The organism is Vibrio sp. 1CM24A (genome assembly GCF_023161725.1).
GTDB lineage: Bacteria > Pseudomonadota > Gammaproteobacteria > Enterobacterales > Vibrionaceae > Vibrio > Vibrio coralliirubri.
On sequence record NZ_JALNTS010000010.1, the window covers coordinates 1 to 57,671 of the forward strand.

A 57,671-nucleotide genomic window follows, 5' to 3' on the forward strand; every position below is an offset into this window, starting at 1 on the left:
TAACGCTGAGATACGATGTCGAGCTACTACGGTAGTGAAGTCATTGATGCCATGCTTCCAGGAAAAGCCTCTAAGCTTCAGATTGTAAGGAATCGTACCCCAAACCGACACAGGTGGTCGGGTAGAGAATACCAAGGCGCTTGAGAGAACTCGGGTGAAGGAACTAGGCAAAATGGTACCGTAACTTCGGGAGAAGGTACGCTCTTATCAGTGAAGTCCCTTGCGGATGGAGCAGACGAGAGTCGCAGATACCAGGTGGCTGCAACTGTTTATTAAAAACACAGCACTGTGCAAAATCGTAAGATGACGTATACGGTGTGACGCCTGCCCGGTGCCGGAAGGTTAATTGATGGGGTTAGACTTCGGTCGAAGCTCTTGATCGAAGCCCCGGTAAACGGCGGCCGTAACTATAACGGTCCTAAGGTAGCGAAATTCCTTGTCGGGTAAGTTCCGACCTGCACGAATGGCGTAATGATGGCCACGCTGTCTCCACCCGAGACTCAGTGAAATTGAAATCGCTGTGAAGATGCAGTGTACCCGCGGCTAGACGGAAAGACCCCGTGAACCTTTACTACAGCTTGGCACTGAACATTGAACCTACATGTGTAGGATAGGTGGGAGACTTTGAAACCGCGTCGCTAGATGTGGTGGAGTCGTCCTTGAAATACCACCCTTGTAGTTTTGATGTTCTAACGTTGGTCCCTGAATCGGGATTACGGACAGTGCCTGGTGGGTAGTTTGACTGGGGCGGTCTCCTCCCAAAGAGTAACGGAGGAGCACGAAGGTGGGCTAAACACGGTTGGACATCGTGTGGTTAGTGCAATGGCATAAGCCCGCTTGACTGCGAGAATGACAATTCGAGCAGGTGCGAAAGCAGGTCATAGTGATCCGGTGGTTCTGAATGGAAGGGCCATCGCTCAACGGATAAAAGGTACTCCGGGGATAACAGGCTGATACCGCCCAAGAGTTCATATCGACGGCGGTGTTTGGCACCTCGATGTCGGCTCATCACATCCTGGGGCTGAAGTCGGTCCCAAGGGTATGGCTGTTCGCCATTTAAAGTGGTACGCGAGCTGGGTTTAGAACGTCGTGAGACAGTTCGGTCCCTATCTGCCGTGGGCGTTGGAAAATTGAAAGGGGCTGCTCCTAGTACGAGAGGACCGGAGTGGACGAACCTCTGGTGTTCGGGTTGTCATGCCAATGGCATTGCCCGGTAGCTAAGTTCGGAATCGATAACCGCTGAAAGCATCTAAGCGGGAAGCGAGCCTTGAGATGAGTTTTCCCTGGCGCTATAAGCGTCCTAAAGGGTTGTCGTAGACTACGACGTTGATAGGCAGGGTGTGTAAGTGCTGCGAGGCATTGAGCTAACCTGTACTAATTGCCCGTGAGGCTTAACCATACAACACCCAAGGGGTTTTGTGGACTCAAAGACAGACCTTGAATGAGTTTGAAGAGACTTTTAAATCAGTTTTCCGAATTTTAAAATTTGCTTGGCGACCATAGCATTGTGGACCCACCTGATTCCATGCCGAACTCAGAAGTGAAACACAATAGCGCCGATGGTAGTGTGGGGCTTCCCCATGTGAGAGTAGGACATCGCCAGGCTCCAAATTTATTTTCACTTTTTTGAAAAGTGAAGACAAAAAGTTTGAACACTTGTCAGCGACGACAAGTATTCCACTGCGGAGTGGTAGTTCAGTTGGTTAGAATACCGGCCTGTCACGCCGGGGGTCGCGGGTTCGAGTCCCGTCCACTCCGCCACTTATTCAGAGTTTCAGCTCTTTAAAACTGAAAATAGGGGTGTAGCTCCAATTGGCAGAGCAGCGGATTCCAAATCCGCGTGTTGGGAGTTCGAATCTCTCCACCCCTGCCATATTTAAGGCTCTAGTCGAAAGACTAGAGCCTTTTTGCTTTCTGGATTTTGATAAGTTACAGAAGGTAGCTTGGCATAAACAGCCATTCCGCTTCATCATTCATCAATAGCGACATTTTTCTGTTTTCCCCTTTCCTGTTTTAAAGCGTTAACCCATCTAATTCACTAGCTACTACCAAAAACTTAAATACGATATGCACCTAATCCTAAATGGCGACTAATATAATGAGTAAGCGTCAGTAATTTGGGATTATTATGGGGTTCTTTTTTGCACTGGTAGTATTCTTTTGTTCATTTTCTCTATCAGCAACTTCGTGGGAGAAAGAGAGTTACCCTACTAAAAATTCACCCTCATCAATTGGAAGCTATGCCAATGGCTGTCTAGACGGCGCGCAGGCTTTGCCTATTAATGGTTTGGGGTATCAGATCATTCGCCCTCAAAGAGAGCGCTACTATGGCCATACAGAAGCTATAAAGTTTATTGAGAGGTTGGGAGTCACGACCAGCGAGATACTCAATACTAATTTATTGGTTGGTGATATTTCTCTTCCCAGAGGAGGGCGCTTTTCTTCAGGTCATTCAAGTCATCAAACAGGGTTAGATATTGATATATGGCTAAGGTTAACCAGTAAGAGGTTGTCAGAGAATGAGTTAGCCGTGCCTAAACCTGTGAGCGTCGTGGATCTTACCAACTACAAATTGCGTCAATCGAATTGGACCGATGATCATTTTCAAGTTATTCGTTATGCGGCGAAAGATGAAAAAGTGGTGCGTATTTTTGTTCATCCAGTGATCAAGCAAACTCTTTGTGAACAAGAAAACTCTGACGCTAATGATAGAGCTTGGTTAGGCAAAATAAGACCTTGGTGGGGCCACCACTCCCACTTCCACGTTCGTTTAAAGTGTCCTGAAGGCAGTTCAAACTGCATAGCTCAAGCGAGCCCTCCTAAAGGTGATGGTTGTGGAGATGAACTTGCTAGTTGGGCTCCAAAGACTGTTCCAGTTCCACTTCCTAAAAAAGTAGCGAAAACTAAGAAAAAGAAAAAAGTTAAAGTGATGCCAAGTCAGTGTTTGGCCTTGATATCGAATAAGTAATCCTGTTCATCGAGGATTTTTACAGTGGTACTGCCACTGGTTTTCTCGACTCTAAAACTGGAGAAATATCACACTTTTGTCTAGAGTTTATAAACACGAGATTAAGAACATCGTTTGATATTGATAAAACCAATAACGATATCAGCAAAGGCGATGACGAATTTGACAAGGTTTGGTCAGGGATAGAGTGTTTTTGGGGTGAAAGATGCGGCTTATATGCAGTATACGAAATCAGAGTCTGATACCCGTCGATAGATAATTCAAGGATAAGACTATGACTATGATTTGTGCAAAGGAATTTTCAGAATGGCTAAGACATAGATTCAACGCTGAAAGCTCGGGTATTTCTATTTCGAGAGATGACATTACCCAACTGACAGGCAGACAGCGTTTAGACCCTAGCTTCGTAAATGATGTTCATTACGAATTGATGCAGTATGGAATGGCATTTGTGACCGATACCGGCAGGGAAAACTTTTATCTTGTTCCGATAGCTCAATCAATAAACTGGCGAGAACGACTCGAATATCAATTTGAAAAAGAGCTCTTCTGCAATATTTATCCAATCGAGAAATCAGGATAAAAAAAAGGTTCAACTTATGGTTAAGTTGAACCTTTCTTTTTTAGGTCAAGCCTTGAATGATAACAAACTTCTCGAGTAGCTCGTCATCAGTTTCAATATGGTTTGGGTCAGTGATTATGCATTTTGTAATCGGGCACACTGACTGACATGTTGGCTTTTCATAGTGACCTTTACACTCTGTACATAAATCTGGATCGATCTCGAAGATACTGTCACCCATAGTGATTGCACCATTTGGGCATTCAGGATCACACATATCGCAGTTTATGCACTTGTCAGTAATTAACAGAGCCATTGTTTTCTTCTCAAGTAAGTCGCTTAAGTGAAAATTATTTGCCTGATGCGTTACGTGTATCTTGGCCTTCGCTCAAGTTACGCATCAGTAAGCCGTACTCTAGATCTAGATCTGCTGGTACAGGAATAAATACAAAGTGACCGTTACCTTTCGCATCGTCGACCGCTTCAGATTTACGGTTTTCCATAACTTCCAGTTTGAAAACAACGTTACCTTTCGGTGTCATCATTTCTAAGCTGTCGCCTACTAGAAACTTGTTCTTCACTTCGACTTCCGCTAGGTCGTCACGGCGTTTGCCTGTGAACTCACCAACAAACTGTTGAGTATCAGAGATAGAGTAACCGTACTCGTAGTTTTGGTATGTATCGTGTGTATGGCGACGTAAGAAGCCTTCAGTGTAACCACGGTGAGCTAGGCTCTCTAAGGTACCCATTAGGCTTTCATCGAATGGCTTGCCTGCCACTGCATCGTCAATAGCTTTACGGTAAACCTGAGCAGTACGTGCACAGTAGTAGAAAGACTTAGTACGACCTTCAATTTTGAGAGAGTGAACCCCCATCTTAGTTAGGCGCTCAACGTGTTGGATTGCACGAAGGTCTTTTGAGTTCATGATGTAAGTACCATGCTCATCTTCAAACGCTGCCATTTTCTCTTCTGGCTTGTGTGATTCAGAAAGCAGAACCACTTCGTCTGTTGGTTTACCAAGACCTAGTGTGTTGTCTGGACGTTCATCTTGAACTTCAACTTCTTGAATAGCGACACCAGTTGGATTAGCTTCAACGATCTGACCGTTTTCGTCTTCTTTCGCTGCTTCTGTTTTGTATTCCCAGCGGCAAGCGTTCGTGCAAGTACCTTGGTTTGGATCGCGTTTGTTCATGTAACCAGAAAGCAGGCAACGGCCTGAGTAAGCCATGCAAAGAGCACCGTGAACAAAGATCTCTAGCTCTGTTTCTGGGCAGTGTTCGCGAATCTCTTCGATCTCTTCAAGCGATAGCTCACGAGATAGGATTACACGCTCAACGCCTTGGGTTGACCAGAACTTAACTGTCGCCCAGTTTACTGCGTTTGCTTGAACCGAAAGGTGGATTGGCATTTCAGGGAAGGCTTCACGAACCATCATGATAAGACCAGGATCTGACATGATAAGCGCGTCAGGGCCCATATCTACAACTGGTTTAAGGTCGCGAATGAATGTTTTTAATTTAGAGTTGTGCGGCTGAATGTTACATACAACATATAACTTTTTGCCTTGGGCATGAGCTTCATCGATACCAATTTGTAGGTTTTCGTGATTGAACTCGTTGTTACGAACGCGAAGGCTGTAACGTGGCTGGCCTGCGTATACTGCATCTGCGCCGTAGGCGAATGCGTAACGCATGTTTTTGAGGCTTCCTGCCGGTGATAATAGTTCAGGTACAAATGGTTTTTGTGTAGTCATTGCTTCGTTCTCTAATCTGATCTCAAGTCAGGTTGATACCACCAAGTGATATCAAAGGGGCGCAAATTTTACGCTAAAATGAGTTTGGTTGATAGCCCTAAAGATAGCAATGACATTAACAAGAGGGTAGAGAGACCGATATAAGTGAGAACTTAGTGAGAAATAAGCCCAGATACCGTTAGCACCTGAGCTTATAGTTTGACTGATTAAGCGTTAGGTTGAGTTAACCCGCCTAATGATTCAAATAGGTTTGGAAGGAAAACACTGAACTCACCACAAAGTAGAGAGAAGTCTGCATCAAAACGCGCAGCTTGATCTTCACGAGGAATATCGTCGTTTTCGTCTTTGAGCTCATCACTGAATTTTAGGCGCTTGATGCTGCCATCTTCAGCAAGAATGAATTCAATACGGTCTTGCCAGTTGATAAGAAGTTTCGTCACCATCTTATTGGCTTCGATGTGGTTTTTAATCTCATCAGCTTCTAGTTCTTGTTTCTTAACTCGAACAATACCGCCGTCTTCTTGAATAGATTTTAGTTCTGCTTCATCAAGCATAGTGATGCCTTGAGGCGTATCACCTGATTTCACCCATTCTGTAAGAGTCGTTTCGATCGCTTGCTCTGGAATAGCTGGCACTACGGGCAGGCTACCCATTGTCTTACGTAGCAATGCTAATACATCTTCTGCTTTTTTGTAGCTGCTCGCATCAACCACAATGAAACCTTCTTTTGGCATGATCAGCGCGTAAGTGAAGTTGCTGCGGCTAAATGCACGAGGAAGTAGGTCAATGATGATGTCTTCTTTTAGGCTGTCTTTCTCTTTCTTTTTCAGAGGTGTGCCAGACTCTGCCTCAAGCGTTTCTACTTTTGCGTTCAGTGATTCTTTGATCACAGAAGCGGGTAGCATTTTCTCTTCTTTCTTTGCACAGATAAGAATGCGGTTTTCTGATACGTGCGTCATCATATCGCCATGTCTACCCATTGCGTGCACCCAACCAAACTTCTGTTTGTCTTGGCTACCACAAGGAGTAAAGCGGAATTCTTCAAGTTGTTTCTCTAGCTGATCTGCGTTGAAATCAATATCACGGTTGAAGCGATAGACTAGGCAATTTTTAAACCACATATATTTTTCTCATACCTTTTTAGAAGTGCTTCATGATATGAGATCTAATTCGATTTGTCCCTAGCTCTGTATCAAAAGTTATAAAGTGAAATGTTTGAGACAGTTATATGAAAATTTGTTTTCAAAGGTCACAAAAGTGTCATAATTAACTCAGATAATGCAATGCGTTGATTAAATACAAAGGCTATTCAATTATGTCGAGAAGGATTCTGGTCGTTGAAGATGAAGCACCTATTCGTGAGATGCTGTGTTTCGTGCTTGAACAAAAAGGCTACCAAGCAGTAGAGGCTGAAGATTACGATACAGCGGTAAACAAGCTATGTGAACCTTTCCCAGATCTAGTATTACTAGATTGGATGCTACCTGGTGGTAGCGGGATAAACTTTATCAAGCACATGAAGCGTGAAGAGTTAACTCGCAACATCCCAGTGGTGATGCTAACGGCTCGTGGCGAAGAAGAAGATAAGGTTCGTGGTTTAGAAGTAGGCGCTGATGATTACATCACCAAGCCATTTTCACCAAAAGAGCTTGTCGCTCGCCTGAAAGCGGTTATTCGCCGTGTAACGCCTACCGCACTGGAAGACGTGATTGATGTGCAAGGCCTTAAGTTAGACCCTGTATCTCACCGCGTTACCGCAAGCGAAGGTCCGGTTGATATGGGACCAACAGAGTTCAAAATGTTGCACTTCTTTATGACACACCAAGAGCGTGTGTACAGCCGAGAGCAACTGCTGAATAACGTTTGGGGCACCAACGTTTACGTTGAAGACCGTACCGTTGACGTACATATTCGACGCCTGCGTAAAGCACTTGAATCTGCAGGTCACGACAAGCTAATCCAAACGGTTCGCGGCGCGGGCTACCGTTTTTCTACAAAGGCTTAGTGTGGCTTCGCTACCCAGTTTACGGAGTCCTGAATGGTTGAAAAGTTAACTTGGAAAAAGCTGGCTTGGGAGCTGGCTTTTTTTTACGCACCTTGGGTTTTAGTTGGATGGATATTCGGCTACCTACCTTGGTTACTGCTGGCTGCTACAGTATTGCAGCTCGGCTGGCATCTACATAATCAAATGCGTTTGTCCGCATGGTTGTGGGATGAGAAGCGTCTAACGCCACCATCAGGTTCTGGGAACTGGGAATCTTTGTTCAACGGTATTTATCGTATGCAGCAGAGACAGCGTCGCAAACGTAAAGAGCTGACCAACCTTATTCGCCGTTTCAGAAACGGTGCGGAATCCCTTCCCGATGCCGTTGTGGTATTTCGTGGAGAAGGGAATATCGTTTGGTGTAACAAGCTAGCTCAGTACTTACTTGGGTTTCGCTGGCCAGACGACTCAGGACAACCGATTTCTAACTTGATCCGCACGCCGGACTTCATCAAGTATCTTAATAAACAAGACTTTTCAGAACCGTTAGAAATGCCTTCGCCACTTAACGTAGAGCGCATGCTTGAGCTTCGTATCGTGCCGTATACCGAAGGTGAACACCTAATGGTTGTACGTGATGTTACTCAGCTAAAGCAGCTAGAAGGCATGCGTCGTAACTTCTTTGCTAACGTTTCTCACGAGCTACGTACTCCAATGACCGTACTTCAGGGTTACCTTGAAATGACGGAAGATCCAGACATGGTCGTTGGCCCTATGTGGCCTAAGGCTCATGGTGTGATGACAGAGCAATTGAATCGCATGAACAGTCTGGTCAATCAGCTATTAACACTTTCAAAAATCGAAGCTGCGCCAATGCATGAGCTCGATGAAGTGGTGAACGTTCCGGCGATGCTTGAGGTTCTTGAAAAAGAAGCGGCAAGCCTAAGTGGTGATCGAGAGCATAAGCTTGAGTTTGATATCGATAAGAGCCTACGCGTTCTCGCTGATGAAGATCAGTTGAGAAGTGCGATATCGAATCTGGTTTACAACGCAGTGAAATACACACCACCGGGCGCGACGGTGAAAGTGCGTTGGTACCAGACCAGTCAAGGTGCATGTTTAGATGTGTCAGACACCGGAGACGGTATCGAGCCACAACACTTACATCGACTCACAGAGCGTTTCTATCGTGTAGATAAAGCACGCTCACGTGATACGGGTGGTAGTGGTCTTGGATTGGCGATTGTGAAACATGCGCTTAGTCACCATGACTCACATTTAGAAATTCAAAGTGAGGTGGGGGTCGGCAGTCGATTCCATTTCACATTGCCAAATCGACTGACAGTGTCATGAGTTGTTTGACACACAGGATGCGTTTGTCAGTCATCTCAATATTAGCGTTTGCTTTGGTTAACCCTGTTCATGCCGAACAGAGTGTTAATTCTCTTCCTAATTACTCTAAGGTTCCGGGCATTTCTGGGAGCTTATTATCGGTAGGTTCAGATACCTTAGCGGGAATGACGACGTTATGGATGGAAGAGTTTAAATCTTACTACCCGAACGTTAACGCTCAAGTCCAAGCATCTGGTTCTTCTACTGCGCCTCCTGCATTAACCGAAGGCACAGCTCATCTAGGGCCTATGAGTCGTCCGATGCGCTTGCGAGAAGTAGAGGCATTTGAAAGAGAACATGGTTATAAACCGACAGCACTGCGAGTTGCGATCGATGCGATTGGACTTTTTGTGCACCGTGATAACCCTATTGAGGGGCTCAACTTTCCTCAGATTGATGGCATCTTTTCAGAGACATTACGCTGTGGTGCGACTAAACCGCTCAATGATTGGCAAGATCTAGGCGTCGACCAACCTTGGGCGAAGCATCGATTCCAGTTGTTTGGGCGCAATTCTGTTTCGGGAACCTATGGCTATTTCAAACAAAACGCATTATGTGGTGGTGACTTTAAGAACCGAGTCAATGAGCAGCCAGGTTCTGCATCGGTTGTACAGTCGGTCGCATCATCAATTAGCGGCATAGGTTACTCAGGTATTGGCTATCGTGTCGCTGGCGTTAAGTTAATTCCTATTGCTGAGCATGGCTCTGATTACGTAGAGCCGACTCGAGCGAATATCTTGAGTGGTGATTACCCTCTATCACGCTTTCTTTATGTATACGTGAACAAACACCCAGATAAACCGCTTTCTCCCGTTGAGAGAGAGTTCCTCACTTTTGTGTTCTCAAAGCAAGGACAAGAACTTGTAGAGAAAGATGGCTATTTAGCAATACCGTCTGAGTTCGCAGAGCAAGAGTTGGCAAAAGTCGGGCTCTAATTGAGGCTACGATAAACTTAGATAAGAAACGTATGAACAGCTTGCGATGTCGCAGGCTGTTTTTATTTTGACTGTTCGTTATTTTAGCTTCAACGACCATCCTGCATTTTGCCAACGTTGTTGCTCTTCTCTGAGTTCACAATCAAGCAGTTGGTTTTGGGCCAACCAATCGCTGTTAGATCCTTTCAATTCCCAGTTATCCTGTTGTTCAATCGTTAGAGTTACGTCTGGGGCCAGTGCTTGATTTCGCTGACGGTTGAGTAAGATAGCGAGTCTCAATATACGAACCAGCAGGGTGACTTGTTGCTGAGTAAACAGAGAAAGTTCCGGCAAATCTTGTAGCTTGAGCGCTTTTCTTTGATAGCGAACCAATGTTGATATAAGACGTTGTTGCTCAGTATTAAATCCTGGCATTGTCGTGTGCTTCAGTAGATAAGCCGAATGGCGGTGATAGCCTTGGAATGCAATGCTTTGTCCTACCTCATGAAGTAATGCAGCCCAACCAAGCAACCCATACAGCTCATTAGTGACCGCAGTTGTCACCTGAGGTTGCACTTGTTTCAGCAATGCAAGAGCGAGTACTTTCACTTTCTCGCCATGAGTTACGTCTACATGGTATCGAGAGACGAGCGTTTCGGCAGTTCTTGTTCGAACATCAATATCTTTAAATCGATCCTCCATGTCATAAAGAACGCCTTCTCTCAGGGCACCATCAGAAAAATGTAACTCCTTGATGTCTAGCGTATCCATGGCTGCTGAAAGAATGGTGACGCCAGCAGCAAACACAGGCTTTCTCTCATCACTTAAGCCTGAAAGATTTAAGGTGTTGGATAATGAAAATTCACATAAGTGATTCTTCAAATAAGACAGGCGTTGGGGCGTAATGAGACCGTCGGTGAACCCTAAGCCAATGAGTACCTCTTTTATTGATTTAGCAGTCCCTGATGAGCCAAAAGCGATTTCCCAAGTGGCTTTTGTGTATTCTTCAATCAATGGCATCAATAGACGAGTAGCTGCGGTATAAGCATCTGAGAAGTGTTGTGAAGTTAGCCCTTCGTCAGCAAAGAAACGTTGGGTGAAGTTGACGCATCCCATCGGTAAACTGCGCATAATTAGGGGGGTAAAACCTTGTCCGGCGACGAGTTCGGTACTGCCACCACCGATATCAATAACCAACTTAGATTCAGAAGCGGTTTGAGTGTGTTCTACACCGTTATAGATTATTCGAGCTTCTTCTTGACCGGAAATGATCTCTATTGGAAAAGGAAACAGTGGTTTGGCTTGCTCTAAGAAGTCTTTAGCGTTTTTGGCTTTTCTTAGGGTATGAGTCGCAACAACTCTGACATCATCAAGCTCAAAATCCGCCAGTCGTTCTGCGAACACTTTGAGGCATTCTAGGCCTCGCTCGATAGCGCTTTCAGATAGGAAGTTACGTTCATCCAATCCATCACCTAATCTCACTTTCTGTTTGTGTCTGCTGACTAATTGCAGGTGTTGATCGAATACCCGGGCAACCACCATGTGAAAGCTGTTCGAACCCAAGTCGATAGCGGCAATACATCGAGAATGTTTGTTATCAATTAGCGGCATGATTTCTTCTCTTGTTTGTACTTCTTGCGAGCAAGTTTCTCCATACGTTTAATATAGTGGTAAGTGGAGAGTTGTGACGTCGGGTAATCAAGTGGGTTTGCTGGTGGTTGTATGTAAGGGTTGCTCATCGATTGATTTAGTACTCGAGCTTTGTTGCTGTCATCGAAATGAAACTCGGTGATATCGATAATGGTTTGCTTGATCTTTGGATCTAAAATTGGGGCTGCAACTTCGATGCGGTGATCAAAGTTTCGTGTCATCCAGTCAGCAGAAGATATATAGACTTTCGGCTTTCCAGCATTACCAAATATCATCACTCTAGGGTGTTCGAGGAAACGATCGACCACACTGACTATCTCAATATGATCACTGATGTTGGGTATGCCAGGGACAAGAGAGCACATGCCGCGAATGACCATTCTCACTTTTACATTGGCTTGGCTAGCCTGATAGAGCTTTTCAATGATCTCTCGATCGACCAAGTTGTTGAGTTTTAGAGTGATGCTCGCAGGCTTACCTTCTATCGCATTTTGTATTTCATTATCTATCAACTGATACAGACGTTTTCTTGTATTCTTCGGTGACACAATCAGTTGTTTGAACTGTGACTTTTGATAAGGATTTTCAATATACTTAAAGACTTGCCTCACCTCTTGAGTCAAATCTTCATTCGCAGTGAGCAGAGAAAAATCGGTATAAACGCGCGCTGTCACTTCATGAAAGTTGCCAGTGCCAATATGGGCATAATGCTCTGTATGCTTGCCTTCTTTTCGTTTGATGAGCAGCAGCTTGGAATGGATCTTCAAACTAGGGATGCCATGAATGACTTTTACACCTGCTTCTTGAAGTTTCTTGGTCCATTGAATATTGGCTTGCTCATCAAAGCGGGCCTGCAGCTCGACAACCACAGTGACTTTTTTGCCATTGTGCGCCGCATCGATGATCGAGCTGAGGAGTTTTGAGCCCTCTGCAACACGGTAAACGTTTATTTTGATGGAGGTTACCTTCGGGTCAAAGGAAGCCTGCCTAACAAGTTCAGTGATGTGGCTAAAGGTGTGATAAGGGTAATGCAGTAAGATGTCGCGAGCTTTGATCGCTTCGAAATAGTTTGGGTAATGGCTGAAATGCGCGCACTTAATCGCGGGCAGTGGGCGATTAATTAAATCACGTCGATTAAGGCTTGGAAACTCAGAGAAATGTTTGAAGTTATGATAGCGACCACCAGCGATGACACTGTCATAGTCAGACAGTTTAAGTCTGACTTGTAAGAAGTTGAGCATTTCAGCGGGCATCTCTGACTCATAGATCAGACGGATCGGCAGTGCCGTTAAGCGCTGCTCTAAACCTAAAGACATCGATTCTAATAGGTTATTTTCATTGTCTTCTTGAAGGTCATAATCGGCATCACGTGTCATTTTTATCGCAAAACAACGTAATGAGTCATACTCAAAGAATCCTTTAAGCAAGTCATCCAAACAAAATCGAACTATATTATCTAACAAGATCAAAGTTGTACGCTGCGAACCCGAAGCTTCCGGTAACTTAACAAATCGAGGGAGTGCCTCTGATGGGATCTCGAGTAAGACATATTGAGAAGATGCCTCACGCTCGATGTCGATCGCTAAGTAACTTTGTTCGTCTTTGAGAATATTGAGTAACTGGCTATCTTCGTTCAAGAGAAGCGGCGTTAAGTGTGGCAGCACTTTTTTCTTAAAGTACTTTTTTATCCAGCCACTTTGTTCTTCGCTGATTTGTTGTTCGTTGACCAGAAAAATACGATTGCGTACCAATTCCAATAGCAAGTCGTTATACAGTTCATGGAATTGAGCATCGAGCTTGCTCGCTTTACTCTGCATTTGAGTCAGTAAGGTTTTCGGTGAGTTGGAGGTTAGCTGTGGATCTTGAAGTAAGATCTTTCGCTTCACGTCAGAAAATCGGACTTTGTAAAACTCATCGAGGTTTTTCGAGTAAATACCTAAAAAACGAACTCTTTCGATTAAGGGGACTGACTTATCTGCCGCTTCTTGGAGCACTCTTTCGTTGAAGGATAACCAGCTAAGTTCTTTTGTGACATAGTCTTTTTCCATCGAGATGAGAATCCTTGAGTACTGGCTATAGAGCTGATTACTTTAAATTAGAATGGCAAAACTCACAAAATCTATGATCTTACTTTAAGAAATATGGCTAACAAACTTGTTATTAGTTTCAGTTGTTTAACGTAACTTGTAATATAATTGTCATCTAACGTACATATTATGTCAGTAGCTAAAAAAAGGTAGATAAACAGATGGCTTCAGCCCAATTTTCATTGAAAGATCGCGACAAAAAAAGATGGTTGAAAGATCGTCTCGTCCGTTTTTCGGTGACATGTGGCGCGGTCAGTGTTCTAGCTGCCCTAGTATTGATCTTTGTTTACTTGGCAATGGTCATTTTACCGGTATTTTCAGATACTGGTTTAGAGACAGACCAAGCCGTAAAGACCGTTGCCGTAGAAGAGCCTATCGTCTTATCAGTTGATGAATATGGTCAACATGCATTTACTATCGAAAAATCCGGTTTGGTACAGTTTTGGGATTTAGAGTCTCAAAATACACACTCTTACTTTGAGCGTGATGTTGTAGCCAACCCCATCGCCTTTTCTCGAAACACCCCATCTGAAAACTGGTTTGCCTTTGCCGACAGCGCAAGCAATCTTACTTTTTTCTATCCTGAGTATAGTGCGCCTGTGCTGAAAAAGGGCAGCGAAGCCGAACCTAAAATTGAGCAAATCACTCTCCCTGAACCGTTTTTAAATGATGAATCATCAAATGGGGCGACGATCGACAAATTCGCGTTCTCTAAAAATGGACGTGGGATTACGGTTGCCGCTCAGTTAAGTGACCAACGAGTCTTGGTTAAGTGGTATCAGAGTGATCTTACTGGTCAGTATGTTTTTCAGAAGAGCCAATGGCTATCGGATAAGCTGGGCTTGCAACAGCAACTGCTTGTCACACCTGATGGGCAAACTTTGTACCTTCGAGCACAATCGGATTTGGTTGTTTTGAAACTATCAGATAACGGTTTTGATGTTCGTGAAGTGATTGATCTTAGCTTAAATGATGCGAAGCATTCCGTGAAAAGCATCGATTTACTTTCTGGTGCATACTCGTTGTTGGTTACGCATGAGGACGGACAGGTTTCTCAGTGGTTCGATGTACTCAAAGATGAAAAGCGTAGCCTGACCCATATTCGAGATTTCCAACTAGCTGAACAAGTGCAATTTATTCTTCCTGATACTTATAGAAAGGGGTTTTATAGCTTCTATAAGAACGGCACATTACAAAGCCACTATACGACCAGTGAAAAGCTGTCGTTGTTTGAACGAGCCTTTGATAAATCACCACAATTAGCCGCTATGTCTGCTAATGAACTGCATCTGGCGACGCTGATTGATGGCACCATCAGTGTGGCTAAAGTCGACAATGAATACCCACAGATCTCATTCTCATCGCTTTGGCAAAAGGTCTGGTATGAAAGTTACCCTGAGCCACAATACGTTTGGCAATCAACGTCGGCGAACGATGACTTTGAAGAGAAATTCAGTTTAGTACCTATCACGTTCGGTACTATTAAAGCCGCTCTGTTTGCGATGATGTTTGCCGTGCCGGTTGCTGTGCTCGGAGCTATTTACACCGCTTACTTCATGTCTCCACGCATGCGAAGAGTGGTGAAGCCTTCGATAGAACTGATGGAAGCACTTCCGACCGTGATCATCGGATTCTTGGCCGGGCTTTGGTTTGCTCCAATCGTCGAGACGCATTTAACGGCTGTCTTCTCATTAATGGTGCTATTGCCACTGAGCACACTGTTGACTGGACTTGTTTGGTTCTGTTTACCGAAGATGGTAACGGGTCGCTTCTCTAATGGTTGGCATGCTCTGATATTGATTCCGGTATTGGTGATTACTGTGGTTGCGGTGTTTGCTGGTGGAAACAACATTGAAGCCTTGTTATTTGGTGGTGATATTCGTACCTTCTTGGCCAGCTATGGTATCGACTTTGACCAACGCAATGCGCTAGTGGTTGGTTTTGCTATGGGCTTTGCGGTCATCCCAACGATTTTCACGATTGCTGAAGATGCTATTTTCTCTGTACCTAAACATTTATCTGATGGCTCATTAGCGTTGGGTGCTACGGCGTGGCAGACGCTTATTTATGTGGTGTTATTGACGGCGAGTCCAGGTATCTTTTCTGCGGTTATGATGGGCCTAGGGCGAGCAGTTGGTGAAACCATGATCGTCTTGATGGCGACAGGTAACACTCCAATTCTTGACTGGAATATTTTGGAAGGGATGAGAACGTTATCGGCAACGATTGCTGTTGAGCTACCAGAATCAGAAGTGGGCGGTTCTCATTTCCGCTTGCTGTTCTTGGCTGCACTCTTGCTGTTTATCTTTACATTCGCGGTGAACTCAGTTGCTGAGTGGGTTAGACAAAGACTGAGAGATAAATATCGTGCGCTGTAGTTTTAAAGGTTTGCCTCAATGTGTATCAATGGCTTTTAGTGGTTTTGCTAGCGTATCCCGTGATCTTCTCAGTTTTTTGAGTTCAGTACGTCGAGAGCAAGGTCGATCATGATGAATAAACTGAAGTCATTATTATCTTGGGTTAAATCGGGCTCTCCGTGGATCTGGCTAACGGGTGGGGCGGTGAGCATCAGTATGCTTTCTGTTCTTGGCCTAATGCTGCTGATTGGTTGGAAGGGCTTAACCTATTTTTGGCCCGCACCTTTGTACCAATGGCAAGTTGATTCCAAAGACTTATCGCTCGTGGTCGATCTTGACGAAACCGTATCAAAACAAGATGTATTGGTTGGTCAGTTATATGAACGAAAATACATCCCGATAGAGCAAGTTCCACAAGTACACGACCTCTTGTCGCCTCAAAACCTCTCGACTGGGCTAATACAGCGCTTAAGCATCAAAGTTGCCAACAGAGAACTGTACCCTGCGGACTTTGTTTCCATACTGGATGTTAACTTACGTGAGCCAACAACCCCGCTTGATTGGGTTGTGATTGAACGAAGTCGAGGTGGTTATTTCTTTGGCAAGCCGGTGGGTTTTAAAACCGCTTCTGGCACCTTTGATTCGAACATAGACCAAAAGCTCGAACAAGGCTTGGCGTTCGCTGATACATTACGTAAAGAAACGTCGCGTGTCGTGAACCAAGAAATTCGCAATATCAGCTGGCAATTGGAAAACCTGCGCTTAGAAAAGCGTAAGCTTGAACTCAATGAGTCAGTGAGTGATGAATACCTAAAAACCTATACTCAAACTAAACTGGAATTAAACCGCCAGTTAGGTGAAGCCGAAGTTAAACTTGAGCACCTTAGAACGCAGCTCAATGTCGAAAGCTTACTCGTTGAGGATATGACAGGCGAGTTAGTCGAGATTTCGCTCAGTCACATTCTGGATTATTGGTACCCAAATAATATGTCTTACCTAGAAAAGGTTGGGCATTGGGGTAAACAAGTTTGGAAGTTCTTATCAGAGAATCCGCGAGACTCAAACTCTGAAGGCGGTGTGTTTCCTGCGATCTTCGGCACCGTTTTGCTGGTTATTCTCATGTCGATTGTCGTGATGCCGCTTGGCGTGGTCGCTGCGATATATCTTCATGAATACGCAAAAAACAACGCCCTGACACGCTTGATTCGTATTGCTGTTATCAACCTAGCCGGTGTACCTTCAATCGTGTATGGCGTTTTTGGTTTAGGCTTTTTCGTTTATACCATTGGTGGCTCGATTGATACGTTGTTTTATGCAGAGCGATTACCCGCTCCGACATTTGGTACGCCGGGTCTACTTTGGTCAGCACTAACCTTAGCTGTCTTGACGCTTCCAGTGGTTATCGTAACCACCGAAGAGGGCTTAACGCGCATTCCTAGTGCAGTGAGGCACGGTTCATTAGCGCTTGGTGCGACTCAATTTGAGACGCTTTGGCGCATTGTTTTACCGATGGCAAGCCCAGCGATTATCACTGGTTTGATTTTGGCAATCGCGAGAGCTGCGGGGGAAGTTGCACCACTCATGCTGGTGGGTGTTGTGAAATTAGCATCCAGCTTGCCAGTTGATGGTCAGTTCCCGTACCTACACTTAGACAGAAAGTTCATGCATTTAGGCTTTCATATCTATGATGTTGGTTTTCAAACCTCTAATATCGAAGCGGCACGACCTTTAGTATATGCGACTTCATTTTTATTGGTTACGGTGATTGTTGGGTTGAACTTAACTGCCATCAATATCCGTAATAACTTGCGTGAAAAATACCGAACCTTAGGACAAGATTAGATGTTCTCGATTAATGAAACCTTGGGTTACCAAGCACCACTTGATGTTCACAACCTGAAGGATGAGCAAATTGCTATCTCGATTGAAGGGCTAAATCTTTACTATAAAGAGAGCCAAGCACTTGATGATATCTCGATGCAGATCCCGAAGGGGCAGGTGACGGCTTTTATCGGCCCTTCTGGCTGTGGTAAGTCGACTCTGCTGCGCTGTATTAATCGCATGAATGATCTTGTTGAAGGCTGTAAGGTTTCCGGCAAAGTGAAGCTTCATGGTAAGAACGTGTATCACCCTAAGGTTGATGTCGCGACCTTACGACGTCGTGTTGGTATGGTATTCCAGCGTCCGAACCCTTTTCCTAAATCTATCTATGAGAATGTGGTTTATGGCTTGAGGCTACAAGGCGTTAGTAACAGCCGAGACCTTGATGATGCGGTTGAGCGCTCTTTGCGTGCTGCTGCGTTATGGGATGAAGTGAAAGACCGTTTGCATGAGAATGCTTTTGGCCTATCGGGTGGTCAACAGCAGCGTTTGGTTATCGCTCGTGCGGTTGCGATTGAACCTGAAGTGCTTTTGTTAGATGAGCCGACATCGGCACTGGATCCTATTTCTACTTTGACGATTGAAGAGTTGATCAACGATCTCAAAACGCAATACACAGTGGTGATTGTTACCCACAACATGCAACAAGCTGCGCGCGTAAGTGACCATACTGCCTTTATTCATATGGGAAAACTGATCGAGTACTCAGATACGGACTCAATTTTTACGTCTCCATTGAAAAACCAGACGGAAGACTACATTACTGGTAGATATGGCTAACCTCTACAAAGGTGTCATCTAGAGCTAAGTCACTCTACAAAAATGGCTTTCTTCATTTCTTTCAAGGAGCAAGTATGCATTTCGGTCGCCACATTTCAGGGCAATTCAATGTCGAGTTAGAGTCGATCCGTACTCATGTATTGACCATGGGCGGGTTAGTGGAGCAGCAACTCTCGTTTGCAATGCAGGCGCTTCATAAAGACGATGTTGAATTGGCTAAAAAAGTGATTCGTGATGACCATAAAGTTAATGCGATGGAAGTGTCGATTGATGAGGCGTGTACTCGAATTATTGCAAAGCGTCAGCCGACAGCGAAAGATCTGCGTTTGATTATGGCGATCATCAAAACGATTACCGATCTGGAACGTATTGGCGATGTTGCTTCTAAAATTGCGCAAGGTGCTATTGAGATCCCTTCAACCAAAGAGCAGAAATTCCATGTTTCGTTAGAGCCCCTTTGCCGTCAGGCAATCACCATGCTTCACCAAGTATTAGATGCTTTTGCTCGTATGGATGTTGATGCAGCAGCAGAAGTTCACAAGCTTGATGATAAGTTGGATGCGGAGTACGAGGCCGTTATTCGTCAGTTAATGACCTATATGATGGAAGATCCTAAGAACATTCCCAATATTTTGCAGGTGATGTGGTCAGCTCGTGCGATCGAGCGAGTCGGAGACCGCTGCCAGAATATCTGCGAATACATTATTTATTTTGTGAAGGGTAAAGATGTACGTCACCTCGGCGATCAAAGCCTTGATGACGCACTAAAATAGCGTTTATCTTTAGAAGCTAATAATGGCACCAAGATTGAAATTGACCGTTGTGTCGTAAGGCACAAAGGTTTTATTGTGATCAAAAATATTCATATCAACACCAGCACGTAATCCAAGCATTGGTGTCGCTTGATAAACGTAGGCACCACCTAGGCTTATACCATGTGTTGTTTTCTCTTCTAGTTCGCCTGAGCGCGTTTTTGTACCGTCATAACTTGCCACACCAATCTCAGCCTGAAAGCCATGGATTTGGTTTCTTCCAAACATGTTTTGGATACCAACACGATACGCATCAACTGTTTCGTCATATCGATCGCTATCATACCAAAGGTGAGAATAGCTAAGATAAACGGCACCTAAATTTGCCACATCAGTAATGCCAGCTTGAACTCCGAAGCCATGATAAGAGCCAATTTTTAGTTCTGGGGATAAATGAAGAGCACTTGCTGAAACGGAAGTAGAAAGGGCTGAAAGTAAAAGCAGGGAAGTTTTTATCTTCATAAAAATACCTAAAGCAATTAGCCGTCCGTGGCTGCAATGAATTTTGATTCGAATTGTTCGAAAGGGGCTCAACTTTGATGAGGTGTTAGAACCCAGCAATTGACTGATCGTAAAAAGCCAGCTTGAACGCTGGCTTTTTCAATTTATTAGAAGCGGTAACCGACAGTCCATGAGAATGTGTCGTAATCTACGTCATCGTAGCTCGCGAATTCAAAGCGCATGTCAGTGTATAGGTGTGGTCCGAATTCAGCTCGACCACCTAGGCCAACAACGAAGCTGGTATCGTTGTATGATTCAGTCCACGTTGTATCTGAATAACCAATAGAATTATCTTCGCTTTGACGTGCTAAACCAAGGACACCGTAAGGTTTCAAAGAGAAGCCATCCAATTCAAATTTATAACCGATGTCAGCATCAACTTGGAACTTGTAACCGTCGATCTCAGCTTTTATACCTTCAACGTTTTCGTCGTCACTATTCGTTGCGTAAGAAACGTTGATACCTACGATACGGTTAAATTCATAACCATATTCAAGTTTGATACCGTTACCCCAATCAACTGTGTCATCGGTTAGCCAATCGTCTACTTGAGTTTGGTTGTAACCGATACCCACACGGTGTTGGCTGTCAAAGTTGTTTGCAAGAACTGGAACAGAAAGTAGTGAAGCTGAAATTAGGGTAATAAGTGCAATTTTCATATTAGTCTCTATCTAGGGTTAACTTAACTGCACGATCCTTCGTAGTTCAGTATCCGTTTTGATAGCTAATATTAAACAGTGTTTTATTTTTAGGCTAAGTAGTGTTTTGTATAAATCTAATAAGCATTACTTATTAACTTGTTCGTTTAACGCTTCTTTAATGACATTGCTGAGCCACATATGAAGAGGGTTATTACGATTTTTTGCATGGATATGGCTATACACTCCGACCATTTTTAAGTCGTTAGCGACATCTACATCAATAGCTCTCAGGTTGGGATAGTTGTCGATAGGAAAGAGGTTGGAATGAGGCATATACATATCAGAGTTTAGTAGGACATCAATAAGAGCCAATACCATCTCGGAACGAAACCCAATTCGATGAGGAATAGAGTAGGATTCTAATATTCGTGAAGCCTGACTGAAGTTATCGTTCCAGCCTGGTGATATTAGCGATGCAATCTCATAACCTGCTAAATCTTGTGGGGTGACAGTAGACTCTTTAATCGGGTGCTCTTTTCGTACAAATAAGCGCCCTTTAATATCAACGAGCTTCTGAACATAAATCTCTTTAGAAACGTTGGTGAGTTGATAAGCAACACCTAATAAGACATCTTCTTTTTGAATATCTTTTACAGACGACGTACTCCAGCTCGTTAATTCTAACTCACAGTTTGGGGCTTGTTGCTTGATGACTTTGTAAAGAGTCCCTGATAAACATGCGAGTACCACTGGAGACAAAGCGATTTTTATTGGGTAGTCAATTTGCTTTGGGTCAAAGGTATTTGAGGAGTTAATTGCGGTTTTCAAACCATCTAAATGAGGTGAGATTTCATTCGCTAGCTCTTCGCTAAATGCGGTGGCTTGTAAGCCACCATGTACCTTTACAAAAAGGTCATCGTTGAAGTGGTGGCGTAGCTTCTGTAAGGCCTGACTAACAGCAGGCTGTGAAACAAAGAGTCGCTCCGCAGCCTTTCTGGTGTTTTTTTCTTGATAAACAATCAGGAATGTTCGTAACAGGTTTAAATCAAGAGAGCTGAATAAGTCTTTAGCCATATCTATCCATGAAAATTTTCTGCGCTATTAAATCTAATATACGTCAGTCAGTTAGATTAGTCAGCGAGGTTCTCTGGATTTATGTTAGCGGCTATCCCCTAGGCGATGAGGGCGGCTCTCACATCAGATATCTTACTCGCATCTGTCACTGGGATCTGATAATCATCAATATCATCATTGCCCATTTGAGCACTCGAGTTGTTTTCCATTAGGCTCGGTCTTGTTGATTTACCTGAAAGATGAAGAGCAGGTACTTGGGTAGCGCTTTGAATCATTTTAGCATTCGCAGCGTTAACGCCGGACCCTGCCATGATATCAATTCGTCCATCGGCTTGTTTGACCATTGCTGCCAATACATCGATGCCTAGTTCAGCATTCACAGCAAGCCCTGATGTCAGGATTCTTTCGCATCCAAGTGAAATGATCTGCTCTAATGCTGCTTGGAAATCAGAGCTTTGATCGATGGCTCTGTGGAAGGTAATCCCAAGCTTTAACGAGTGTGCTTTTTCAGCCAGTTGCTGCATTTTTTGCATATCGATACTTCCGTTCGGCGCTAACACACCAAGTACGACCCCATCCAATCCTGCATTTGCACAAGCTTCAATATCTTCAAGCATACAGAGCATATCGTCGTTATCGAAAATGAAGTCGCCTTGTCTTGGGCGTATCATAGCGTAGACCGGAACCGACGAAACTATTGCCGCTTGTTTCATCATTCCGAAGCTTGGAGTTAATCCGCCAAGTGCCAATGAAGAGCAAAGCTCAATTCGATTCGCGCCACCAGATAGTGCGTTATGAAGAGATTCTAAGTTATCGATACAGACTTCAATTTCGGTGTTCATCTTGTTTATCCGTTCAAAAAGATACTGATGAAATAATAGCAATCTAGGTGTGATTCTGAATAGATGGGGATAAGGGAAAATAGAGGTAAAGTTTAGGTTTATCGCTACCTCAATTATTTATTACATGAGGCAGTCTAGGGTGGCGGCGAGGAGGGGTAAACAAAAAGCCCGAAGCGTTAACTTCGGGCTTTTAATAGGACTTTACTTCTTAACTGATTGGCGGTGCGCTTTGCGCTATTAGCTTATGCTTTATGTCTCTTTATAGAGAGTCTTCCAACCATTAACCCGCGTTGAGTTCGGGCTTAAGAGGTAATTACTTGCTTAGGTCGTCAGCGTGCTCAGATAGGAATGCTGCAACACCTTTTGGAGATGCGTCCATACCTGATTTACCTTCTTCCCATTGTGCAGGACAAACTTCACCGTTCTTCTCGTGGAAGTTTAGTGCATCTACCATGCGTAGCATTTCGTCGATGTTACGACCTAGTGGAAGATCGTTAACTACTTGGTGACGTACAAGACCGTCAGCGTCGATTAGGAAAGAACCACGGAAAGCAACGCCTGCTTCTGGGTGCTCAACATCGTATGCTTTGCAGATCTCGTGCTTAACGTCAGCAACTAGAGGGTATTTAACTTGACCGATACCGCCATCAGCGATAGCAGTGTTACGCCATGCGTTGTGAGAGAATTGAGAATCGATAGAAACACCGATTACTTCAACGCCTTTAGCTTGGAAATCTTCAAGACGGTTGTCGAAAGCGATTAGCTCTGAAGGACAAACGAAAGTGAAGTCTAGTGGGTAGAAGAAAACTACAGCTTTCTTACCTTTAGTGAATTCTGCGAAGTTGAAGTTATCAACGATCTCACCGTTACCTAGAACAGCTGCTGCAGTAAAGTCAGGGGCTTGACGACCTACTAGTACCATTTTGGAATCTCCTAAAAAATTAGTTGGCCCAACACATCTTTGTTTGGGCTCCGTTTCTACGGGACAAACTATAGTACAATCGGTACTATAGAAAAAAGCGAATTAAATAGATTAAGTTAATCGAAAAAAGCGATAAGCTTATTCTTTGTCCTGTCCTTAGGTCTTATGACCTTTACGTAACTTATCCTACTCATATTACAAAGTAATTTCATGAATAAATGGCCAAGTCTTAAGCAACTTCACTATCTTGTTACTCTTCACGAAACTCGTCACTTCAGTGATGCCGCAGATCGCTGTTTCGTCAGTCAATCTACGTTAAGTAAAGGTATTCAAAACCTAGAAGAACTCATCGGTTGCCCGCTTTATGAGAAGAAAGATAAAAAGAGCCCGCTGGTTTTCACGCAAGCAGGTGAGCTGGTGGTAAAGCACGGTCGAGAGCTACTAGCGAAAGGACAAGATCTGGTTGAGCTTGGAAATCTATGTAACGGGGATGCGATGCAAGGACAGCTGCGAGTCGGGTGTATTCCTACTATCGCGCCGTTCCTTTTATGTGATTTGGTACAAGAGGCCAACCAACGCTTTCCTCAGCTTAATTTATTGTTACGTGAAGATACAACGACCAACCTATTGGCTGCGCTGCGTCATGGAGACCTAGATGTACTGATTCTGGCTTTGCCTGTCGATATCGACAATATGGAAAGCCAAGTTGTTGGGCAAGACCCTTTCCGGATGGTGATCAGTCGCAATCAAGCTGATGGTATTCGCGTTCCGATTAAATACGATGACCTGCCAGACGAATCTGTATTCTTGTTGGAAAACGAGCACTGCTTAACAGAGCATGCAGTGTCGGCTTGTAAGTTAACGGATAAAGAGAAGATCAACCCGTTCACAGCGACGAGCCTTCACACATTGGTTCAAATGGTCGCGAACGGTTTAGGTACTACCTTTATTCCTCAGATGGCGATCGACCATGGTTTATTGGAAAACCAGAATCTTGTTGTGATCGACCCTCCTGGGCAACAGGCCTACCGAGATATTGGCCTTGTTTGGCGACCAAGCTCTTCGCGTCGTGAGACATTCCATCAATTAGCGGATGTGGTATCTGAGCTTCTGTAATAATCCGCTGCGACAACAATCCCTCTGAGCGGCTGAATTGGCCGCTCATCTTTATATCATTTCCGAGCGTTACTCTACTTCCGCTTCTTCTGGCTCGACTTCTTCTTGTAGCTCCAACAAATTGATCGCTATTGTGACAAAATCGCTGTCTGTAATAATGCCTACTAGTTCGTGGTTTTCTACGACAGGTAAACAGCCCACTTTATGTTTTTGCATATAGATAGCCGACTCTTTTAACCCTGCTCGCGGCTCTACCGACATAACACTTTTGTGCATGATGTCGTTAAGGGGAGTGGCGAGAGTAAAAGATTGAGCTTGTGGGATGTTTTGTAGGCTGGATTCTTGAGCGGCTAGAACGTCTCGTTGTGTGACGACACCAAGTAGCTGCCTGTCGGAATCAACGACCGGAATATGGCGGATATCAAGCGCTTCCATCATGTGCTTAGCATCGGCCAGTGAGTGTGAGCGCAATAGGGTATGAGGGTTGCGAGTCATCATATCTTCAACCTTGATCATACGAACCTCCTTCTTTTTTATTTGTTGCTATTACTATAGTTTTTTATCCAAAAAATAACTGAGATCTGACGCATTCTTGGGTGAGTTTTATGCAACTAATTCTTTAGCTTGAGGAGGTGAATCAGTCGCATTATTTTACGCCTCTTTACAATAATCCAGTGCTGTAAACCTTGCTATTGCGGCTCGTGTGCCTATACTAGCCCACTGCGAAATTTTTAGTCGTGTTTGCGATGTGTTTCTGGTAACGATTGACTTACCGTAACGATTATCCAGCAACTACGATTTATGATTCGTCAACGGCACAAATCTCATCAACTAAGACAAGACTAGACACATGCAAGTTTCAGATTTTCACTTTGACCTACCAGATGAACTCATTGCTCGCTACCCTCAAGAGGAGCGTACAGCAAGCCGCCTACTTAAATTAGATGGCAACAGCGGTAACCTAGCTGATGGTTCGTTTAAAGACGTTTTAGACTTGGTTGAGCCAGGCGATCTTGTTGTTTTCAATAATACTCGAGTGATTCCAGCTCGTGTATTTGGTCGCAAGGCTTCAGGCGGTAAGCTTGAAGTTCTGGTTGAACGTATGCTTGATGAGAAAAGCATTCTTGCGCATGTTCGTTGTTCTAAATCACCGAAGCCGGGTACCAAGTTGTTCCTTGGTGAGAACGATGAATATGAAGCTGAAATGGTGGCGCGTCATGATGCGTTATTCGAAATCCATTTCACATCCGATCAAAGCGTTTTAGAGATTCTTAACAGTGTGGGTCACATGCCACTGCCTCCTTACATCGATCGTCCTGATGAAGATGCAGATAAAGAGCGCTACCAGACTGTCTATAATGAAAAGCCGGGTGCGGTTGCAGCGCCAACAGCAGGCCTTCACTTTGATGACAAGCTAATGGCTGACATGAAAGAAAAAGGTGTTGAGTTTGCTTACGTGACGCTTCACGTTGGTGCTGGTACGTTCCAGCCAGTAAAAGTTGATAATATTAACGATCACCACATGCATGCTGAGTACGTTGAAGTACCGCAAGAAGTGGTTGACGCCGTAGCTGCAGCAAAAGCTCGTGGCGGCCGTATTATTGCTGTTGGTACAACATCAGTTCGCTCACTAGAAAGTGCAGCGCAAGATGCAGTGAAGAAAGGCACCGAACTCGTTCCTTTCTTTGGTGATACAGAAATCTTCATCTTCCCTGGCTATGAATACCAGTTGGTGGATTGCTTGATTACCAATTTTCACTTGCCAGAATCAACGCTGATTATGTTGGTGAGTGCATTTGCTGGCTACGACAATGTGATGGGCGCATACGATCACGCCGTGAAGAGCGAATACCGTTTCTTCAGCTACGGCGATGCTATGTTCATCAATAAGAAAACGAGCTAAGTTAAGCTGGTTTAAGCGATACAAAAATTTACGGGTGCTAGCAGTAAGCTAGGAGTCGGGCAGGGTGTCTGTCTAATCTCTCGCAAGGAATACGCGACCGCTCCTCATAGAACCCACTAGACTGAACTTTTGTTTGGCCTAAGGTTCTGAATTAACAGTCAGATTGTTTCTCTGGCATATTGGAGGCTTCGTGAAATTAAAATACGAACTTAAAAAAACTAATAGCGGCGCACGTCGTGGTCAACTTCAGTTTGAACGCGGTACCGTTGAAACCCCAGCATTCATGCCTGTAGGTACTTACGGTACTGTTAAAGGTATGACACCTGAAGAAGTAAAAGACACAGGTGCTGAAATCCTATTAGGTAACACATTCCACCTATGGCTACGTCCTGGCCAAGAAATCATGAAAATGCACGGTGACCTGCACGATTTCATGAACTGGCACGGTCCTATCCTAACTGATTCAGGCGGCTTCCAAGTATTCAGCCTAGGTGCAATGCGTAAAATCACTGAAGAGGGTGTTCATTTCCGTAACCCTGTAAACGGTGACAAGATCTTCATGGACGCTGAGAAGTCTATGGAAATCCAAAAAGATTTAGGTTCAGACATTGTAATGATCTTCGATGAGTGTACGCCTTACCCTGCGACACACAAAGAAGCAAAAGACTCAATGGAGATGTCTCTTCGTTGGGCTGAGCGTTCACGTAACCACTTCGACAAACTTGAAAACCCGAACTCACTGTTCGGTATCGTTCAAGGTGGCGTGTACGAAGACCTTCGTGATGTATCCGTTAAAGGCCTAACTGAAATTGGTTTTGACGGTTACGCAGTAGGCGGCCTAGCAGTAGGCGAACCAAAAGAAGATATGCACCGCATTCTTGAGCACACATGTCCTCAACTGCCGGAAGATAAGCCACGTTACCTAATGGGCGTAGGCAAACCTGAAGACTTGGTTGAAGGTGTTCGTCGCGGTATCGACATGTTTGACTGTGTAATGCCAACGCGAAATGCACGTAACGGCCACCTGTTTGTGACTGAAGGTGTGATCAAGATCCGTAATGCGAAGCATAAAACCGATACAACACCACTAGATTCAGAGTGTGACTGTTACACTTGTAAGAACTACAGCAAGTCGTACTTACACCATTTGGATCGTTGTAACGAAATCCTAGGTGCTCGACTGAACACGATTCATAACCTGCGTTTCTACCAACGAGTAATGTCAGACATTCGTCAGTCTATCGATGAAGACCGCTTTGAAGAGTTCGTTGCAGAGTTCTACGCAAGAATGGGGCGTGAAGTGCCACCACTAGGTAAAGAATCTTAGTATTTCTTTTTTGCGAGCCCTATCTCTCTTCCGAGTGATGGGGCTTGAAAATAAAGGGATGCGACCCAATTAGACAAACAATTACGAAAATATAATAGAGGATGTTTTAAATGTTTATTTCTCAAGCTCACGCAGCAGCAGAAGGTGCACCAGCAGGCGGCGGTTTCGAAATGCTTATCATGCTAGGTATGTTCGCTGTGATCTTCTACTTCATGATCTACCGTCCACAAGCTAAGCGTGTTAAAGAGCACAAGAACCTTATGTCTTCTATGGGCAAAGGCGATGAAGTTCTTACAAGCGGCGGCCTAATTGGCAAGATCACTAAGATTGCTGAAGACAGCGACTACGTTGCTATCGAACTGAACGCAAACAACGAAGTAGTTATCAAGAAAGACTTCGTTACAGCAGTGCTACCAAAAGGTACTCTGAAATCTCTATAAACAGCTAGAGGATCCTCGCTGTGCTAAACCGTTACCCGTTATGGAAGTATTTGATGGTGGTGTTTGCCATCGCTATCGCTGCGTTGTACGCACTTCCAAATATATACGGTGAAGATCCGGCAGTTCAAGTTACAGGGGCGCGCGGCGCCTCTGTAGATATGTCTACGCTGGATGCTGTCACCAATGCTCTTGAAGCAGAAAACCTTTCTACTAAATCCGTTGCTCTCGAAGACGGTTCCATTCTTGTTCGCTTTAACGACACAGATACGCAAATTAGTGCCCGTGATATCATCACAGAAGCACTAGGCGATGACGTTATCGTTGCTTTAAACCTAGCGGCTTCAACTCCTAATTGGCTTGAATCTATTGGTGCTGCACCAATGAAACTTGGTCTTGACCTACGTGGTGGTGTTCACTTCTTAATGGAAGTGGATATGGACGCTGCGATGCAAAAGCTGGTTGGCCAACAAGAAGAAGCATTCCGTAGTGAACTTCGTGAAGAGAAAATCCGTTACCGTGCGATTCGACCATCTGGCAAAGATGCGGTTGAGGTGATTCTGCGTAACGAAGAGCAGCTTGCTGAAGCGAAATCGCTACTGCAATCTAAGCACCAAGATATGACATTTGTAGATTCTGAATCTAACGGTCGTTTCTCTTTGGTTGCAAGCTTTACAGAGGCTCGTCTTCAAGAAATCCGTAACTACGCGGTAGAGCAAAACATTACCATTCTACGTAACCGTGTAAACGAACTTGGTGTTGCTGAGCCTTTGGTTCAACGTCAAGGTTCTAGTCGTATCGTAGTGGAATTGCCTGGTGTTCAAGACACGGCTCGCGCTAAAGAAATCCTTGGTGCGACTGCGACGCTTGAGTTCCGTGAAGTGGATAGCAGTGCTGACTTAGCCGCTGCTGCTTCTGGTCGTGCCCCTGCGGGTAGCGAAATCAAGCAAGATCGTGATGGTCGTCCTGTGGTACTTAAGAAGCGCGTTATTCTAGGCGGTTCAAGTATTACTGATGCAAGCTCAAGTGTTGATGAATATGGTCGTCCTCAAGTTAACATCTCGCTAGACAGCGAAGGTGGCAGCAAGATGTCAGCGTTCTCTCGTCAGAATATCGGTAAGCTAATGGCAACGGTATTTGCAGAGTACAAAGACAGTGGTCGTAAAACACCGGAAGGTCGAGTTATCTTAAGTAAGCACGAAGAAGTGATTAACCAAGCGACGATTCAATCTGCGCTAGGCCGTAACTTCCGTATTACTGGTATTGACTCAACGGCTGAAGCTCATAACTTGGCACTTCTACTGCGTGCTGGTGCGTTGATTGCGCCTATCTCGATTGTAGAAGAACGTACCATTGGTCCATCTATGGGTCAGCAAAACATCGATATGGGTATCATGGCGATGGTTTGGGGTATGGCTGCTGTAATGCTGTTTACGCTGCTTTACTACCGTAGCTTTGGTCTGATTGCGAACGTTGCGTTAATGGCTAACTTGGTGTTGATTATCGGTGTTATGTCGATGATTCCGGGGGCTACCATGACCCTGCCAGGTATTGCCGGTATCGTATTAACGGTCGGTATGGCGGTTGATGCGAACGTTCTGATCTTTGAGCGGATACGTGAAGAGCTTCGAGATGGACGTAGTCCACAACAAGCTATTCACCAAGGTTACGCTAACGCATTCAGCACAATCGCCGATGCCAACATCACCACACTACTAACAGCAATCATTCTATTTGCTGTGGGTACTGGTGCTATCAAAGGCTTCGCGGTGACGCTGTCTATCGGTATCTTGACTTCAATGTTTACAGCTATTGTCGGAACACGTTGTATCGTGAACCTGATGTATGGCGGCAAACGCGTTAAAAAACTGTCGATCTAAGGCTAGGAATTAATATGTTTCAGATTCTAAAAGCAGACAAAATGATCGACTTTATGCGTTGGTCAAAGGTTGCCTTTGTTTTTTCTATCTTGATGATTGGTACTGCTATCTTCACCCTAACAACGAAATCGTTGAACTGGGGTCTAGATTTTACTGGCGGTACTCTGATTGAAGTTGGTTTTGAACAACCGGCACACCTTCCTGATATTCGTAGCGCACTAGAAGCAGAAGGCTTTGGTGATGCAACGGTACAGAACTTCGGTTCAGCTCGTGATGTGATGGTTCGTTTACGTCCACGTGATGGCGTAGCGGGCGAAACGCTTGGTAACCAAATCCTTTCTGCTATTGAGAATGGTACTGGTGAGCAAGTTGAAATGCGTCGTATCGAGTTCGTTGGTCCTAACGTGGGTGACGAATTAACAGAAGCGGGCGGCCTTGCTATCCTTGTTTCTCTTATCTGTATCTTGATCTACGTATCAGTGCGATTCGAATGGCGTTTGGCTGCGGGTGCGGTATTAGCGTTGGCGCACGACGTTATTATTACACTTGGTGTGTTCTCTCTAATGCAAATTGAGGTAGACCTTACCATCGTAGCAGCCTTGCTAACGGTCGTCGGTTACTCCCTCAACGATACCATTGTTGTATTCGACCGTATTCGTGAGAATTTCCGTAAGATGCGTAAGGGTGAAGCACCTGAAGTACTGAACAGCTCAATCACACAAACATTGAGCCGTACATTGATCACTTCTGGTACCACGTTATTCGTAGTTATCGCACTGTTCGTTCAGGGCGGCGCTATGATTCACGGCTTCGCGACTGCACTTCTACTGGGTATTACGGTTGGTACTTACTCTTCTATCTACGTTGCATCAGCACTAGCTATGAAGTTGGGTATTACGCGTGAACACCTAATGCCACCACAAGTGGACAAAGAAGGTGAAGAGTTTGACGAGATGCCTTAGGCTTTGGCTTAATACGTTTCGCTAAACCAAAAAAAACCGCTAGGCAACTAGCGGTTTTTTTACGTCTGTATTCTAGGGAAGCTCAATACAATTTAGCGTTGAAGTATGTTGAACTTCATTTCACTAAGAGACATCGTATCTCGTATCTCGTATCTCGTATCTCGTATCTCGTATCTCTGAGCTCAAATCGCAGATACAAAAAAGCCTCGCTATATAGCGAGGCTTTGGAATTTCTATGCGCCCTTGTAACAGGGAGCGTTAACGTAAGGCCTGAATTACTTCAGCATACCTTCGTTAGCGTTCTCACGAACGTGCTTAAGAATAGACTTAACACCACGTGCGCTTGAAGCAACAACATTACCAGAAGTCATGTAATCAGTACCGCCAGCAAAGTCAGTCATGATAGCACCAGCTTCACGAGCGATTAGATCGCCAGCTGCTAGATCCCATGGCTTAAGGCCAAGCTCTAGGTAACCATCAACACGGCCAGCTGCTAGGTAACATAGGTCAAGAGCAGGAGAACCTGTACGACGGAAATCAGCACAGTCGATGAATAGACCAGAAATGATCTTCATGAAAGATTCAGAGTGTTGTTTTTGCTTGAATGGGAAACCAGTCGCTAGAACAGTACCTTGAAGGTCTTTTAGTTGAGTAACACGCATACGAGCGTTGTTAAGTTGAGCGCCAGCGCCACGTTGAGCTGTGAATAGCTCGTTTAGCATTGGGTCATAAACACAAGCAACTTCTGTACGACCGTTCATGCGAACAGCGATAGATACAGAGAAGTGAGGGAAACCTTTTACAAAGTTGTTGGTGCCATCTAGTGGGTCAACGATCCATTGTACATCAGAGTCTTTACCTTCAGTCAGGCCTTTCTCTTCAGAAATAATGCTGTGCTCTGGGTAAGATGCTTTGATTGTCTCAATGATCATGTACTCAGCTTCTTGAGCAATGTTAGTAACGTAATCGTTGTTACCTTTTAGAGACGATTCGATCTTATCAGTTGTTTCTAGAGATTTAGCAATATGGTTGCCAGCTTTACGCGCAGCGCGTATCGCAATGTTTAGCATTGGATGCATATGGTTTTTCCCACAAGATGTTAAAGAACAATTTAAAGCGGCGGCGAGTATACCAAAGTTTTACCAAAAGGGAAGTGGTTATTTTTTGAACTCTTGGTTTCACATTACGCGAAGGGTCTGACCATTTTACTTTGCTATGTGTTAATATCTCGCGATTATTTTTAAAGTGGTGTCATATAGCATGTTAGACAATGTAAAAGTCGTTCTGGTTGGTACGTCTCATTCGGGAAATATCGGATCAGCAGCTCGCGCAATGAAAGTGATGGGTTTGAATCAATTAGTTCTTGTAGACCCTCAATGTGAAGTTGACGAGCAGACCTTAGCACTGGCTGCGGGTGCAGGTGACATCGCAGAAAACGCGACCATCGTTTCTACACTGGACGAAGCCGTAAAAGACTGTGGTTTAGTGGTTGGTTCGAGCGCACGTTCACGTACGCTTGAATGGCCAATGCTTGAGCCTCGTGAGTGTGGACAAAAGTTTGCAATTGAAGGTCAAAAGCACCCAGTTGCATTAGTGTTCGGCCGTGAACGTACTGGCTTGACTAACGATGAGCTTCAGAAGTGCCACTTCCATGTATGTATCCCAGCTAACCCTGAATACAGCTCGCTAAACCTAGCAATGGCAGTGCAGACTCTGAGCTACGAAGTGCGTGTCGCTCACCTTGATATGGTCGCTAGCCAATATCAGCCACAGCAACAAGATGAATACCCTCGTCACGAAGAACTAGAAATGTTCTACGAGCACCTTGAAAAAGTGATCATTGATACCCAATTTATCTCTAAGGATAAGCCGGGCCAGGTGATGAATAAGCTACGTCGTCTGTTCAGCCGAGCTCGTCCAGAGCTGCAAGAGATCAACACTCTACGCGGCATTTTGACTTCAATTGAGAAGAGCAAAAACGACAAATAAAGCCCATACAAACCTTAAGGGTGAATACCTGACTAAAATAGTCAACTAAATACTTGACCAATTTAGTCGGGTATGGGAAGATTCCAACCACATAAACAATGTGGATACGGTGTGATATGAAACTTACATCTAAAGGAAGATATGCGGTAACAGCTATGCTAGATGTAGCACTGCATTCGCAAAAAAGCCCAGTTCCTCTGGCTGATATTTCAGAGCGACAAGGCATCTCGTTATCTTACTTAGAACAGCTATTTTCTAAGTTACGTAAAGCTGGCTTAGTTGCTAGTGTTCGTGGTCCTGGCGGTGGTTACCGTTTAGGTGCTGAAGCGAGCGACATCGCTGTCGGAACTGTAATTGCTGCAGTAGACGAATCAGTCGATGCAACTAAGTGTCACGGTCGAGCAGATTGCCAAGGTGGTAGTCGTTGTTTAACTCACACTTTATGGCGTGATTTAAGCTCCCGAATCAGCAGCTTCTTAAACGACATTACGCTCGGTGAGCTAATGAAAGATAACGAAGTTTTAGAGATTTCTGATCGTCAAGATATCGATCTTGCGGTTAATAATGGTTTTGCACATAAAAATACGAGCACTACAACGATTAGTGCAGCACCTCACGGTGTTAATGCCCGCTCTTAGCGGTCAGTTTTTACATTGGAGTAGAAAATGAAACTGCCTATTTACTTTGACTATTCAGCTACATGCCCAGTCGATCCACGTGTTGCTGAAAAAATGGTTCAGTGCATGACGATGGACGGTAACTTCGGTAACCCTGCATCTCGTTCACACCGTTACGGCTGGCAGGCAGAAGAATCAGTAGATAATGCTCGTGAGCAAATTGCCGATCTACTAAATGCAGACCCACGTGAGATTGTTTTCACGTCAGGTGCTACAGAGTCAGATAACCTTGCTATCAAAGGTGCAGCGCACTTTTACGAGAAGAAAGGTAAGCATGTAATCACGTGCAAAACAGAACACAAAGCGGTTCTTGATCCATGTCGCCAACTAGAGCGTGAAGGTTTTGAGGTTACATACCTTGAGCCAGAAGCTAACGGCATCATCGATCTAGACAAGCTACAAGCTGCAATGCGTGAAGATACTGTTCTAGTTTCTATCATGCACGTAAACAACGAGATTGGTGTAATCCAAGATATCTCTGCAATCGGCGAATTATGTCGTGCACGTAAGATCATCTTCCACGTTGATGCGGCGCAGTCTGCGGGTAAAATCCCTCTAGACGTAAAAGAGATGAAAGTTGACCTTATCTCTATGTCTGCACACAAAGCTTACGGCCCTAAAGGCATCGGCGCTTTGTACGTTCGTCGTAAGCCACGTATTCGCCTAGAAGCGCAAATGCACGGTGGCGGTCATGAACGCGGTTTCCGTTCTGGTACTCTTGCTACTCACCAAATCGTGGGTATGGGCGAAGCTTTTGCCATCGCTAAACAAGACATGCAGAAAGATTACGATCACGCACTAGCACTTCGTGAGCGCCTATTGAAAGGTGTTCAAGATCTAGAAGCGGTAACCGTAAACGGCGACCTAGACCAACGTGTACCACACAACCTAAACGTGAGCTTCGCTTTCGTTGAAGGTGAGTCTCTGCTTATGTCTCTAAAAGACCTAGCAGTATCATCAGGTTCTGCATGTACATCAGCAAGCCTAGAGCCTTCATACGTTCTACGTGCTCTTGGTCTGAACGATGAACTGGCACACAGCTCAGTACGTTTCTCATTCGGCCGTTTCACAACGGAAGAAGAAATTGACTACGCGATTGCACAAATTCGTGTAGCGGTAAATAAATTACGCGACATGTCTCCTCTATGGGATATGTATAAAGAAGGGATTGATTTGAACACTGTTGAGTGGGCTCATCACTAATCTCACGGAAATAGAGGATTCGAGGTAACTATCATGGCATATAGCGAAAAAGTAATTGATCACTACGAAAACCCACGTAACGTAGGTTCGTTTGATAAAGAAGACCCAAGTGTAGGTAGCGGCATGGTTGGCGCACCAGCTTGTGGTGACGTAATGAAACTGCAAATCAAGGTAACGCCAGAAGGCATTATCGAAGATGCAAAATTCAAAACTTACGGCTGCGGTAGCGCAATCGCTTCTAGCTCACTAGTAACTGAGTGGGTTAAAGGTAAAAGTATCGATGAAGCAGCGGCTATCAAAAACTCTGAAATCGCAGAAGAGCTAGAGTTGCCACCAGTGAAAGTTCACTGTTCAATTCTTGCTGAAGATGCAATCAAAGCAGCTGTTGCGGATTACAAAAAGAAGCGTTAATCGTCTCATTAAGTAATCACAAAAAATAAGCAATATTTGGGAGCATCCTTTGTGCTCCCCCTGAGTTCTCAATTTATATAAAACACAAGGTTGTAGTATGGCCATCACCATGACAGATACGGCAGCAAGCCGAGTTCAAGCTTTCCTAGATAACCGAGGTAAAGGTATCGGGTTACGCTTAGCGGTAAAAACGACTGGCTGTTCGGGTATGGCGTATGTACTAGAATTCGTTGACGAGCTTAACGAAGAAGACGAAGTGTTCGAGCATTCAGGTGTTAAGGTCATCATTGATCCAAAGAGCCTAGTTTACCTAGACGGAACTGAGCTTGATTACGTAAAAGAAGGCCTAAACGAAGGTTTTGAATTCAACAACCCTAACGCGAAAGGCGAATGTGGTTGTGGTGAGAGCTTCAACGTATAAACGCTTCAATCGTTAAGCGTTTATAGTGAGCGAAGAATAAAATTAGGCTCTGATTGAAGAGCCTAAACTTAGGACCACCGTTACATGAATCATTTCGAATTATTTGGGCTACCACTTCAGTTTCAACTGGATGGTAGCCTTCTTTCTTCTCAGTTTAGAGATCTGCAACGCCAATTCCACCCTGATAAATTTGCCACTGCTTCTGAGCGTGATCGCCTGCTAGCCGTGCAAAAAGCTGCGCAAATCAATGATGCGTATCAGGTATTGAAGAATCCGATCAGCCGAGCTGAATACCTGTTAGTGCAACATGGTGAGGATATTCGTGGTGAACAGCAGACCCTGCAAGATCCTATGTTCCTAATGGAGCAAATGGAATTGCGTGAAGAGCTTGAAGATATCGCCGACAGTTCTGAACCTGAAGATGCTTTGTTTGCATTTGAAGGAAAGGTTAGCAAAATGTATAAACAACAATTAAGCGCTATCCAACAAGAACTCGACAGTGAGGCTTGGCTAGAAGCTGCAGACCGAGTAAGAAAGCTTAAGTTTATTGCAAAATTAAAGAATGAAATCGAGTTAGTTGAAGATCGTCTGATCGGCTAGTTCGTATAACAAGGACACATCCATGGCACTACTTCAGATTGCAGAACCAGGGCAAAGCGCCGCTCCTCACCAGCACAAGCTTGCTGTGGGTATTGATTTAGGTACAACAAACTCATTGGTTGCGGCAGTGCGCAGTGGTGAGGCGAGCACACTGGTTGATCAACAAGGTCGCAGTATTCTTCCTTCCGTTGTTCACTATACGTCAGAGTCGTACACGACTGGTGATGAAGCTCGTGCAAATGCACAGACTGATCCTAAAAATACCATTATCTCAGTTAAGCGACTGATCGGTCGTTCACTGTCAGATATTCAACAGCGATACCCATCTCTGCCATATCAATTTGAAGAAAGTGATAATGGTTTGCCTGTGATTCGCACAGAGCAAGGTAACAAGAACCCAATTCAAGTATCTGCAGACATTCTGCGAGCGCTAGGTCAACGTGCTGAGTCTACACTCGGTGGTGAGCTATCTGGTGCTGTGATTACCGTTCCTGCGTACTTCGATGATGCACAGCGTGCAGGTACCAAAGACGCGGCACAACTTGCTGGTCTCCACGTGTTACGTCTTCTTAATGAACCTACTGCCGCTGCGATTGCTTACGGCTTGGATTCAGGTAAAGAAGGGGTCATTGCTGTTTATGACTTAGGTGGTGGTACGTTTGATATCTCTATCTTACGCCTATCGAAAGGTGTCTTCGAAGTTTTAGCTACAGGCGGTGACTCAGCATTAGGTGGCGACGACTTTGACCATTTAGTTGCAGATCATTTCCAAGAACAAATGGGCTTATCAGAGCTAACAGCAGAGCAGAACCGTATTCTTCTAGACGCCGCAACGGAAGCGAAGATTGGCTTATCTGAAGCGGAAAGCGTTGATGTTGACGTATTAGGTTGGTCTGGTTCATTAACTCGTGAAGAGTTTGAAGAGATCATCAAACCGCTCGTTAAGAAAACACTGCTTTCATGCCGTCGCGCACTAAAAGATGCGGAAGTAGACGCGGATGAAGTACTAGAAGTTGTGATGGTCGGCGGTTCAACTCGCACATTACTTGTACGTGAAATGGTCGGTGACTTCTTTGGTCGTACGCCACTAACCAGCATTAACCCTGATGAAGTTGTTGCGATTGGTGCATCAATTCAAGCGGATATCTTAGTCGGTAATAAGCCTGACTCAGAAATGCTACTACTTGACGTTATCCCTCTGTCTCTTGGTATTGAAACCATGGGTGGCTTGGTTGAAAAGATCATCCCTCGTAACACCACGATCCCAGTTGCTCGCGCACAAGAATTTACCACGTTCAAAGACGGTCAAACTGCAATGACAGTACACACCGTGCAAGGCGAGCGTGAGATGGTTGACGACTGTCGTTCACTGGCTCGATTTGCTTTGAAAGGCATCCCGCCGATGACTGCAGGTGCAGCTCATATTCGTGTTACTTACCAAGTGGATGCTGATGGCCTGCTATCGGTTACCGCAATGGAGAAGAGCACTGGCGTTCAAGCTGAAATCCAAGTTAAGCCTTCTTACGGTCTGAGCGACAACGAAGTGGCTAGCATGCTGAAAGATTCGATGACATTTGCAAAAGAAGACATGCAAGCGCGTGCTCTGGCTGAGCAACGCGTAGAAGCGGATCGCGTTATCGAAGGCCTTATCGCTGCAATGCAAGCCGATGGTGACGAGCTACTTGATGAGCAAGGCAAACAACAACTTGTTCAAGCGATTGAAGCACTGATTGAAGTGCGTAATGGCGACAACGCTGATGCCATTGAGCTAGAAATTAAGAATACCGACAAAGCGAGCCAAGACTTTGCTTCTCGTCGTATGGATAAATCAATTCGTGCTGCACTGTCAGGTCAGTCAGTCGATAATATTTAATAGTTAGAGAATAGATAAACATGCCAAAGATTATTGTTTTACCTCACGAAGATCTATGTCCAGAAGGCGCTGTTTTAGAAGCAAAAACTGGTGAGACGGTTCTTGATGTTGCACTGAAGGCCGGTATTGGTATTGAACACGCATGTGAAAAATCGTGTGCATGTACAACATGTCACGTTGTGATTCGTGAAGGTTTTGATTCTTTAGAAGAGAGTGATGATCTAGAAGACGACATGCTAGATAAAGCATGGGGCTTAGAGATGGAATCTCGTCTTGGTTGCCAAGCTAAAGTGGCTGATACGGATCTTGTTGTAGAGATTCCAAAGTACACGTTGAACCTGGCTTCTGAAGACCACTAAGAACCAGTTCTCAATCATGGCTAATACAGCGATGACTGAGAGAGTTATTGCTTAGACAAGCATACTAAGAAAACTGGCCTAGAATATAGATCATAAAGGTGACAGAGCGTCGCTGATAAATATAAGGAAGTGTTATGAGCTTGAAGTGGATTGATTCGCGAGATATCGCAATTGAGCTATGTGATTTGTACCCTGATACTGATCCTAAAACGGTACGTTTTACCGATCTGCATCAATGGGTGCTAGACCTTGAAGAGTTCGACGACGAGCCTAACCACTCGAATGAAAAAATCTTAGAGGCTATTATTTTGTGCTGGATGGATGAGATGGATTAATCCTCTTGTCTAATGATTTGGTCGCGGGTTGGTATCAGTCCAATATAAAACGCAGCCAAGTTAACAATTCTTACTAAAAAAAGCGGACCTTATGGTCCGTTTTTTTATCAAAATGACATTTTCCTCCTACATAATGCTAACATCAGTGCGCTAATAAAAAATAATCAGAATCACACACTCAAAGTGGTTCATGACAAGGAGAAATCATGTCTACACAGATGTCAGTATTTTTAAGTCAAGAAGCTGCCCAGCCTCAGTGGGGAGCAAGAGCTATTTTATCGTTCTCAGAAGCGGGAGCGACAATTCACATTGGTGAAGGCCACGATCTAGGCGCAGTTCAGCGTGCGGGTCGTACGCTTGACGGACAAGGTATCGCATTCGTTTCACTTCGTGGTGAAGGTTGGGATCTAGAAAGCGTTTGGGCTTTCTACCAAGGCTACCGTGGACCAAAGAAAAAGAATGCATTGGAATGGGATGCACTTTCAGAAGCCGATCAAACAGAGCTTGAAGCTCGTATTCGCGCAACTGACTGGACGCGTGACATTATCAACAAAACCGCTGAAGAAGTAGCACCTCGTCAACTCGCGACTATGGCTGCAGAATACATCAAGTCAGTGGCACCTGCGGGCACTGTTAAAGCGAAGATCGTTAAAGACAAGGATCTACTAACCGAAGGTTGGGAAGGCATCTACGCGGTCGGCCGTGGCTCTGAGCGTACATCAGCAATGCTGCAACTGGACTTCAACCCAACAGGCGATGAAAACGCACCTGTATTTGCTTGTTTAGTGGGTAAAGGTATTACGTTCGATTCGGGCGGTTACAGCATCAAGCCAGGCCAATTCATGACAGCGATGAAAGCTGACATGGGCGGCGCAGCAACGATTACTGGTGGTTTAGGTCTTGCGATTGAACGCGGCCTGAACAAGCGCATCAAGCTTATCTTATGTTGTGCAGAGAACATGATCTCTGGTCGCGCATTGAAGCTTGGCGATATCATTACCTACAAAAACGGTAAGACAGTTGAGATCATGAACACTGATGCGGAAGGTCGCTTGGTGCTGGCTGATGGCCTAATGTACGCAAGTGCACAAAGCCCTGAGCTGATCATTGACTGTGCAACGCTAACAGGTGCGGCTAAAAACGCACTAGGTAACGACTACCACGCACTATTAAGCTTCGATGATGAGTTATCTCACCAAGCGCTAACGGCGGCAAACCAAGAAAAAGAAGGGCTATGGCCATTGCCTCTTGCTGATTTCCACCGTGGCATGTTGCCTTCAAACTTTGCTGATCTTTCAAACATCAGCACGGGTGATTACACACCGGGTGCAAGTACAGCAGCGGCATTCCTTTCTTACTTTGTAGATGACTACAAAAAAGGTTGGATTCATATGGATTGCGCAGGTACTTACCGTAAGTCAGCAAGTGACAAGTGGGCGGCAGGCGCAACGGGTATGGGCGTTCGCACACTGGCTCGTCTTCTTATCGACCAAGCAAAATAATAATAAGGGTGAGCGGTATTTTGTGCCGCTCATTCATAAAGCTCAGATCGAAAGATCTCAGTAATTTCAGTATTTAATAACAAAAAAATGAAGTGAAGGAATCCCTATGGCTCTAGAAAGAACGTTCTCAATTGTTAAGCCGGATGCAGTTAAGCGTAACCTTGTTGGTGAAATCTACCACCGTATCGAAAAAGCAGGCCTAGAAATTATTGCTGCTAAGATGGTTCGTCTTACTGAAGAGCAAGCGAGTGGCTTCTACGCTGAACACGAAGGCAAAGAGTTCTTCCCTGCTCTTAAAGAGTTTATGACTTCTGGTCCTATCATGGTTCAAGTGCTTGAAGGCGAAAACGCTATCGCTCGTTACCGTGAACTTATGGGCAAAACAAATCCAGAAGAAGCGGCATGCGGTACTATCCGTGCTGACTACGCAATCAGCATGCGTTACAACTCAGTTCACGGCAGCGACAGTCCTGAGTCTGCAGCTCGCGAAATCGAATTCTTCTTCCCAGAATCTGAAATTTGCCCACGCCCAGCTCAATAATCGGCACAGCAAATTATTCTAAAGGCTTCACATCGGTGAGGCCTTTTTTGTAAGTGGATTTTACGCTCTCGATAATCAATTTAGTCGTCATTCCCGAAAGCGACGAAGGAGCGTAATCGGGAGTCTGTTTTTGTTATTGGAGATTCCAGATACTTCGTTCCTCAGTTCTGGAATGACGGGCTTTGAGGAGTTGATGACCTGACGGCGATGAATAGCGGGGCTACAATTTCGAGCTAAGTATTACTGATCTGTTGGAGATTATTTACGTCATTCCCGAAAGCGACGGAGGAGTGTAATCGGGAATCTTTTGTTTAAATTGGGTAATCTCAGGCCCATAAATACAATTGTTCAAATTTTAATCGCTTAAGTTTGAATGTCTTAATAAACACAGGGTTTTACAATGCTTGTTGAAGTTGCGTAAAGCCTGTACAATTCGCGCCCTTAATTATTGTTCCGTCATTGAGAGGCATCATGACCACAGCTAAAGTCAATCTACTCGATTTTGATCGTAAAGGTCTTCGTAAATTTTTCACAGAAGAACTGAATGAGAAAGCGTTTCGAGCAGAGCAAGTGATGAAGTGGATTTATCACTTCGGTGTCGATGACTTCGAACAAATGAACAACATCAACAAAAAGTTACGTGAGAAACTTCAACGTCGCTGTGAGATTGTGGCACCTGTTGTTTCTGAAGCTCAACACTCTTCAGATGGCACAATTAAATGGGCGATGAGCGTTGGCGACCAAGATGTTGAAACGGTATACATCCCAGACGGTGACCGTGCGACGTTATGTGTATCTTCACAGGTTGGTTGTGCACTTGAATGTAAGTTCTGCTCTACAGCTCAACAAGGCTTTAACCGTAACCTAAAAGTTTCAGAGATTGTTGGCCAAATCTGGCGTGCATCTCGCGAAATCGGCCTAGAAAAAGAAACCGGCCGTCGTCCAATTACTAACGTTGTAATGATGGGTATGGGCGAGCCTCTATTGAACATGAAGAACCTAATGCCATCATTAGAAATCATGCTTGATGATCTAGGTTTCGCACTGTCTAAGCGTCGTGTAACTGTATCAACTTCTGGTGTTGTTTCTGGTCTTGACCAAATGACAGACAACATTGATGTCGCATTGGCTATTTCTCTACATGCACCAAACGATGCACTACGTAGCCAAATCATGCCGATCAACGACCGTTGGGATATCCAAGACTTCCTAGCATCTGTTCGTCGTTACATTGCGTCTTCAAATGCTAACCGCGGTAAAGTAACGGTTGAGTACGTGCTATTGGATCATGTGAATGATGATATGGACCACGCACGTGAACTTGCAGAGCTAATGAAAGAGACGCCTTGTAAGATCAACTTGATTCCATTCAACCCTTACCCGGGTTCGCCTTATAAGAAGCCAAGTAACTCTCGTATTGATCGCTTCCAAAAAACGCTGATGGAATACAACTACACAGTAACCGTTCGTAAGACTCGTGGTGATGATATTGATGCCGCGTGTGGTCAGTTAGTCGGTGATGTGATTGATAGAACCAAACGTACCAAAATGATCAAAGCAGCCTCTGAAGCGAACTTGATTGCCGGTGGTGTGATTGAAGTAAAAGCGGTATAAACGCGATTAGAACCTAAACAAGCCAGAAGTCTTACTTCTGGCTTGTTGCTTTTCTGGGGTACAGTTTTTGATTTTTTGGACTTCTTGCCCACGCTTTCTTACATTTTTCGTCAAATTTTGGACAAAACCATGAGCTGACGGTAAATTTTGTTTAAAGTGTTTTTGCCTTGTAATGGCATTAGCTTATGATTAACTAATCTTAAATTAATTTAAGTGCTCGCTTGCTACTGATCATCAATATGTCTATTTAGGTTGGCTACTTGATAAACTAGCTTCCTGAGAAGGTCATCCATAACAAATGAATGATGTTCGCCTTTAAGGGTTGATGATTTAGATAGCAGGAAAAATTCCACATAACGTGGGTTGTTAGATTGAGCTTAAACGACAATAAGAAAACGCTCTCCTCAACCTGCGATAATACTTTAGAAGTTCACTCTCTATGAACACAGAACAAGATACACAAGCGCAAGAAAACGTAGCTCCAGCTTTGGAAGCGGGAACGCTGCTTAAGAACAAACGAGAATCTCTTGGTTTAACGCAAAAGCAGATTTCTGATCGCTTGAAACTTCGCGTTACGCTGATCCAACAAATTGAAGAAAACCAATTCGAGTCAGATCAAGTGGCGACGTTTATGCGTGGCTACATTCGTTCATACGCGAAATACGTCAATCTTGACGAAAAAGTTGTATTGAGTGCGTTGCATCATGCCGGTGATGCTCAGCATCAAGAGCAAGAAATGCTGAGTTTTTCTCGTAAGACCAAAACCGAGAAGCACAACAGTCGTATTATGATCCTGACTTGGAGCATTTTTGCGGTCATTGCGGGTATCTCCTCACTTTGGTGGTGGCAGAACCAACAGCAAGACACCTTATCTCAATCTTTAGCGAATACTGAAAGCTCAGAAGAGCTAGCAGTAGAAGAATCACTTGCCCCTGAATTCACCTCTTTAGAAGTGATCGAAGCTGAACAAAACGAAGCGGGTGCTTCTGTTGTTGACGGTACTGAAGGCCTTGCTGCGATAAGCGATGCGGAAGATACTTCAGATGCTGTTACTCCAGCTGACGAAACTCCTGCACAACAAGCAACAGAGACAGAACCAACTGCTGAAGTTGCTGCGAATGTAGAAGTGGTTGAAGCAAGTACTGCTCCTGAAGCTGTGGCTAACGAGCTAGTGATGCAGTTCACTGCTGATTGCTGGATCCAAGTAAAAGATGCAACGGGTAAAACCTTGTCAACTGGCATCAAAAAAGCAGGTCAGTCGTTAAATCTTTCAGGAACTGCGCCATATAAAGTGATTCTAGGTGCGCCAGAAGGCGTATCAATGACATTTGCAAGTGAACCTGTCGACCTTTCTGGGTATACTTCAGGCAAAGTAGCTAGAATAACCTTACCTTAGAGTTAATATGCAACACGAATCTCCTATTATTCGTCGCAAATCAACCCGTATTTATGTGGGTGATGTGCCGATCGGTGATGGTGCACCAATTGCTGTGCAATCCATGACCAACACAAGAACAACAGATGTAGCCGCGACCGTTGCTCAAATTAGAGCTCTGGAAAAAGTTGGCGCTGATATCGTTCGCGTATCTGTACCGACTATGGATGCCGCTGAAGCCTTTAAGCTAATCAAGCAGCAGGTCTCTGTTCCTTTGGTTGCTGATATTCACTTCGACTACCGTATCGCACTTAAAGTGGCTGAATACGGCGTTGACTGTCTGCGTATCAACCCAGGTAACATCGGTAACGAAAGCCGTATCCGCTCAGTTGTTGATTGTGCACGTGATATGAATATTCCGATTCGTATTGGTGTTAACGGCGGTTCTCTTGAGAAAGAGATCCAAGAGAAATACACAGAACCTACAGCTGAAGCGCTTGTTGAATCAGCAATGCGTCATGTAGATATTCTAGACCGTCTCAACTTTGATCAATTCAAAGTCAGCGTTAAGGCGTCTGATGTATTCCTAGCAGTTGGTTCTTACCGTTTGCTGGCTCAGCAGATTGATCAACCTCTTCACCTTGGCATTACCGAAGCGGGCGGTGCGCGTGCAGGCTCTGTGAAGTCAGCGGTAGGTTTAGGTATGCTTCTTTCTGAAGGTATCGGCGATACGCTGCGTATCTCGCTAGCGGCTGATCCGGTTGAAGAGATCAAAGTTGGTTTTGATATTCTTAAATCTTTGCGCATTCGTTCGCGTGGCATCAACTTCATTGCGTGCCCGAGCTGTTCTCGTCAAGAGTTCGATGTTATTAACACCGTTAATGCCCTTGAAGAACGCCTAGAAGACGTGATCACTCCAATGGATGTATCTATCATCGGTTGTGTGGTTAACGGCCCTGGTGAAGCTGAAGTGTCTCACTTAGGTTTAGCCGGTAGTGCACGTAAGAGTGCCTTCTACGAAGACGGTAAGCGTCAGAAAGAGCGCTTCGACAACGATGACCTTGTCGACAAACTTGAAGCTAAGATTCGTGCAAAAGCGTCAGTGCTTGATAAAGCAAATCGCATTGATGTAGAAAACTTAGAAGATTAATACAACGCGATGGGGTGTGATTGTCTATTCGCACTAACACCTGGTTGTGAGAAATTACGGAATAAATACTGTGGCTAAAAATATCCAAGCAATTCGAGGCATGAACGACTGCCTTCCAACTCAATCACCACTGTGGCAGAAAGTAGAAAGCGCAGTTAAAAACGTGGTGAGTGCATACGGTTACAACGAAGTACGTATGCCTATCGTTGAAGAAACAAACCTATTTAGCCGTGCAGTTGGTGAAGAGACAGACGTTGTTTCTAAAGAGATGTACACCTTTGACGACCGCAATGGCGATAGCCTAACGCTGCGTCCAGAAGGCACAGCAGGTTGTGTTCGTTCATGTATTCAAAATAGCCTTATCAACCGTGATGAACAGCGCCTATGGTACATGGGTCCTATGTTCCGTCACGAGCGCCCTCAAAAAGGTCGTTACCGTCAATTCCACCAATGTGGTGTTGAAGTGTTTGGCCTAGACGGTCCAGACGTTGATGCAGAACTTATCATGATGACAGCACGTCTATGGCGTGAGCTAGGCATCGATAAGCACGTTCGCCTAGAGCTGAACTCAATCGGTTCTCAAGAAGATCGCGTTAGCTACCGCACTGCGTTAGTGGCTTTCCTTGAGCAACACATTGATGTGCTTGACGAAGACTGCAAACGTCGTATGCACACTAACCCTCTACGTGTACTTGATACTAAGAACCCTGATGTTCAAGCTATCTTAGGTGACGCACCTCGATTATCTGAATATCTAGGTGAAGAATCGAAGCAACATTTTGCTGGTTTGTGTGAACTTCTTGACGCTGTTGGTATCGAATACCAAGTTAATGAGCGTCTAGTACGTGGCCTAGATTACTACAACCGCACTGTATTTGAGTGGATCACAGACAGCCTTGGTGCTCAAGGTACAGTATGTGGCGGCGGTCGTTACGATGGTCTTGTTGAGCAACTAGGCGGTAAAGCAACCAATGCAGTTGGCTTCGCAATGGGTCTAGAGCGTCTGGTTCTGATGATGGAAACGCTAGAGCTAACAGAAGTTCGTCGTAGCGTTGATGTATACGTAGTTGCTGCTGGCGAAGGTACTATGATCGCGGGCATGCAGTTAGCGAATCAATTACGCGACACCGTTGAAGGTGTGCGTGTAATGAATCACTTCGGTGGTGGTAACTTCAAGAAGCAATTCAAACGTGCTGACAAAGTAGGTGCTGTTGTGGCGCTGGTACTTGGTGAGAACGAAGTTGCTGACAATACAGTTGTGCTAAAAGATCTGGTTGGCGGCGAGCAAGAAACCGTGTCTCAAACGGAAGTTGCAGAGAAAGTTGCTGCGCTAATCTAATTAGCCATTGAGCAAACGCTCATAATGAATACTAACGTCAGCACTATGCTGGCGTTTAAAGAATTAAAGAGGACAGGAAGTGGAACTTTACGATAGCGAAGAGCAACAAGTTGAAGCCATTAAAGATTGGTGGAAAGAGAACGGTAAAGCCGTAATCTTTGGTGCGGTTATTGGTTTAGGTGGTCTATTTGGCTGGCGCTATTACCAAGATTCAGTAGTTGAAGCGCGTGAAGCAGCTTCAGAAGGCTACACCTCTGTAATTTCAGCTCTTGATACTAAGGGCGTTGATGCTCAATCTGATATTCAAGCTTTCATCGACGCAAACAAAGACGCTGAATACTCAGTACTTGCTGCTATGCAATTAGCAAAAGTACAAGTACAAGCGGGTGAGCTAGCAGCAGCACTTGAACAGCTAGAGTGGGCAAAATCGGCAACTAAGGACACGGCACTTGCGCCACTACTTACTTACCGTGTTGCACGTATTAAAGCTGAGCAAGGTGAATTTGACGCAGCACTGACTGATCTTGCTGCTATGACAGATGAATCTTGGAAAGGCCGTGTTGCTGAACTGCGTGGTGATATCTCACTTCGTAAAGGCGACACTGACGCAGCATACAGTGCTTACACAGAAGCACAGCAAGCTGTTGACGCTAGCCAAACGCTTCAAATCAAACTTGACGACCTAGCTAAATAAGGCGCTTTGAATGAAGAAGATGTTTCCAAAAGCGGCGTTGTGTGCGATTGCTCTTGGCCTACTAGCTGGCTGTGCGGGTGAAGAAGACACCGTAATCATGGCTCCAGTACCAACGGTAAACAGCGAGTTCACTCCTAGCCAGGAGTGGTCGACGTCGGTTGGTGATGGTGTTGGTCACTACTTTTCAAAACTAACGCCAGAATTGGCTTACGACAAAGTGTTTGTTGCAAGCCGTGAAGGTATGGTTAAAGCGCTTGATCCTGATACAGGTAAAGCGCTGTGGAAAGTCGATCTTGAGAAAGACGTACTGGCTCGTTTATCAGGCGGCCTAACGGCGGCTTACGGTAAAGTATTTGTTGGTTCTGAAAATGGCGAAGTGATCGCACTGGAAGAATCGACCGGTGAAGAGCTGTGGCGTGTATCAGTGAATGGCGAGGTGCTTGCATCCCCAGCAACTGATAGCAACATGGTCATTGTTCATACCAGTCGCGGTATGTTGATCGCGTTAGATCAAGCAAGCGGCGAGCAAAAATGGACCATCAGTACGGAAGTACCAAGCCTAACACTGCGTGGAGACAGCTCGCCTGTTGCGGTTTCTGGTGGTGTATTCTGGGGTACTGCAAATGGTCGTCTAGCTGCGGCTATCGTTGACCGTGGTCAGCTTATTTGGCAACAGCCAGTAGGTACGCCAAAAGGCGCAACGGAAATTGATCGTTTGGTTGATGTTGATGCATCTCCAATTGTTCTTGGTGGCACCCTATATACCGTAGGTATCAATGGTCAGCTGATTGCTATCGATCTTCGTTCTGGTAAGCCAGTTTGGAAACGTAACTACTCATCAGCGATTGATTTAGCAAGTGATGGTAGCCGTTTGTTCGTTGTTACCGACAAAGACCATGTGGTTGCGGTTGATGCGCGTAGTGGTACAGAGCTGTGGAGCACTCCATTGTTAGAAAACCGCTTACTGACAGCACCTGCTATTATTAATGGTTATGTAGTCGTAGGTGATACAGAAGGTTATCTGCACTGGTTAGATCGTTCATCGGGTGAGTTTGTTGCACAACAGCTTGTCGATGATAGCGGCTTTGCGGTTGCACCAATTGAACTGCCTGAAGGCTACTTAGTGACGACTCGCAATGGCGATGTAAAGAAACTAACGATTAGCCAATAAAAGCGTGATATAATTCACAGTCGGCTCCTGGTTGGTAACAGCCAGGAGCCGTTTTGTTGTTAAAAATTAATAAACCGTGTGGTTATAGGTAAGAGTTTAAACTTGCGAACAAGTGCTTACCTATAACTACATTTAGAGAAGAAATTGTAGAGGTTGTTATGGTACCTGTTGTTGCTCTAGTAGGGCGTCCGAACGTAGGTAAATCTACGTTATTTAACCGATTGACTCGAACTCGTGATGCATTGGTTGCGGATTTCCCTGGCTTAACGCGTGACCGTAAATACGGTCATGCTCATTTTAGCGAGCATGACTTTATTGTTATTGACACTGGCGGTATCGACGGTACTGAAGAAGGTGTTGAAACTAAAATGGCTGAGCAGTCGCTAGCGGCGATTGATGAAGCTGATGTCGTTCTATTTATGGTAGATGGCCGTGCAGGTCTAACACCTTCAGACGTGGCGATTGCTAAGCACCTACGTCAACTAGAAAAGCCTTCAATGCTAGTAGTAAACAAGGTTGATGGTATCGACCCTGATGCTGCAAGTGCTGACTTCTGGCAACTAGGTGTAGAAGACATGTACCAAATCGCTGCGGCGCACGGTCGTGGTGTTACTGCACTTATTGACCTTGCTCTTAACCCATTCGCAGAAGCGCTAAAAGCTGAGAATGGCGAAGTAAGCGATTTGACTGAGTTTGAAGACGAAGAAGAAGAGCAGGTTGAATTTACAGAAGAAGAAGCTGAAGCAGAATTCAAGCGTCTGCAAGATCAACCGATCAAGCTAGCGATCATTGGCCGTCCTAACGTAGGTAAATCAACGCTAACTAACCGTATTCTTGGTGAAGAGCGTGTGGTTGTTTACGATATGCCAGGTACGACTCGTGACTCTATCTACATCCCAATGCAGCGTGATGAGCGTGAATACGTTCTAATCGATACTGCGGGTGTTCGTCGTCGTAAAAACATCAACGAAACGGTAGAGAAGTTCTCAGTGGTTAAAACACTGAAAGCGATTGAAGATGCTAACGTTGTATTGCTGCTTATCGATGCTCGCGAAAACATCTCTGATCAAGACCTAAGCTTGCTAGGCTTTGCGTTGAACGCTGGTCGTTCAATTGTGATTGCGGTAAACAAGTGGGATGGCCTAGATAACGACGTTAAAGAACGCGTTAAGAAAGAGCTAGACCGTCGCTTAGGTTTCGTTGATTTCGCACGTATTCACTTTATCTCTGCACTTCACGGTACAGGTGTTGGTCACTTGTTTGAGTCAGTACAAGAAGCTTACAAGTCAGCGACGACTCGTGTTGGTACTTCTGTTCTAACTCGTATCATGAAGATGGCGACTGATGATCACCAACCGCCTATGGTTCGTGGCCGTCGTGTGAAACTGAAATACGCGCACGCTGGTGGCTACAACCCACCGATTATCGTTATCCACGGTAACCAAGTTCGTAACTTGCCAGATTCATACAAACGATTCTTGATGAACTACTACCGTCGTTCACTAGAGATTATGGGTACACCTATTCGCATTCAATTCCAGAACAGCGAGAACCCATTTGAAGCTAAGACAAACAAGCTAACAATTTCTCAAGAACGTAAACGTAAACGTATGATGAGCATGGTTAAAGGTCGTAAGTAAACCTTTCCAATAGATTTGATACCCGAGCCTGTCTCGGGTATTTTTTTAAGCAAAATTCACGTTAAGCCATAACAATACGTTTTTATCATCCTGGCTTAACGAATCAGACTAGATTCCAAAAGAAGAACGATATGACTACTAGCGATTTGATTACACCTGTGTCAGCAATCACACCAACCATCACTCAATTTTGTCATCAGGCTTGGCAGCGCAATGCTAAAGCGCAGTACGTTGAAAGCGATGACAGCAAAACTTACCTGATCACCGACGTGACACCTTTCCACCCAGTGAGTCACATTTGGCCCGATCACCCTGCAGACCAAGGCTTTGTGAGTGTTGGTGACGTGCAATATCCCGTTGAAGACTGTCTTGTTGGTGCTATAGAACAATCTACTGGCAAGCTTCATATCGCAGCAGATATCCCTGTTAAGCGTGATACGGAAGGGTGGGCGTTTGTGGTTGTCCACCAGCTACCCGTATCTGCTTCTATGATTAAGGTTAGTGACGAAGTCGTGTTGTCGGTTGATAAAGAGTACCAAGCCAGTTTGAGCCGTGGTCACAGTGCTGGCCACATCGCTTTCCTAGCTTTGAATAAAGTATTGGCTGAGAGCTACTGGCGTAAAGATGCGGATAGAAAAGATCCGCTTGGCAGTTACGACTTCAATAGCTACGCACAAGTGACGAGCTTTGTGACTCCAGAGCTGTGTACCGATAAGTATCGTTTAGGCAAAACCCTCAAGAAGCGCGGTTTGAACGTTGCAGACATGCTAGCAAACCTTGATGACATCGAAGCTGATATCAACCAGATGATTGCGGGCTGGCTTGCAGAGCCGACGCCAGTCGCAATGAGACTGGAAGGTGAAGCATTAACAGACTCTCGCTATTGGGAATGGCAGTTGGATGCCGACACTTTAGTGTCTATTCCGTGTGGTGGTACTCACATTGAGAACACCTCAGAGCTTAAGGCATTGTCCGTTAAGTTAACCCAGTTAGATGACCAGCATATTGAAATGCTGACGCATGTAATTCGATGATTTAGACTGCAGATCGAAATGGCTTGTGCTGTTTATTTTATTATTACATGTCACTTTTGATATAAATAACTGTTTAAAATTGAAATGCAGCACATGTAACTTATGCTTTCGGTGTGTGGTGATATAAATATTCTTTTTGGGGTAGATCGCTGATCAAAATAGATAAAGCGAAAGATCAACCTATGATCTTCGATTGTGTGTCGTACTAATTTAGTGTGTTATTATTAACCAATAACAAGCTTGCATAAGAACAAGCTGTACCCGATTACACAATTGAAAGCCTTAGTGAATGGAACAACAATTTTTATTAGAAGGTCATCGAGCCGTCAATAGTTTGCTGCGCAAGCTTGCGCTTGGGATGGATCGCAAAGATTTAAATCACAAGATTATTCAGCTTACCGAGCAGCTTTTTGGGCAGCGCATGGCTTCAATTCTACTGCTCAACTCAGAGTCTAAAACGTTACACCTTGAATATGCCCCAAACCTGCCTGATTTTTACAATCAACAGATTGAAGGGGTAGAAATTGGTGCGGGGATAGGTTCTTGTGGCGAGGCAGCTGCACTTAAGAAAGCAGTGATGGTCTCTAACATAAATGCACACCCAAACTGGGCACCTTTTTTAGCCCTCACCAATCAAGCGAATCTGCATGCCTGTTGGTCGGTCCCCATTATCTCGTCGCGCGGTAATGTGTTGGGTACCTTCGCTATTTATAGTAAGTACATCTCTGAACCGCATGAATTTGAACTCGAGATCTTAGAACTACTGGCCTCCCTGTACTCGGTAGCACTAGAAAAGTTCGAGTTGGAGAATCAGCTTAACTTTTTCGCCAATCGGGATTCTCTGACTCATTGCTTGAATCGTCGTGCACTGTTCAATGAAGCCGAAAAAGTGTTGGCTAAGCGATGTTTTTCAGAAAAGGTGATGGCGTGTCTGTTCGTGGATGTCGATAAGTTCAAATCGATAAATGATACCTACGGCCACAGTTTCGGTGACGATGTGTTGTTGGCGGTTGCCGAAGTTCTTGATGAGGCAACCACAGCATGCGCCAAGATAGGGCGTTATGGTGGTGATGAGTTCGTAGTGTTCTCTTGTTTTGATGATCAAGAAAGCGTTGTTAGCTTCTACCACAGCTTAGAGAAAGCACTGCAAGAAGCGCTTTATATCAATGACGTGCAGTTTTCAGTGAGTGTCGGGCTTTCTTGTAACAAAGATCCTCAAGGATTAGACCAGTTGATCGCACAAGCTGATAAGAACATGTATCAAATCAAGCAAGCCAAGTCTCAGCAGTAGTAGATTGTAAAAATAGTCGTAAATTAGGAAATGCTAATGAGTGAAAATATCTGCCCTAAGTGCCAGTCTGAGTTAGCTTGGGATGGCAAGTATCACTGTGAAAGTTGTCAGGCTCACTTTACTAAAGTTGGGTTTTGTCCTGAGTGCAGCAGCCAACTTGAGAAGCTTCAAGCCTGTGGTGCGGCGAGCTATTTTTGCAACGGTGATTGCAACGAGTTGAAATCTAAATCGAGAGTAAAATTCGAATTTCAACCAGCGGAATAGCCTTAAACTGCATGGTTTGAACGACCATCGGTGATGTTATACCAGAGAGCCAATACTAAAGTGTTGGGTCTTTTTTGCATCTGAAGGACAGGAATGTTTCATCTTGGTTCATTTCCACTGTTACTGCACCAGTATGAAACATAGTTACATGATTACTATGCACTCTATTGGTGTGAGTTTCTTTTAAATTCTATTAATACAATTACTTATAAATAATTTCGTTGGTTTATAAGTTTGGCACTCTTCTTGTAACTCTGTAATTGAATAACAAAAATACAATTATGGAGTAATATCATGAACAAGGTGTTCAATTTATCGCTAGCTGCACTGTGTACAACACTTTCATTTTCTTCTGCAACAGTGTTTGCTGCCGATGAGACCATCAAGGTCGGTGTTCTACACTCACTCTCTGGCACCATGGCGATCAGTGAGACAACGCTAAAAGATACCGTGCTAATGCTTATCGAAGAGCAGAACAAAAAGGGCGGTTTGCTTGGTAAGAAGCTAGAGCCTGTCGTGGTTGACCCTGCGTCAAACTGGCCGCTATTTGCTGAGAAAGCGCGTGAGCTTATCGAAAAAGAGAAAGTGGATGTGGTGTTCGGTGGTTGGACATCGGTATCACGTAAATCGATGCTGCCTGTCTTTGAAGAACTCAACAGCATCCTTTTCTACCCAGTACAGTATGAAGGTGAAGAGTCTTCTAAAAACGTTTTCTACACCGGTGCCGCGCCAAACCAACAAGCGATCCCTGCAGTGGATTACTTGATGGAAGAGCTTGAAGTCGAGCGCTGGGTACTTGCTGGTACCGATTACGTTTACCCACGTACTACCAATAAGATCTTAGAAGCCTACTTAAAAGATAAAGGTGTCGCAGAAGAAGACATCATGATCAACTACACGCCATTTGGTCACTCTGATTGGCAATCTATCGTTTCAGACATCAAAAAGTTCGGCGAAGCCGGTAAGAAAACCGCTGTGGTTTCTACTGTGAACGGCGATGCGAATGTACCTTTCTATAAAGAACTTGGCGCTCAAGGCATTTCATCTGAAGACATCCCAGTTATTGCATTCTCTGTTGGTGAAGAAGAACTGTCAGGTATGGACACAGAACCACTGGTAGGCCATCTAGCGGCATGGAACTACTTCATGAGTGTTGATACCGAAGCCAATGAAGAGTTCGTTGAAACGTGGCAGTCGTTCATCAAGAGTGAAAAGCGTGTCACCAACGACCCAATGGAAGCGCACTATGTTGGCTTCAACATGTGGGCTCAAGCGGTCACTAATGCAGGCACAACCGATCCTGAATCTGTGCAAGATGCCTTGATTGGTGTGTCTGTACCTAACCTTTCTGGCGGTTACTCAACCATGCTGCCAAACCACCACATTACTAAACCAGTCCTGATCGGTGAGATCCAAGACGATGGTCAATTCGATATCGTTTGGGAAACCACAGGTCTCGTTGCGGGTGATGCTTGGTCGAGCTACTTACCTGAATCGGCAAAACTGTTCTCTAGCTGGTCGAAGCCATTCTCATGTGGTGCGTTTAACGTCGAAACGAAGAAGTGTTCTGGCGGTAACTAGAGTCATGAATGTTGAGCCTTGTCTTTAGTAAACCTAGCTAAGGTAAGGCTCACTACTTCTCAGGTAACAATAATTATCCACGTATCCATCAAGCAAAAATAACAATATCTAGCTCGATGGACTAAGGAAGCAGGGATGAAAAACGCATTAAACGTATTTAAGGCGCTGTTGCTCATGGCAGTCAGTGCTCAGTTGGCTTTTGCGGGAATAACGGATGAAGCTAGCTTTACCAAGGCGCTAGTTGGTAAGAAAACATCGGATAAAGAATTAGCTATTGATTGGGTGATTGAGACGCAAACGGAAGATGTGTCGAAACCTATTCTGGATGGCTGGTTAAACGGAAACCTTTACTATTTTGGTGATAAACAGAGCGAGCAGTATAAACAGCTCTACCTCATTCAAAGCATCAAAACAGCGACGTCAGCTCAGTCAGTATGGGATGATTCAACGCTTAATATCGAGAATGCGAGACAGTTTAAAAAGGTTCGTGTGAATAACAAACTTCGCGGCATCTTGCGCGGGGAAATTGCTTCTATTGGACTGAACAGCAGTAATCCTGATGTGCGTTATAAAGCGGTTTTGGATCTGTTAGGGACCAAAGACGCTGACATCATTGAACGCATAGCAGAACTCAGAGCCAACGAATCAGAGGGCAAAGTGGCAGAGCTGATGGACCTCTCATTGGCTATTTATAGCTCCCTTGATAAAAGCGCAGCCATTGAAGAGCGAGTCACGTCGATTGAGCGAGTTGGTGACTTCAAACACTCGGTCGTTCTGAAAACACTGAATCAACTGTTAAACAGTGAGCAAGATCCAAGCATTACCGCTGCAGCAGAACGTGCGATGGATAGCTATCAACAAAGCCAAGCACTCTATTCGGGTGTAGAAACGGTATTCTTCGGTTTGAGTTTAGGTTCGGTATTGGTGTTGGCGGGCATTGGCTTAGCGATTACCTTTGGTGTTATGGGTGTTATCAACATGGCTCATGGCGAGCTGATCATGATTGGCGCTTACACCACCTACGTATTGCAGTTGTTGATGCCGAATCATATTGGCTTAGCGCTGATACTTTCCATTCCAGCGGCATTCATTGTGTCCGGATTAGTGGGCATTGCGATTGAGCGAAGTGTGATTCGTCATCTTTACGGACGCCCATTGGAAACTTTACTCGCGACCTTTGGTATTAGTTTGATCTTGCAGCAAGCCGTTCGCTCTATTTTCTCTCCTTTGAACCGCTCAGTGAGCACACCTGAATGGATGTCTGGCGCACTTCAATTAAACCCAATGTTGTCTCTGACTTACAACCGCCTTTACATCATTCTCTTCTGTGGTTTGGTGTTTATGGGCTTATTGATGGTTCTGAAAAAGACACCATTAGGCTTGCAGGTTCGTGCTGTTTCTCAAAACCGTGGCATGGCTCGTGCGATGGGTATTCGTTCTGAGCGAGTTGATGCGATGACCTTCGGTTTAGGCTCTGGCGTTGCGGGTGTTGCAGGAGTGGCACTTTCTCAACTGACCAACGTTGGCCCTAATATGGGACAGGCGTACATCATCGATTCGTTCATGGTGGTGGTGTTCGGCGGTGTTGGCAACCTATGGGGCACGCTAGTCGCAGGCTTAAGCCTTGGTCTGTTCAATAAGATTTTAGAACCATGGGCTGGTGCGGTTCTCGCCAAGATTCTGGTACTGGTTTTCATCATTCTATTTATTCAAAAACGCCCACGCGGACTCTTCCCGCAACGTGGTCGTGCGGCTGAAGGTTAAGGACAACATCATGCAGTCAAAATCATTTGTACTTTCGGCAATGCGTGGTGACAAAGGTGGGCAACTGACCATCCTTGCCATTCTTGCGGCCGTCATTCTTATCCCACTGGCTAACACCATGCTACCAAGTGGACACCCGCTCCATGTCGAGACTTTCACTATCTCATTAATGGGCAAATACTTGAGCTACGCAATGTTGGCGTTGGCGCTCGATCTGGTGTGGGGCTATCTCGGAATCTTGAGCCTCGGCCACGGTGCTTTCTTTGCGCTTGGTGGTTATGCGATGGGCATGTACTTGATGCGTCAGATTGGTGATCGTGGGGTTTATGGTGATCCAGTCTTACCAGATTTCATGGTGTTCCTTGATTGGTCGGCGTTGCCGTGGTTCTGGCAGGGCTTCGATCAGTTCTGGTTCGCCTGTTTGATGGTGGTTCTAGTCCCGGGCGCATTGGCTTACTTGTTCGGTTATTTAGCTTTCCGCTCTCGTGTGTCTGGTGTTTATCTTTCTATCATGACTCAGGCGTTAACTTACGCCTTGATGCTGGCATTTTTCCGCAACGAAATGGGCTTTGGTGGTAACAACGGACTGACGGATTTCAAAGACATCATTGGCCTGAGTTTACAGAGTGATGCGGTCAAGATTGGTCTGTTTGTCGCGACTGGTATTGCGCTTATTCTCAGCTACATCGCTTGTCGCATGGTGGTGACCAGTCGATTAGGACGTGTGGCACTGGCGATTCGTGATACGGAATCACGCACTCGCTTTATGGGCTACGACGTCGATGGCATCAAGCTGTGGGTCTTCGTGCTTTCAGCGGTTATCGCGGGTATTGCCGGGGCTTTATATGTCCCTCAAGTTGGCATCATTAACCCGGGAGAATTTGCTCCCCTTAACTCGATTGAGATTGTGGTTTGGGTTGCCTTAGGCGGTCGTGCCACTCTGTTTGGTGCCATTGTCGGTGCATTGATCATCAACTACGCCAAGAGTTGGTTTACGGTTGAGTTCCCGGAGGTGTGGCTGTTTGCTCTGGGTGGACTATTCGTACTCTCAACCATGTACTTCCCACAAGGTGTGATTGGCTTTGTCAGTGAAAAGTGGCAGCAGCTGCGCAAGGCATCAAATGGGAAAAACCAAGATAAAGATAAGGATGATCAGCACAAGGCCAAGGAGGTGATCGCATGACCACATTTAATAGCGTAAAGGAATCGGTTCAGGCGTTCACTCGTCGAGACGAAGTCTTTGATTACCTCAAACCCGATATTCATCCTGCCATCGATACTCGACATAACGTGCTGTTGTATGTCGAAGGCGTCAACAAAAGCTTTGATGGTTTCCAAGCGATAAACGACCTCAACCTCTACATCAAAGAGGGAGAGCTACGCTGCATTATCGGTCCTAATGGCGCAGGTAAAACCACCATGATGGACATCATCACAGGTAAAACTAAGCCGGACACTGGCGAGGTGTGGTTGGGTTCGAACATCAACTTATTGAAGATGAATGAAGCCGAAATTGCCAATGCAGGCGTTGGGCGTAAATTCCAAAAACCGACCGTGATTGAGTGTTTAACCGTGTGGCAGAACCTTGAGTTAGCGATGGCGGGTGACCGCTCAGTGTGGGCGACGTTCACTGCTGTGATGTCTGGCGAACAGAAAGACAAACTGACCTCTGTGCTTGAGCTGATTCATTTAAAAGACGAAGCGGCTAACTTGGCAGGTAACCTGTCTCATGGGCAAAAGCAGTGGTTAGAGATCGGCATGCTATTGATGCAAAACCCTAAGCTGTTGCTGGTGGATGAACCCGTTGCAGGGATGACTCATCAAGAAATGGATCGCACCTCTGAGTTACTTAACTCACTGGCTGGTAAGCACTCGGTTGTGGTAGTTGAACACGATATGGATTTCGTTCGTTCTATCGCCAGCCATGTCACCGTGCTTCATCAAGGTCATGTGTTGGCTGAAGGCACTATGGATCAAGTTCAGGCTCACCCTGAAGTTAAACAAGTTTATCTCGGAGAATAGGATGCTAGAGGTTAAATCAGTTAATCAATATTACGGTGAGAGCCACACGCTGTGGGATTTGGATATGCAGATCCC

General features: G+C 44.9%; 53 protein-coding genes, 2 tRNA genes and 2 rRNA genes (1 of these 57 running past the window's edge). 45 read left to right on the top strand and 12 right to left on the bottom strand.

Annotated elements, in window-relative coordinates; genetic code table 11:
• The 6 genes from MSG38_RS20095 to MSG38_RS20120 all read left to right on the top strand — a co-directional run.
• Positions 1 to 1,399 (top strand): 23S ribosomal RNA (locus MSG38_RS20095); the annotation flags it as partial.
• A gap of 90 nt (positions 1,400 to 1,489) precedes the next feature.
• Positions 1,490 to 1,605 (top strand): 5S ribosomal RNA (rrf, locus tag MSG38_RS20100).
• Between the two features lie 79 nt (positions 1,606 to 1,684).
• Positions 1,685 to 1,761 (top strand) — tRNA-Asp (locus MSG38_RS20105).
• Positions 1,762 to 1,796: 35 nt separating this feature from the next.
• Positions 1,797 to 1,873, top strand: a tRNA-Trp gene (locus tag MSG38_RS20110).
• 255 nt (positions 1,874 to 2,128) lie between these two features.
• Positions 2,129 to 2,968: a penicillin-insensitive murein endopeptidase gene (gene mepA / locus MSG38_RS20115; RefSeq protein ID WP_248402468.1), complete on the top strand. Its 840-nt coding sequence runs from the start codon at positions 2,129 to 2,131 to the stop codon at positions 2,966 to 2,968.
• A 274-nt stretch (positions 2,969 to 3,242) separates the two neighbouring features.
• The gene (locus MSG38_RS20120; RefSeq protein WP_048615188.1) at positions 3,243 to 3,551 is read left to right on the top strand and encodes a hypothetical protein; all 309 of its coding nucleotides are present in this window, start codon (positions 3,243 to 3,245) and stop codon (positions 3,549 to 3,551) included.
• A 40-nt stretch (positions 3,552 to 3,591) separates the two neighbouring features.
• Here the strand turns inward: MSG38_RS20120 and MSG38_RS20125 are convergent, their stop codons facing one another.
• The 3 genes from MSG38_RS20125 to rdgC form a co-directional block, all read right to left on the bottom strand.
• Positions 3,592 to 3,846, bottom strand: a complete 255-nt coding sequence (locus MSG38_RS20125) for a YfhL family 4Fe-4S dicluster ferredoxin (protein WP_004735061.1) — start codon at positions 3,844 to 3,846, stop codon at positions 3,592 to 3,594.
• Positions 3,847 to 3,880: 34 nt separating this feature from the next.
• The gene (yegQ, locus tag MSG38_RS20130) at positions 3,881 to 5,284 is read right to left on the bottom strand and encodes a tRNA 5-hydroxyuridine modification protein YegQ (protein ID WP_248402469.1); all 1,404 of its coding nucleotides are present in this window, start codon (positions 5,282 to 5,284) and stop codon (positions 3,881 to 3,883) included.
• A 206-nt stretch (positions 5,285 to 5,490) separates the two neighbouring features.
• A complete protein-coding gene (gene rdgC / locus MSG38_RS20135; RefSeq protein ID WP_017062534.1) occupies positions 5,491 to 6,405 on the bottom strand; it encodes a recombination-associated protein RdgC in 915 nt (304 codons plus the stop codon).
• 194 nt (positions 6,406 to 6,599) lie between these two features.
• Between rdgC and phoB the strand changes: the two genes are divergently transcribed.
• The 3 genes from phoB to MSG38_RS20150 are packed head-to-tail and all read left to right on the top strand — an operon-like array spanning position 6,600 to position 9,595.
• Positions 6,600 to 7,289, top strand: a complete 690-nt coding sequence (phoB, locus tag MSG38_RS20140; RefSeq protein WP_004735064.1) for a phosphate regulon transcriptional regulator PhoB — start codon at positions 6,600 to 6,602, stop codon at positions 7,287 to 7,289.
• 33 nt (positions 7,290 to 7,322) lie between these two features.
• A complete protein-coding gene (gene phoR / locus MSG38_RS20145; protein WP_019823041.1) occupies positions 7,323 to 8,621 on the top strand; it encodes a phosphate regulon sensor histidine kinase PhoR in 1,299 nt (432 codons plus the stop codon).
• The gene (locus tag MSG38_RS20150) at positions 8,618 to 9,595 is read left to right on the top strand and encodes a phosphate ABC transporter substrate-binding protein (RefSeq protein WP_248402470.1); all 978 of its coding nucleotides are present in this window, start codon (positions 8,618 to 8,620) and stop codon (positions 9,593 to 9,595) included. Before phoR ends, MSG38_RS20150 begins: the two co-directional genes overlap by 4 nt.
• A 78-nt stretch (positions 9,596 to 9,673) precedes the next feature.
• On the opposite strand, the gene ppx is transcribed toward MSG38_RS20150, so the two are convergent.
• A complete protein-coding gene (gene ppx / locus MSG38_RS20155; protein ID WP_248402471.1) occupies positions 9,674 to 11,185 on the bottom strand; it encodes an exopolyphosphatase in 1,512 nt (503 codons plus the stop codon).
• Positions 11,176 to 13,272, bottom strand: coding sequence for a polyphosphate kinase 1 (ppk1, locus tag MSG38_RS20160; RefSeq protein WP_248402472.1), 2,097 nt, complete (start codon positions 13,270 to 13,272; stop codon positions 11,176 to 11,178). Before ppk1 ends, ppx begins: the two co-directional genes overlap by 10 nt.
• Before the next feature lie 200 nt (positions 13,273 to 13,472).
• Between ppk1 and MSG38_RS20165 the strand changes: the two genes are divergently transcribed.
• From MSG38_RS20165 to phoU, 4 genes are all read left to right on the top strand, one after another.
• Complete coding sequence (locus MSG38_RS20165) at positions 13,473 to 15,689, top strand: ABC transporter permease subunit (RefSeq protein ID WP_248402473.1); 2,217 nt, start codon at positions 13,473 to 13,475, stop codon at positions 15,687 to 15,689.
• 111 nt (positions 15,690 to 15,800) lie between these two features.
• A complete protein-coding gene (pstA, locus tag MSG38_RS20170; RefSeq protein ID WP_017062529.1) occupies positions 15,801 to 17,510 on the top strand; it encodes a phosphate ABC transporter permease PstA in 1,710 nt (569 codons plus the stop codon).
• Positions 17,511 to 18,329: a phosphate ABC transporter ATP-binding protein PstB gene (gene pstB / locus MSG38_RS20175; RefSeq protein WP_009848269.1), complete on the top strand. Its 819-nt coding sequence runs from the start codon at positions 17,511 to 17,513 to the stop codon at positions 18,327 to 18,329.
• 74 nt (positions 18,330 to 18,403) lie between these two features.
• Positions 18,404 to 19,102, top strand: coding sequence for a phosphate signaling complex protein PhoU (gene phoU, locus MSG38_RS20180; RefSeq protein ID WP_009848270.1), 699 nt, complete (start codon positions 18,404 to 18,406; stop codon positions 19,100 to 19,102).
• Positions 19,103 to 19,111: 9 nt separating this feature from the next.
• On the opposite strand, the gene MSG38_RS20185 is transcribed toward phoU, so the two are convergent.
• The 5 genes from MSG38_RS20185 to MSG38_RS20205 form a co-directional block, all read right to left on the bottom strand.
• Complete coding sequence (locus MSG38_RS20185) at positions 19,112 to 19,603, bottom strand: hypothetical protein (protein WP_086971772.1); 492 nt, start codon at positions 19,601 to 19,603, stop codon at positions 19,112 to 19,114.
• 146 nt (positions 19,604 to 19,749) lie between these two features.
• Complete coding sequence (locus MSG38_RS20190; RefSeq protein WP_086971774.1) at positions 19,750 to 20,301, bottom strand: porin family protein; 552 nt, start codon at positions 20,299 to 20,301, stop codon at positions 19,750 to 19,752.
• 126 nt (positions 20,302 to 20,427) lie between these two features.
• Complete coding sequence (locus MSG38_RS20195; RefSeq protein ID WP_086971776.1) at positions 20,428 to 21,357, bottom strand: LysR family transcriptional regulator; 930 nt, start codon at positions 21,355 to 21,357, stop codon at positions 20,428 to 20,430.
• A gap of 98 nt (positions 21,358 to 21,455) precedes the next feature.
• A complete protein-coding gene (locus MSG38_RS20200) occupies positions 21,456 to 22,199 on the bottom strand; it encodes a copper homeostasis protein CutC (protein WP_248402474.1) in 744 nt (247 codons plus the stop codon).
• Positions 22,200 to 22,512: 313 nt separating this feature from the next.
• Positions 22,513 to 23,121, bottom strand: coding sequence for a peroxiredoxin C (locus MSG38_RS20205; RefSeq protein ID WP_004740353.1), 609 nt, complete (start codon positions 23,119 to 23,121; stop codon positions 22,513 to 22,515).
• Positions 23,122 to 23,331: 210 nt separating this feature from the next.
• On the opposite strand from MSG38_RS20205, the gene MSG38_RS20210 reads away from it, so the two are divergent.
• Positions 23,332 to 24,237: a hydrogen peroxide-inducible genes activator gene (locus MSG38_RS20210; protein WP_017062525.1), complete on the top strand. Its 906-nt coding sequence runs from the start codon at positions 23,332 to 23,334 to the stop codon at positions 24,235 to 24,237.
• 69 nt (positions 24,238 to 24,306) lie between these two features.
• Here MSG38_RS20210 and MSG38_RS20215 read toward each other — a convergent pair whose 3' ends face one another.
• The gene (locus MSG38_RS20215; protein ID WP_017062524.1) at positions 24,307 to 24,753 is read right to left on the bottom strand and encodes a CBS domain-containing protein; all 447 of its coding nucleotides are present in this window, start codon (positions 24,751 to 24,753) and stop codon (positions 24,307 to 24,309) included.
• Between the two features lie 334 nt (positions 24,754 to 25,087).
• Here MSG38_RS20215 and queA point away from each other — a divergent pair, with 334 nt between their 5' ends.
• The 5 genes from queA to secF all read left to right on the top strand — a co-directional run bounded on the left by queA (position 25,088) and on the right by secF (position 30,746).
• Positions 25,088 to 26,140 carry a tRNA preQ1(34) S-adenosylmethionine ribosyltransferase-isomerase QueA gene (gene queA, locus MSG38_RS20220; RefSeq protein ID WP_048613454.1) on the top strand — a complete coding sequence of 351 codons (1,053 nt, stop codon included), beginning with the start codon at positions 25,088 to 25,090 and terminating at the stop codon, positions 26,138 to 26,140.
• Between the two features lie 190 nt (positions 26,141 to 26,330).
• Positions 26,331 to 27,467, top strand: coding sequence for a tRNA guanosine(34) transglycosylase Tgt (gene tgt, locus MSG38_RS20225; protein WP_017056177.1), 1,137 nt, complete (start codon positions 26,331 to 26,333; stop codon positions 27,465 to 27,467).
• Positions 27,468 to 27,577: 110 nt separating this feature from the next.
• Entirely contained in the window at positions 27,578 to 27,907 is a 330-nt protein-coding gene (gene yajC, locus MSG38_RS20230; RefSeq protein ID WP_010440492.1) for a preprotein translocase subunit YajC, read from the top strand.
• Between the two features lie 20 nt (positions 27,908 to 27,927).
• Positions 27,928 to 29,784, top strand: a complete 1,857-nt coding sequence (gene secD, locus MSG38_RS20235) for a protein translocase subunit SecD (protein ID WP_082154832.1) — start codon at positions 27,928 to 27,930, stop codon at positions 29,782 to 29,784.
• A 14-nt stretch (positions 29,785 to 29,798) separates the two neighbouring features.
• Positions 29,799 to 30,746 (top strand): protein translocase subunit SecF, encoded by a 948-nt coding sequence (gene secF, locus MSG38_RS20240; protein WP_017062837.1) that lies wholly within the window; start codon positions 29,799 to 29,801, stop codon positions 30,744 to 30,746.
• Between the two features lie 275 nt (positions 30,747 to 31,021).
• On the opposite strand, the gene suhB is transcribed toward secF, so the two are convergent.
• The gene (gene suhB, locus MSG38_RS20245) at positions 31,022 to 31,825 is read right to left on the bottom strand and encodes an inositol-1-monophosphatase (RefSeq protein WP_017062836.1); all 804 of its coding nucleotides are present in this window, start codon (positions 31,823 to 31,825) and stop codon (positions 31,022 to 31,024) included.
• Positions 31,826 to 32,006: 181 nt separating this feature from the next.
• Here suhB and trmJ point away from each other — a divergent pair, with 181 nt between their 5' ends.
• From trmJ to urtE, 26 genes are all read left to right on the top strand, one after another.
• Positions 32,007 to 32,735, top strand: a complete 729-nt coding sequence (gene trmJ / locus MSG38_RS20250; protein WP_050651452.1) for a tRNA (cytosine(32)/uridine(32)-2'-O)-methyltransferase TrmJ — start codon at positions 32,007 to 32,009, stop codon at positions 32,733 to 32,735.
• Between the two features lie 116 nt (positions 32,736 to 32,851).
• The gene (gene iscR, locus MSG38_RS20255; RefSeq protein WP_010440512.1) at positions 32,852 to 33,373 is read left to right on the top strand and encodes a Fe-S cluster assembly transcriptional regulator IscR; all 522 of its coding nucleotides are present in this window, start codon (positions 32,852 to 32,854) and stop codon (positions 33,371 to 33,373) included.
• A gap of 27 nt (positions 33,374 to 33,400) precedes the next feature.
• Entirely contained in the window at positions 33,401 to 34,615 is a 1,215-nt protein-coding gene (locus MSG38_RS20260; protein WP_048613459.1) for an IscS subfamily cysteine desulfurase, read from the top strand.
• A gap of 33 nt (positions 34,616 to 34,648) precedes the next feature.
• On the top strand, positions 34,649 to 35,026 hold the full coding sequence (gene iscU / locus MSG38_RS20265) for a Fe-S cluster assembly scaffold IscU (RefSeq protein WP_004740340.1): 378 nt from the start codon (positions 34,649 to 34,651) through the stop codon (positions 35,024 to 35,026).
• Positions 35,027 to 35,123: 97 nt separating this feature from the next.
• Positions 35,124 to 35,447, top strand: a complete 324-nt coding sequence (iscA, locus tag MSG38_RS20270) for an iron-sulfur cluster assembly protein IscA (RefSeq protein ID WP_010440519.1) — start codon at positions 35,124 to 35,126, stop codon at positions 35,445 to 35,447.
• An 84-nt stretch (positions 35,448 to 35,531) separates the two neighbouring features.
• Positions 35,532 to 36,047, top strand: coding sequence for a co-chaperone HscB (gene hscB / locus MSG38_RS20275; protein ID WP_019822106.1), 516 nt, complete (start codon positions 35,532 to 35,534; stop codon positions 36,045 to 36,047).
• A gap of 22 nt (positions 36,048 to 36,069) precedes the next feature.
• Positions 36,070 to 37,920, top strand: coding sequence for a Fe-S protein assembly chaperone HscA (hscA, locus tag MSG38_RS20280; RefSeq protein WP_059021420.1), 1,851 nt, complete (start codon positions 36,070 to 36,072; stop codon positions 37,918 to 37,920).
• A 20-nt stretch (positions 37,921 to 37,940) separates the two neighbouring features.
• On the top strand, positions 37,941 to 38,279 hold the full coding sequence (gene fdx / locus MSG38_RS20285) for an ISC system 2Fe-2S type ferredoxin (RefSeq protein WP_010440525.1): 339 nt from the start codon (positions 37,941 to 37,943) through the stop codon (positions 38,277 to 38,279).
• A gap of 134 nt (positions 38,280 to 38,413) precedes the next feature.
• Positions 38,414 to 38,614, top strand: a complete 201-nt coding sequence (iscX, locus tag MSG38_RS20290; protein ID WP_004740335.1) for a Fe-S cluster assembly protein IscX — start codon at positions 38,414 to 38,416, stop codon at positions 38,612 to 38,614.
• Between the two features lie 206 nt (positions 38,615 to 38,820).
• Positions 38,821 to 40,116: an aminopeptidase PepB gene (pepB, locus tag MSG38_RS20295; protein WP_017062517.1), complete on the top strand. Its 1,296-nt coding sequence runs from the start codon at positions 38,821 to 38,823 to the stop codon at positions 40,114 to 40,116.
• Positions 40,117 to 40,222: 106 nt separating this feature from the next.
• Positions 40,223 to 40,657, top strand: coding sequence for a nucleoside-diphosphate kinase (gene ndk, locus MSG38_RS20300; RefSeq protein WP_016797173.1), 435 nt, complete (start codon positions 40,223 to 40,225; stop codon positions 40,655 to 40,657).
• Between the two features lie 471 nt (positions 40,658 to 41,128).
• The gene (locus MSG38_RS20305) at positions 41,129 to 42,271 is read left to right on the top strand and encodes a bifunctional tRNA (adenosine(37)-C2)-methyltransferase TrmG/ribosomal RNA large subunit methyltransferase RlmN (protein WP_019822113.1); all 1,143 of its coding nucleotides are present in this window, start codon (positions 41,129 to 41,131) and stop codon (positions 42,269 to 42,271) included.
• Between the two features lie 439 nt (positions 42,272 to 42,710).
• A complete protein-coding gene (gene rodZ, locus MSG38_RS20310) occupies positions 42,711 to 43,667 on the top strand; it encodes a cytoskeleton protein RodZ (protein ID WP_248402475.1) in 957 nt (318 codons plus the stop codon).
• Between the two features lie 7 nt (positions 43,668 to 43,674).
• On the top strand, positions 43,675 to 44,796 hold the full coding sequence (gene ispG / locus MSG38_RS20315; RefSeq protein WP_050619863.1) for a flavodoxin-dependent (E)-4-hydroxy-3-methylbut-2-enyl-diphosphate synthase: 1,122 nt from the start codon (positions 43,675 to 43,677) through the stop codon (positions 44,794 to 44,796).
• A 70-nt stretch (positions 44,797 to 44,866) separates the two neighbouring features.
• Positions 44,867 to 46,135 (top strand): histidine--tRNA ligase, encoded by a 1,269-nt coding sequence (hisS, locus tag MSG38_RS20320; protein WP_017062514.1) that lies wholly within the window; start codon positions 44,867 to 44,869, stop codon positions 46,133 to 46,135.
• Positions 46,136 to 46,214: 79 nt separating this feature from the next.
• Entirely contained in the window at positions 46,215 to 46,829 is a 615-nt protein-coding gene (locus tag MSG38_RS20325) for a YfgM family protein (protein ID WP_248402476.1), read from the top strand.
• Between the two features lie 10 nt (positions 46,830 to 46,839).
• Positions 46,840 to 48,000, top strand: a complete 1,161-nt coding sequence (gene bamB / locus MSG38_RS20330) for an outer membrane protein assembly factor BamB (protein ID WP_048608131.1) — start codon at positions 46,840 to 46,842, stop codon at positions 47,998 to 48,000.
• A 158-nt stretch (positions 48,001 to 48,158) separates the two neighbouring features.
• Entirely contained in the window at positions 48,159 to 49,640 is a 1,482-nt protein-coding gene (gene der, locus MSG38_RS20335; RefSeq protein ID WP_017062511.1) for a ribosome biogenesis GTPase Der, read from the top strand.
• Between the two features lie 131 nt (positions 49,641 to 49,771).
• Positions 49,772 to 50,674: an alanyl-tRNA editing protein gene (locus tag MSG38_RS20340; protein ID WP_248402477.1), complete on the top strand. Its 903-nt coding sequence runs from the start codon at positions 49,772 to 49,774 to the stop codon at positions 50,672 to 50,674.
• A 289-nt stretch (positions 50,675 to 50,963) separates the two neighbouring features.
• On the top strand, positions 50,964 to 51,965 hold the full coding sequence (locus MSG38_RS20345; RefSeq protein WP_248402478.1) for a sensor domain-containing diguanylate cyclase: 1,002 nt from the start codon (positions 50,964 to 50,966) through the stop codon (positions 51,963 to 51,965).
• 36 nt (positions 51,966 to 52,001) lie between these two features.
• The gene (locus MSG38_RS20350) at positions 52,002 to 52,229 is read left to right on the top strand and encodes a zinc ribbon domain-containing protein (protein ID WP_017056199.1); all 228 of its coding nucleotides are present in this window, start codon (positions 52,002 to 52,004) and stop codon (positions 52,227 to 52,229) included.
• 294 nt (positions 52,230 to 52,523) lie between these two features.
• On the top strand, positions 52,524 to 53,810 hold the full coding sequence (urtA, locus tag MSG38_RS20355) for an urea ABC transporter substrate-binding protein (RefSeq protein ID WP_004735113.1): 1,287 nt from the start codon (positions 52,524 to 52,526) through the stop codon (positions 53,808 to 53,810).
• A gap of 135 nt (positions 53,811 to 53,945) precedes the next feature.
• Positions 53,946 to 55,574: an urea ABC transporter permease subunit UrtB gene (gene urtB, locus MSG38_RS20360; protein ID WP_248402479.1), complete on the top strand. Its 1,629-nt coding sequence runs from the start codon at positions 53,946 to 53,948 to the stop codon at positions 55,572 to 55,574.
• A gap of 10 nt (positions 55,575 to 55,584) precedes the next feature.
• A complete protein-coding gene (gene urtC / locus MSG38_RS20365) occupies positions 55,585 to 56,757 on the top strand; it encodes an urea ABC transporter permease subunit UrtC (protein WP_017062507.1) in 1,173 nt (390 codons plus the stop codon).
• Positions 56,754 to 57,596, top strand: a complete 843-nt coding sequence (gene urtD, locus MSG38_RS20370) for an urea ABC transporter ATP-binding protein UrtD (RefSeq protein ID WP_017062506.1) — start codon at positions 56,754 to 56,756, stop codon at positions 57,594 to 57,596. The genes urtC and urtD overlap by 4 nt, the downstream gene beginning before the upstream one ends.
• A 1-nt stretch (position 57,597) precedes the next feature.
• On the top strand, positions 57,598 to 57,671 hold the 5' portion of the coding sequence (gene urtE / locus MSG38_RS20375; protein WP_017079878.1) for an urea ABC transporter ATP-binding subunit UrtE. Its footprint extends 622 nt past the window's final position; the window shows 74 of its 696 coding nt (coding positions 1-74); it begins with the start codon at positions 57,598 to 57,600; its stop codon lies off the right edge, out of view.

Coding starts and splice junctions, on each gene's coding strand:
- phoB (WP_004735064.1), top strand. CDS start 6,600: ATGTCGAGAAGGATTCTGGTCGTTGAAGATGAAGCACCTATTCGTGAG.
- mepA (WP_248402468.1), top strand. CDS start 2,129: ATGGGGTTCTTTTTTGCACTGGTAGTATTCTTTTGTTCATTTTCTCTA.
- fdx (WP_010440525.1), top strand. CDS start 37,941: ATGCCAAAGATTATTGTTTTACCTCACGAAGATCTATGTCCAGAAGGC.
- urtD (WP_017062506.1), top strand. CDS start 56,754: ATGACCACATTTAATAGCGTAAAGGAATCGGTTCAGGCGTTCACTCGT.
- yegQ (WP_248402469.1), bottom strand. CDS start 5,284: ATGACTACACAAAAACCATTTGTACCTGAACTATTATCACCGGCAGGA.
- iscX (WP_004740335.1), top strand. CDS start 38,414: ATGAGCTTGAAGTGGATTGATTCGCGAGATATCGCAATTGAGCTATGT.
- MSG38_RS20125 (WP_004735061.1), bottom strand. CDS start 3,846: ATGGCTCTGTTAATTACTGACAAGTGCATAAACTGCGATATGTGTGAT.
- MSG38_RS20200 (WP_248402474.1), bottom strand. CDS start 22,199: ATGAACACCGAAATTGAAGTCTGTATCGATAACTTAGAATCTCTTCAT.
- queA (WP_048613454.1), top strand. CDS start 25,088: ATGCAAGTTTCAGATTTTCACTTTGACCTACCAGATGAACTCATTGCT.
- ppx (WP_248402471.1), bottom strand. CDS start 11,185: ATGCCGCTAATTGATAACAAACATTCTCGATGTATTGCCGCTATCGAC.
- urtC (WP_017062507.1), top strand. CDS start 55,585: ATGCAGTCAAAATCATTTGTACTTTCGGCAATGCGTGGTGACAAAGGT.
- MSG38_RS20195 (WP_086971776.1), bottom strand. CDS start 21,357: ATGGCTAAAGACTTATTCAGCTCTCTTGATTTAAACCTGTTACGAACA.
- bamB (WP_048608131.1), top strand. CDS start 46,840: ATGAAGAAGATGTTTCCAAAAGCGGCGTTGTGTGCGATTGCTCTTGGC.
- der (WP_017062511.1), top strand. CDS start 48,159: ATGGTACCTGTTGTTGCTCTAGTAGGGCGTCCGAACGTAGGTAAATCT.
- MSG38_RS20260 (WP_048613459.1), top strand. CDS start 33,401: ATGAAACTGCCTATTTACTTTGACTATTCAGCTACATGCCCAGTCGAT.
- MSG38_RS20210 (WP_017062525.1), top strand. CDS start 23,332: ATGAATAAATGGCCAAGTCTTAAGCAACTTCACTATCTTGTTACTCTT.
- ndk (WP_016797173.1), top strand. CDS start 40,223: ATGGCTCTAGAAAGAACGTTCTCAATTGTTAAGCCGGATGCAGTTAAG.
- MSG38_RS20350 (WP_017056199.1), top strand. CDS start 52,002: ATGAGTGAAAATATCTGCCCTAAGTGCCAGTCTGAGTTAGCTTGGGAT.
- pstB (WP_009848269.1), top strand. CDS start 17,511: ATGTTCTCGATTAATGAAACCTTGGGTTACCAAGCACCACTTGATGTT.
- yajC (WP_010440492.1), top strand. CDS start 27,578: ATGTTTATTTCTCAAGCTCACGCAGCAGCAGAAGGTGCACCAGCAGGC.
- MSG38_RS20305 (WP_019822113.1), top strand. CDS start 41,129: ATGACCACAGCTAAAGTCAATCTACTCGATTTTGATCGTAAAGGTCTT.
- MSG38_RS20150 (WP_248402470.1), top strand. CDS start 8,618: ATGAGTTGTTTGACACACAGGATGCGTTTGTCAGTCATCTCAATATTA.
- MSG38_RS20345 (WP_248402478.1), top strand. CDS start 50,964: ATGGAACAACAATTTTTATTAGAAGGTCATCGAGCCGTCAATAGTTTG.
- MSG38_RS20215 (WP_017062524.1), bottom strand. CDS start 24,753: ATGATCAAGGTTGAAGATATGATGACTCGCAACCCTCATACCCTATTG.
- MSG38_RS20120 (WP_048615188.1), top strand. CDS start 3,243: ATGACTATGATTTGTGCAAAGGAATTTTCAGAATGGCTAAGACATAGA.
- suhB (WP_017062836.1), bottom strand. CDS start 31,825: ATGCATCCAATGCTAAACATTGCGATACGCGCTGCGCGTAAAGCTGGC.
- MSG38_RS20185 (WP_086971772.1), bottom strand. CDS start 19,603: ATGAAGATAAAAACTTCCCTGCTTTTACTTTCAGCCCTTTCTACTTCC.
- hscA (WP_059021420.1), top strand. CDS start 36,070: ATGGCACTACTTCAGATTGCAGAACCAGGGCAAAGCGCCGCTCCTCAC.
- pstA (WP_017062529.1), top strand. CDS start 15,801: ATGAATAAACTGAAGTCATTATTATCTTGGGTTAAATCGGGCTCTCCG.
- MSG38_RS20340 (WP_248402477.1), top strand. CDS start 49,772: ATGACTACTAGCGATTTGATTACACCTGTGTCAGCAATCACACCAACC.
- pepB (WP_017062517.1), top strand. CDS start 38,821: ATGTCTACACAGATGTCAGTATTTTTAAGTCAAGAAGCTGCCCAGCCT.
- ispG (WP_050619863.1), top strand. CDS start 43,675: ATGCAACACGAATCTCCTATTATTCGTCGCAAATCAACCCGTATTTAT.
- iscU (WP_004740340.1), top strand. CDS start 34,649: ATGGCATATAGCGAAAAAGTAATTGATCACTACGAAAACCCACGTAAC.
- hscB (WP_019822106.1), top strand. CDS start 35,532: ATGAATCATTTCGAATTATTTGGGCTACCACTTCAGTTTCAACTGGAT.
- rdgC (WP_017062534.1), bottom strand. CDS start 6,405: ATGTGGTTTAAAAATTGCCTAGTCTATCGCTTCAACCGTGATATTGAT.
- phoU (WP_009848270.1), top strand. CDS start 18,404: ATGCATTTCGGTCGCCACATTTCAGGGCAATTCAATGTCGAGTTAGAG.
- urtA (WP_004735113.1), top strand. CDS start 52,524: ATGAACAAGGTGTTCAATTTATCGCTAGCTGCACTGTGTACAACACTT.
- trmJ (WP_050651452.1), top strand. CDS start 32,007: ATGTTAGACAATGTAAAAGTCGTTCTGGTTGGTACGTCTCATTCGGGA.
- phoR (WP_019823041.1), top strand. CDS start 7,323: ATGGTTGAAAAGTTAACTTGGAAAAAGCTGGCTTGGGAGCTGGCTTTT.
- urtB (WP_248402479.1), top strand. CDS start 53,946: ATGAAAAACGCATTAAACGTATTTAAGGCGCTGTTGCTCATGGCAGTC.
- MSG38_RS20190 (WP_086971774.1), bottom strand. CDS start 20,301: ATGAAAATTGCACTTATTACCCTAATTTCAGCTTCACTACTTTCTGTT.
- iscA (WP_010440519.1), top strand. CDS start 35,124: ATGGCCATCACCATGACAGATACGGCAGCAAGCCGAGTTCAAGCTTTC.
- iscR (WP_010440512.1), top strand. CDS start 32,852: ATGAAACTTACATCTAAAGGAAGATATGCGGTAACAGCTATGCTAGAT.
- MSG38_RS20205 (WP_004740353.1), bottom strand. CDS start 23,121: ATGGTACTAGTAGGTCGTCAAGCCCCTGACTTTACTGCAGCAGCTGTT.
- MSG38_RS20165 (WP_248402473.1), top strand. CDS start 13,473: ATGGCTTCAGCCCAATTTTCATTGAAAGATCGCGACAAAAAAAGATGG.
- ppk1 (WP_248402472.1), bottom strand. CDS start 13,272: ATGGAAAAAGACTATGTCACAAAAGAACTTAGCTGGTTATCCTTCAAC.
- secF (WP_017062837.1), top strand. CDS start 29,799: ATGTTTCAGATTCTAAAAGCAGACAAAATGATCGACTTTATGCGTTGG.
- rodZ (WP_248402475.1), top strand. CDS start 42,711: ATGAACACAGAACAAGATACACAAGCGCAAGAAAACGTAGCTCCAGCT.